Origin of the sequence: Marinomonas fungiae (genome assembly GCF_001418205.1) — a bacterium.
GTDB classification, from domain to species: Bacteria; Pseudomonadota; Gammaproteobacteria; order Pseudomonadales; family Marinomonadaceae; genus Marinomonas; species Marinomonas fungiae.
Genome location: NZ_LIQF01000011.1, coordinates 57,672 through 114,374 on the forward strand (window position 1 = coordinate 57,672; position 56,703 = coordinate 114,374).

At 47.9% G+C, this 56,703-nt stretch carries 58 protein-coding genes (2 of these 58 running past the window's edge); 36 read left to right on the forward strand and 22 right to left on the reverse strand.

What is annotated here, in order from left to right:
• Positions 1-1,273, forward strand: partial view of an ethanolamine permease gene (gene eat / locus ASC49_RS14875; protein ID WP_055464042.1) — the 3' portion only. It extends 134 nt beyond the left edge of the window; only the last 1,273 of its 1,407 coding nucleotides appear in the window; the start codon falls outside the window, past its left edge; it ends in the stop codon at positions 1,271-1,273.
• Between the two features lie 73 nt (positions 1,274-1,346).
• On the opposite strand, the gene ASC49_RS14880 is transcribed toward eat, so the two are convergent.
• The gene (locus ASC49_RS14880; protein WP_055464043.1) at positions 1,347-2,357 is read right to left on the reverse strand and encodes a sterol desaturase family protein; all 1,011 of its coding nucleotides are present in this window, start codon (positions 2,355-2,357) and stop codon (positions 1,347-1,349) included.
• A 17-nt stretch (positions 2,358-2,374) separates the two neighbouring features.
• Entirely contained in the window at positions 2,375-3,745 is a 1,371-nt protein-coding gene (locus tag ASC49_RS14885; RefSeq protein ID WP_055464044.1) for a DUF4856 domain-containing protein, read from the reverse strand.
• 234 nt (positions 3,746-3,979) lie between these two features.
• On the opposite strand from ASC49_RS14885, the gene ASC49_RS14890 reads away from it, so the two are divergent.
• The 5 genes from ASC49_RS14890 to ASC49_RS14910 all read left to right on the forward strand — a co-directional run bounded on the left by ASC49_RS14890 (position 3,980) and on the right by ASC49_RS14910 (position 9,519).
• Positions 3,980-4,969, forward strand: a complete 990-nt coding sequence (locus tag ASC49_RS14890) for a tripartite tricarboxylate transporter substrate binding protein (protein WP_055464045.1) — start codon at positions 3,980-3,982, stop codon at positions 4,967-4,969.
• 70 nt (positions 4,970-5,039) lie between these two features.
• Complete coding sequence (locus tag ASC49_RS14895) at positions 5,040-5,549, forward strand: tripartite tricarboxylate transporter TctB family protein (RefSeq protein ID WP_055464046.1); 510 nt, start codon at positions 5,040-5,042, stop codon at positions 5,547-5,549.
• Positions 5,549-7,048: a tripartite tricarboxylate transporter permease gene (locus tag ASC49_RS14900; RefSeq protein WP_055464047.1), complete on the forward strand. Its 1,500-nt coding sequence runs from the start codon at positions 5,549-5,551 to the stop codon at positions 7,046-7,048. The genes ASC49_RS14895 and ASC49_RS14900 overlap by 1 nt, the downstream gene beginning before the upstream one ends.
• A gap of 154 nt (positions 7,049-7,202) precedes the next feature.
• Positions 7,203-8,255 (forward strand): hypothetical protein, encoded by a 1,053-nt coding sequence (locus ASC49_RS14905; protein ID WP_055464048.1) that lies wholly within the window; start codon positions 7,203-7,205, stop codon positions 8,253-8,255.
• 274 nt (positions 8,256-8,529) lie between these two features.
• On the forward strand, positions 8,530-9,519 hold the full coding sequence (locus ASC49_RS14910) for an OmpA family protein (RefSeq protein ID WP_055464049.1): 990 nt from the start codon (positions 8,530-8,532) through the stop codon (positions 9,517-9,519).
• A 73-nt stretch (positions 9,520-9,592) separates the two neighbouring features.
• Here ASC49_RS14910 and ASC49_RS14915 read toward each other — a convergent pair whose 3' ends face one another.
• The 4 genes from ASC49_RS14915 to rpmE all read right to left on the reverse strand — a co-directional run bounded on the left by ASC49_RS14915 (position 9,593) and on the right by rpmE (position 12,389).
• Entirely contained in the window at positions 9,593-9,793 is a 201-nt protein-coding gene (locus tag ASC49_RS14915; RefSeq protein WP_055464050.1) for a membrane lipoprotein lipid attachment site-containing protein, read from the reverse strand.
• A 196-nt stretch (positions 9,794-9,989) separates the two neighbouring features.
• Positions 9,990-11,258, reverse strand: a complete 1,269-nt coding sequence (locus ASC49_RS14920; protein WP_055464051.1) for a malic enzyme-like NAD(P)-binding protein — start codon at positions 11,256-11,258, stop codon at positions 9,990-9,992.
• 131 nt (positions 11,259-11,389) lie between these two features.
• A complete protein-coding gene (locus ASC49_RS14925) occupies positions 11,390-12,157 on the reverse strand; it encodes a thermonuclease family protein (protein WP_055464100.1) in 768 nt (255 codons plus the stop codon).
• A gap of 16 nt (positions 12,158-12,173) precedes the next feature.
• Complete coding sequence (gene rpmE, locus ASC49_RS14930) at positions 12,174-12,389, reverse strand: 50S ribosomal protein L31 (protein ID WP_055464052.1); 216 nt, start codon at positions 12,387-12,389, stop codon at positions 12,174-12,176.
• 269 nt (positions 12,390-12,658) lie between these two features.
• Here rpmE and ASC49_RS14935 point away from each other — a divergent pair, with 269 nt between their 5' ends.
• The 6 genes from ASC49_RS14935 to ASC49_RS14960 all read left to right on the forward strand — a co-directional run bounded on the left by ASC49_RS14935 (position 12,659) and on the right by ASC49_RS14960 (position 18,619).
• Positions 12,659-14,899: a primosomal protein N' gene (locus ASC49_RS14935; RefSeq protein WP_055464053.1), complete on the forward strand. Its 2,241-nt coding sequence runs from the start codon at positions 12,659-12,661 to the stop codon at positions 14,897-14,899.
• Between the two features lie 15 nt (positions 14,900-14,914).
• On the forward strand, positions 14,915-15,565 hold the full coding sequence (locus tag ASC49_RS14940; RefSeq protein ID WP_245624737.1) for an SPOR domain-containing protein: 651 nt from the start codon (positions 14,915-14,917) through the stop codon (positions 15,563-15,565).
• 91 nt (positions 15,566-15,656) lie between these two features.
• Positions 15,657-16,208 (forward strand): ATP-dependent protease subunit HslV, encoded by a 552-nt coding sequence (gene hslV, locus ASC49_RS14945; protein ID WP_055464055.1) that lies wholly within the window; start codon positions 15,657-15,659, stop codon positions 16,206-16,208.
• Positions 16,209-16,227: 19 nt separating this feature from the next.
• A complete protein-coding gene (gene hslU, locus ASC49_RS14950) occupies positions 16,228-17,550 on the forward strand; it encodes an HslU--HslV peptidase ATPase subunit (RefSeq protein ID WP_055464056.1) in 1,323 nt (440 codons plus the stop codon).
• A gap of 34 nt (positions 17,551-17,584) precedes the next feature.
• On the forward strand, positions 17,585-17,971 hold the full coding sequence (locus tag ASC49_RS14955; protein WP_055464057.1) for a gamma-butyrobetaine hydroxylase-like domain-containing protein: 387 nt from the start codon (positions 17,585-17,587) through the stop codon (positions 17,969-17,971).
• A 27-nt stretch (positions 17,972-17,998) separates the two neighbouring features.
• Positions 17,999-18,619 (forward strand): ubiquinone biosynthesis accessory factor UbiJ, encoded by a 621-nt coding sequence (locus tag ASC49_RS14960; RefSeq protein WP_055464058.1) that lies wholly within the window; start codon positions 17,999-18,001, stop codon positions 18,617-18,619.
• A 102-nt stretch (positions 18,620-18,721) separates the two neighbouring features.
• Here the strand turns inward: ASC49_RS14960 and ASC49_RS14965 are convergent, their stop codons facing one another.
• Entirely contained in the window at positions 18,722-19,192 is a 471-nt protein-coding gene (locus tag ASC49_RS14965) for a hypothetical protein (protein ID WP_055464059.1), read from the reverse strand.
• Between the two features lie 157 nt (positions 19,193-19,349).
• A complete protein-coding gene (locus ASC49_RS14970; protein ID WP_055464060.1) occupies positions 19,350-21,923 on the reverse strand; it encodes a putative bifunctional diguanylate cyclase/phosphodiesterase in 2,574 nt (857 codons plus the stop codon).
• Positions 21,924-22,010: 87 nt separating this feature from the next.
• Here ASC49_RS14970 and ASC49_RS14975 point away from each other — a divergent pair, with 87 nt between their 5' ends.
• On the forward strand, positions 22,011-22,814 hold the full coding sequence (locus tag ASC49_RS14975) for a substrate-binding periplasmic protein (RefSeq protein ID WP_072242131.1): 804 nt from the start codon (positions 22,011-22,013) through the stop codon (positions 22,812-22,814).
• An 86-nt stretch (positions 22,815-22,900) separates the two neighbouring features.
• Here the strand turns inward: ASC49_RS14975 and argS are convergent, their stop codons facing one another.
• Complete coding sequence (gene argS, locus ASC49_RS14980; protein WP_055464102.1) at positions 22,901-24,634, reverse strand: arginine--tRNA ligase; 1,734 nt, start codon at positions 24,632-24,634, stop codon at positions 22,901-22,903.
• Between the two features lie 151 nt (positions 24,635-24,785).
• Complete coding sequence (ilvA, locus tag ASC49_RS14985) at positions 24,786-26,291, reverse strand: threonine ammonia-lyase, biosynthetic (RefSeq protein ID WP_055464103.1); 1,506 nt, start codon at positions 26,289-26,291, stop codon at positions 24,786-24,788.
• Between the two features lie 261 nt (positions 26,292-26,552).
• Here ilvA and rpiA point away from each other — a divergent pair, with 261 nt between their 5' ends.
• Complete coding sequence (gene rpiA / locus ASC49_RS14990; RefSeq protein WP_055464061.1) at positions 26,553-27,224, forward strand: ribose-5-phosphate isomerase RpiA; 672 nt, start codon at positions 26,553-26,555, stop codon at positions 27,222-27,224.
• Between the two features lie 231 nt (positions 27,225-27,455).
• Here rpiA and ASC49_RS14995 read toward each other — a convergent pair whose 3' ends face one another.
• From ASC49_RS14995 to ASC49_RS15005, 3 genes are all read right to left on the reverse strand, one after another.
• Positions 27,456-28,199, reverse strand: coding sequence for a hypothetical protein (locus tag ASC49_RS14995; protein WP_055464062.1), 744 nt, complete (start codon positions 28,197-28,199; stop codon positions 27,456-27,458).
• Positions 28,200-28,277: 78 nt separating this feature from the next.
• Complete coding sequence (locus ASC49_RS15000) at positions 28,278-29,021, reverse strand: hypothetical protein (protein ID WP_055464063.1); 744 nt, start codon at positions 29,019-29,021, stop codon at positions 28,278-28,280.
• Between the two features lie 285 nt (positions 29,022-29,306).
• On the reverse strand, positions 29,307-30,266 hold the full coding sequence (locus ASC49_RS15005; RefSeq protein ID WP_055464064.1) for a zinc transporter ZntB: 960 nt from the start codon (positions 30,264-30,266) through the stop codon (positions 29,307-29,309).
• Between the two features lie 125 nt (positions 30,267-30,391).
• On the opposite strand from ASC49_RS15005, the gene ASC49_RS15010 reads away from it, so the two are divergent.
• Positions 30,392-31,351, forward strand: a complete 960-nt coding sequence (locus ASC49_RS15010) for a class 1 fructose-bisphosphatase (protein WP_055464065.1) — start codon at positions 30,392-30,394, stop codon at positions 31,349-31,351.
• A gap of 77 nt (positions 31,352-31,428) precedes the next feature.
• Here ASC49_RS15010 and ASC49_RS15015 read toward each other — a convergent pair whose 3' ends face one another.
• Complete coding sequence (locus tag ASC49_RS15015) at positions 31,429-31,746, reverse strand: hypothetical protein (RefSeq protein ID WP_055464066.1); 318 nt, start codon at positions 31,744-31,746, stop codon at positions 31,429-31,431.
• Between the two features lie 500 nt (positions 31,747-32,246).
• Between ASC49_RS15015 and fucP the strand changes: the two genes are divergently transcribed.
• The 3 genes from fucP (at position 32,247) to ASC49_RS15030 (ending at position 34,645) form a co-directional block, all read left to right on the forward strand.
• On the forward strand, positions 32,247-33,533 hold the full coding sequence (gene fucP, locus ASC49_RS15020; RefSeq protein ID WP_055464067.1) for an L-fucose:H+ symporter permease: 1,287 nt from the start codon (positions 32,247-32,249) through the stop codon (positions 33,531-33,533).
• A gap of 244 nt (positions 33,534-33,777) precedes the next feature.
• Positions 33,778-34,161, forward strand: a complete 384-nt coding sequence (locus tag ASC49_RS15025) for a SpoIIAA family protein (RefSeq protein WP_055464068.1) — start codon at positions 33,778-33,780, stop codon at positions 34,159-34,161.
• A gap of 64 nt (positions 34,162-34,225) precedes the next feature.
• A complete protein-coding gene (locus ASC49_RS15030; RefSeq protein ID WP_055464069.1) occupies positions 34,226-34,645 on the forward strand; it encodes a hypothetical protein in 420 nt (139 codons plus the stop codon).
• Between the two features lie 5 nt (positions 34,646-34,650).
• On the opposite strand, the gene ASC49_RS15035 is transcribed toward ASC49_RS15030, so the two are convergent.
• Together ASC49_RS15035 and ASC49_RS15040 are read right to left on the reverse strand one after the other, a co-directional pair.
• On the reverse strand, positions 34,651-34,902 hold the full coding sequence (locus ASC49_RS15035; protein ID WP_055464070.1) for a hypothetical protein: 252 nt from the start codon (positions 34,900-34,902) through the stop codon (positions 34,651-34,653).
• A gap of 88 nt (positions 34,903-34,990) precedes the next feature.
• Entirely contained in the window at positions 34,991-36,241 is a 1,251-nt protein-coding gene (locus ASC49_RS15040; RefSeq protein ID WP_055464071.1) for a DEAD/DEAH box helicase, read from the reverse strand.
• A gap of 223 nt (positions 36,242-36,464) precedes the next feature.
• Here ASC49_RS15040 and ASC49_RS15045 point away from each other — a divergent pair, with 223 nt between their 5' ends.
• Positions 36,465-37,196 carry a substrate-binding periplasmic protein gene (locus tag ASC49_RS15045; protein ID WP_055464072.1) on the forward strand — a complete coding sequence of 244 codons (732 nt, stop codon included), beginning with the start codon at positions 36,465-36,467 and terminating at the stop codon, positions 37,194-37,196.
• A 52-nt stretch (positions 37,197-37,248) separates the two neighbouring features.
• Here the strand turns inward: ASC49_RS15045 and ASC49_RS15050 are convergent, their stop codons facing one another.
• A complete protein-coding gene (locus tag ASC49_RS15050) occupies positions 37,249-39,171 on the reverse strand; it encodes a RecQ family ATP-dependent DNA helicase (RefSeq protein WP_055464073.1) in 1,923 nt (640 codons plus the stop codon).
• Between the two features lie 172 nt (positions 39,172-39,343).
• On the opposite strand from ASC49_RS15050, the gene ASC49_RS15055 reads away from it, so the two are divergent.
• From ASC49_RS15055 to ASC49_RS15070, 4 genes are all read left to right on the forward strand, one after another.
• Positions 39,344-39,733 carry a SpoIIAA family protein gene (locus tag ASC49_RS15055; protein WP_055464074.1) on the forward strand — a complete coding sequence of 130 codons (390 nt, stop codon included), beginning with the start codon at positions 39,344-39,346 and terminating at the stop codon, positions 39,731-39,733.
• A gap of 29 nt (positions 39,734-39,762) precedes the next feature.
• Positions 39,763-40,434, forward strand: coding sequence for a TIGR02466 family protein (locus ASC49_RS15060; protein WP_055464075.1), 672 nt, complete (start codon positions 39,763-39,765; stop codon positions 40,432-40,434).
• Between the two features lie 26 nt (positions 40,435-40,460).
• Positions 40,461-40,811 carry a DUF4870 family protein gene (locus ASC49_RS15065; protein WP_055464076.1) on the forward strand — a complete coding sequence of 117 codons (351 nt, stop codon included), beginning with the start codon at positions 40,461-40,463 and terminating at the stop codon, positions 40,809-40,811.
• Between the two features lie 168 nt (positions 40,812-40,979).
• Positions 40,980-42,005, forward strand: coding sequence for a GGDEF domain-containing protein (locus ASC49_RS15070; RefSeq protein WP_055464077.1), 1,026 nt, complete (start codon positions 40,980-40,982; stop codon positions 42,003-42,005).
• Position 42,006: 1 nt separating this feature from the next.
• Here ASC49_RS15070 and ASC49_RS15075 read toward each other — a convergent pair whose 3' ends face one another.
• Entirely contained in the window at positions 42,007-42,570 is a 564-nt protein-coding gene (locus ASC49_RS15075; RefSeq protein WP_055464078.1) for a TetR/AcrR family transcriptional regulator, read from the reverse strand.
• A gap of 113 nt (positions 42,571-42,683) precedes the next feature.
• Here ASC49_RS15075 and ASC49_RS15080 point away from each other — a divergent pair, with 113 nt between their 5' ends.
• The 6 genes from ASC49_RS15080 (at position 42,684) to ASC49_RS15105 (ending at position 47,178) form a co-directional block, all read left to right on the forward strand.
• Complete coding sequence (locus ASC49_RS15080; protein WP_141656862.1) at positions 42,684-43,169, forward strand: HPP family protein; 486 nt, start codon at positions 42,684-42,686, stop codon at positions 43,167-43,169.
• Positions 43,170-43,242: 73 nt separating this feature from the next.
• On the forward strand, positions 43,243-44,244 hold the full coding sequence (locus ASC49_RS15085) for an LLM class flavin-dependent oxidoreductase (RefSeq protein WP_055464079.1): 1,002 nt from the start codon (positions 43,243-43,245) through the stop codon (positions 44,242-44,244).
• A 200-nt stretch (positions 44,245-44,444) separates the two neighbouring features.
• Complete coding sequence (locus tag ASC49_RS15090; RefSeq protein ID WP_055464080.1) at positions 44,445-44,852, forward strand: ketosteroid isomerase-related protein; 408 nt, start codon at positions 44,445-44,447, stop codon at positions 44,850-44,852.
• 38 nt (positions 44,853-44,890) lie between these two features.
• The gene (locus ASC49_RS15095; RefSeq protein WP_055464081.1) at positions 44,891-45,487 is read left to right on the forward strand and encodes a GNAT family N-acetyltransferase; all 597 of its coding nucleotides are present in this window, start codon (positions 44,891-44,893) and stop codon (positions 45,485-45,487) included.
• Positions 45,488-45,499: 12 nt separating this feature from the next.
• The gene (locus ASC49_RS15100) at positions 45,500-46,378 is read left to right on the forward strand and encodes a carbon-nitrogen hydrolase family protein (RefSeq protein ID WP_055464082.1); all 879 of its coding nucleotides are present in this window, start codon (positions 45,500-45,502) and stop codon (positions 46,376-46,378) included.
• Positions 46,379-46,632: 254 nt separating this feature from the next.
• Positions 46,633-47,178: a YaeQ family protein gene (locus tag ASC49_RS15105; RefSeq protein ID WP_055464105.1), complete on the forward strand. Its 546-nt coding sequence runs from the start codon at positions 46,633-46,635 to the stop codon at positions 47,176-47,178.
• Here ASC49_RS15105 and ASC49_RS15110 read toward each other — a convergent pair.
• The 4 genes from ASC49_RS15110 to ASC49_RS15125 all read right to left on the reverse strand — a co-directional run bounded on the left by ASC49_RS15110 (position 47,175) and on the right by ASC49_RS15125 (position 49,618).
• Positions 47,175-47,477, reverse strand: a complete 303-nt coding sequence (locus ASC49_RS15110) for a hypothetical protein (RefSeq protein WP_055464083.1) — start codon at positions 47,475-47,477, stop codon at positions 47,175-47,177. The two genes, ASC49_RS15105 and ASC49_RS15110, sit on opposite strands and share 4 nt — an antisense overlap.
• Positions 47,477-47,878: a hypothetical protein gene (locus ASC49_RS15115; protein WP_055464084.1), complete on the reverse strand. Its 402-nt coding sequence runs from the start codon at positions 47,876-47,878 to the stop codon at positions 47,477-47,479. Before ASC49_RS15115 ends, ASC49_RS15110 begins: the two co-directional genes overlap by 1 nt.
• A gap of 27 nt (positions 47,879-47,905) precedes the next feature.
• Entirely contained in the window at positions 47,906-48,244 is a 339-nt protein-coding gene (locus tag ASC49_RS15120) for a hypothetical protein (RefSeq protein ID WP_055464085.1), read from the reverse strand.
• 141 nt (positions 48,245-48,385) lie between these two features.
• Positions 48,386-49,618, reverse strand: coding sequence for an NAD(P)/FAD-dependent oxidoreductase (locus ASC49_RS15125; RefSeq protein ID WP_055464086.1), 1,233 nt, complete (start codon positions 49,616-49,618; stop codon positions 48,386-48,388).
• 238 nt (positions 49,619-49,856) lie between these two features.
• Between ASC49_RS15125 and ASC49_RS15130 the strand changes: the two genes are divergently transcribed.
• From ASC49_RS15130 to ASC49_RS15160, 7 genes are all read left to right on the forward strand, one after another.
• On the forward strand, positions 49,857-50,834 hold the full coding sequence (locus ASC49_RS15130; RefSeq protein ID WP_055464087.1) for a TRAP transporter substrate-binding protein: 978 nt from the start codon (positions 49,857-49,859) through the stop codon (positions 50,832-50,834).
• Entirely contained in the window at positions 50,835-51,365 is a 531-nt protein-coding gene (locus ASC49_RS15135) for a TRAP transporter small permease subunit (RefSeq protein ID WP_055464088.1), read from the forward strand. It abuts the gene before it with no gap.
• A 12-nt stretch (positions 51,366-51,377) separates the two neighbouring features.
• Positions 51,378-52,679 (forward strand): TRAP transporter large permease, encoded by a 1,302-nt coding sequence (locus ASC49_RS15140; protein ID WP_055464089.1) that lies wholly within the window; start codon positions 51,378-51,380, stop codon positions 52,677-52,679.
• Positions 52,680-52,815: 136 nt separating this feature from the next.
• A complete protein-coding gene (locus ASC49_RS15145) occupies positions 52,816-54,570 on the forward strand; it encodes a putative bifunctional diguanylate cyclase/phosphodiesterase (protein ID WP_055464090.1) in 1,755 nt (584 codons plus the stop codon).
• 102 nt (positions 54,571-54,672) lie between these two features.
• Positions 54,673-55,092 (forward strand): DUF7282 domain-containing protein, encoded by a 420-nt coding sequence (locus ASC49_RS15150; protein WP_055464091.1) that lies wholly within the window; start codon positions 54,673-54,675, stop codon positions 55,090-55,092.
• 144 nt (positions 55,093-55,236) lie between these two features.
• A complete protein-coding gene (locus ASC49_RS15155; protein WP_055464092.1) occupies positions 55,237-55,887 on the forward strand; it encodes a 2OG-Fe dioxygenase family protein in 651 nt (216 codons plus the stop codon).
• A gap of 184 nt (positions 55,888-56,071) precedes the next feature.
• Positions 56,072-56,703: the 5' portion of an amino acid ABC transporter substrate-binding protein gene (locus tag ASC49_RS15160; RefSeq protein ID WP_055464093.1), read on the forward strand. The gene runs 385 nt beyond the window's last position; the window shows 632 of its 1,017 coding nt (coding positions 1-632); the start codon lies at positions 56,072-56,074; its stop codon lies beyond the right edge, outside the window.

Consider the following 56,703-nt stretch of genomic DNA (forward strand, 5'->3'; position numbering starts at 1 on the left):
TGGCGAAGCGGGCTGGGGCGGCTTTGCCATTGCGGCAGTTCTCATGGGTATTATGTACCTGACACTGGTGCTGTCCCTGGCAGAAATGTCAGCTTCCATTCCTACGGCAGGAGGAGGCTACAGCTTTGCTCGTCAAGCCATGGGCCCTGTAGGTGGTTATATGACAGGGCTTGCGGTCTTAATCGAATACGCCCTTGCGCCAGCGGCCATCGTAATTTTCATTGGCTCTGCGGTAGAAGAGTTGCTCGGTTTTAATGGCCCGGTGGTCTATGCCCTATTCTACTTGGTGTTTATCGGCATTCACTTAGCGGGAGTAGGTGAAGCTCTTAAAGTGATGATGGTGATTTCTGGTCTAGCGGTCGTCGCCATCCTAGGTACAGCTGTTGCTCTGATCGGCGACTTCGATGCTGCTCGCCTATTTGATATTGCCCCAACCGATGCAGCAGGCGCCTCTGAATTCATGCCATTTGGTTGGTACGGCGTGTGGGCAGCGCTGCCATTTGCGATGTGGTTATTCCTTGCAGTAGAAGGTGTACCGTTAGCCGCAGAAGAAGCGAAGAATCCAGCCAAAGATGTACCAAAAGGTATTATTGGTGCGATGATTTTCCTTCTGTTCACCGCAACGTTAGTGGTATTCCTCTTGGCGGGTGTAACCGGTGCTGAAGCGATTGGCGGCAGTGCCGTGCCATTGGTTGATGCGCTAAATGTAGCAGGCAAACCGACCCTTGCGACGCTCGTCAACGTGCTCGCTTTAGCCGGCTTAATCGCATCATTTTTCTCCATTATTTACGGTTACAGTCGCTTGGTGTTTGCCTTATCTCGTGCGGGCTATTTACCCAAGGGTCTGTCACTTACCAATGAACGCAAAGTACCAGCGCGCGCGCTGATCGTGCCAGGTGTGTTTGGTTTCTTGGCGTCGCTAACGGGTGAAGGGGATCTGATGCTAGGTATGGCCGTGGTCGGTGCGACGGTTTCCTACGCACTGATGGCTCTAAGTCATATTTTGCTACGCGTGAAGCAGCCAGAACTGGAACGCCCCTACAAAACACCGGGCGGTGTGGTCACATCTGGGATCGCTTTGGTGCTGTCGATCGTAGCGCTAACGGGGGTCTACGCCTACGACCCACGCGCTTTTATGTACACACTAGCCTTGTTTGTCATTGGTGCCGCGTACTTCTTCTTGTACAGCAAAAACCGTCTGGTGGCGAAAACGCCGGAAGAAGAATTCAATATGCTGGCGCAAGCTGAGGCCGACTTAACCACCCAACCTTAAGGTAGCCGTTTGTCTGAACTTTAACTTCGTCTCGATCTGAGACGCTTTCCCACCTAGGGCGCCCCTCACAGTTTTACTGGGTTGGGCGCTTTTTTTGCCTTAATGTTTTATACAATAATCGTCCGACGCATGATGCCTTCAACTTAAGCAAGGTTAAACAGTCTTTAAAGGGTTGCAACCACTGGCCCAGAAAATTCATCTCATCAATCGCTTGGTGTGTACCGTATTCAATCCGCTGATCATCGTGACCTACATGCCAGCTGCCAAATAGGCGATCCCAAACGGCTAAGGTCACGCCAAAGTTACGATCATAATGCTGCCGTGCAACAGAATGATGCACCTGATGTTGTGCAGGAGAAATCAGCCACTTTTCTAGACGAGGACCGTAACTCAGCGCCACCCCAGAGTGACGCAAGTTAGCACCGAGCACATTGAACACAAAGGTCGTCACCAGTACACCAAATATTTGCCATAGGCTAACTTGATTGGGAAACGCTACTAAGAACAAGCTAATGACCAAACTCTGCGCCGCCATAGAGCGCAAGAAGAACAGTAATCCTTCCACCGGATGTGTGCGAAATACCGTAAACGGTGTCAGTACCTTAGCGCTGTGATGCACTTGATGAAAGGCCCATAGCCAAGGCGACTTGTGCATCGCCCAATGCACGATAAAACGAGAGAAATCATCGACCAAGAAATAACACAGGGTAAACAGCCCCATGACTAAAGCTGTGGGCCAGCCGAGCTGCAGGTCACTAAAACCTTGCTCTTGCCAAAAGAAATAAAGCCAGCTAATCCAAATCGCTTGGGTTAGTCCTTTCGGGATAAGTATGGCTAACAGCAAACGGTTCGCCAGCCATAATTGATAATCGGTACGAGCGGAGCGGTGCCACCAGATACGCCATGACAAATAAGGCTTTAAGCGCGTCCAGCCCTGCACACCGTACCTCAGAGTCAGCACTAGCCAAGCAAAGACTAACCCTGCGAACAAATAAAAGACGGAAACGCGTTTTGACGCATCCAATAAAGACGAGCCAGCTTGCGCCAGCTCGTCCCCTAACCAAATGACAAAGTTTTCAATCATTGTCTAATCGGAGCGTATTAATCGTTTTCAGCGCTCTTACCTGCGGCATCGATCTGCTTTAGCACATCGCTCATACCGCCGGTTTTATCTTCTAATTTGGCTTTCAATTCAAACTGCTGCGCCAATAAGTTCTGCACTTTTAGCATGTTTAGCTTGTATTCTTGCATGCTGCCTGCAGACGCTTGGACAAACTCACCTTTACCATTTTGTGCCACAACCTGAGCATCGCCGAACAATACTGGACTAAAGCCGATTAGACGATCAAGGTTTGCTTGCGCTTTGCCTAGGTCTCGACCGGCCGCTTCCAACGCCAAAGCGAAGCCTTTTAGCTCACCCCAGTGTTTCACGTAGTTACGGAATGACTTGCTCACGTCGCCGTGAGCTTCCTCAACTGCAGCAATTTTCTCTAGGTCAGAGTAAACACTGCCAGCGTATTTGAATGCTGCCTCAGCGATCACTTGCTGCCAAGCCGTCGCAATCGTTGCTGCGTAGCCTTTTAGCTCAGTGCGTTGCTCATCAGTAAGACGCTCGCCCTTGGCATCCGCAATTAACTGACGGCCATCGACAAACGCTTGCATGATGGTGTGGAAGTAATTGGTGCCCGCACTGGCATCAATGCTTGCCGCATAGTAAGCGTGCGCAAAGGCCATTTCAGACTTCAGGTCGACCACGCCATCGCCATTGGCATCGGCCTTAGCGAAGTATTCTGGGTTTTGCTTAGTAATTTGTACCACTTCTTCTGCGGTCAATTCCAAACCGTGAGCAGGCGCACCGAAGTAGCCAAAGGCTTCATCCCACACGTGCTCTTTGCCTGTGTACGGTACACCCTCTTTGTAGGCTTCATTGTTTGGGTGCTGATCCGCTTCTAGTTTCTCTTCTAGATAGTGGTTGACCGCTTTGTTGTAGAACACTGCCCCCATGGCAAACTTAGACACTAGTTGAACGTAGTCATAACCGTTTACAGGGTCATAGCCTTGCTTGCTGTCTGCGGCCAATTCCACCAATTGCTTTAGCAGTTCTTGACCTGTTGGGTTGCCTGGCCAGCCAGTGATGACACCGTCGTAGGCGCTTGAGAGCAGATCTTTGCCTTTGGACAATTCATCGATACTAGACTGCTTGATGGCAAAACCATCCTTGCTTACTGGGTCTAACAGCTTACGCCCCTCTTCCGTGCCAGACAGATATTGCAGCATGGCCGCTTCATCACCTTGGCTCACCATTTTCTTCAAGGAGTTATGTAGCGCATGGCGAGCGATTTGCCCCGAATAAGAAACGGATGACGTTGCCTCACCTTGGTAGCCTTTTAAGGTCACATCAAATTCGTAAGATGTGGCCCCTGCCTGCATCGCACCAGCAGCGACGATCATCGCAAGTAGGCTTTTTTTCATTGTTATACCCCTTCAAGTTAAGATAGTTGACATTATCAATCGCATTAGAAAACCCTAATTTAAGGAGAAAATAACAATTATAAGAACCATTATCAATATCATATCTAAGCAAAAGTAACTTCATCCTACCTAACACTGGATATATGAATAAATGAACTTATAATTGTGTCACTTTTTTATAGATAGACCGTGTTCAGCGGCCCCCATATCAACACACAGCGGTTCGGAGCAATCATGAAAAAACTCATCCTAAGTGCCTTTGCAGGCTTAGCCCTTTCTTCCATGGCGATGGCTGATTACCCTAATAAAGATATCCAAGGCATCATCCAGTGGGGGGCTGGCGGCTCTACCGATACCGTCATGCGTTCTGTCGCGCCTCATGCAGAAAAAGTACTCGGTGCTGATATCATCCTGACTAACCGTCCTGGAGGTGTCGGCGCGATTGCAACCAAGTTTGTGAATGCTAAAAAAGCCGATGGCTACACGCTATTGATGGGGGCCGAAAACCCGCAAATGTACAAGGTGCTGGGCCTAGCTGATATTGACTACAGCGACATGATCCCGATTAACGTGATGGCACGTGGTATTCCTATGTTGGTGGCGCAAAATGACGCTCCGTTTAATACCATGCAGGAAATGATTGACTACATTAAGGCCAATCCTGGCACGGTAAAAGTGGGATCAACTGGCCAAGGCGGTCTAGCCTCTATTGTGATGGCGATGATCGAGTCTGAAGTGGATTTAGACGTTACCACGGTTCCTTACAACGGTGACGGCCCAGCTCTGACCGCTCTTCAGGGGGGCGCAATTGATGTGATGCCTGCGGTACTGGGTGCAGCTGTCCAACACATTAAAGCTGGCCGCATGAAAGCGATTACCTTAGTCGACAACCAGCAAAACGCCGTATTACCTGAAGTAGCTCCGATTACAGAGACCTTACCTAGCCTTGAAAAATACTTACCTTACGGCCCGTTCTTTGGTGTGTTCGTAAAACAAGGCACGCCAGACGATGCGGTAGCTAAACTAACCGAAGCCTTTGCTACGGGTGCTGAAGCAGAAGATTTCAAAGCCCTAATGGAAACTCGTGGTTACGGCATTATGAACCTTTCTGGTCAACCTGCGGTGGACTTTTTGGATAACTACCGCTCAGTTTCCTCTTGGTTAGTGCACGATGCAGGCTTTGCAAAACACTCTCCTGAAGAGTTCAACATTCCGCGCCCATAATCAAATCGATTACCTTGCCACAGGCGCGCTAGGCTCAAGACTAGCGCGCCTTATTTAACGGAGAAACCCCATGTCTAGCCAGACCACTCGCTACCCCGGCGAAAGGCTGTTTAGTTTTCTACTGGTCGTTTTCAGCATCTTCTTGTTATGGCGCGCTTACCTTATCTCTGGTTTTAGTGACCTTAGTTCTCCTGGCGCGGTTCCCATGGGCGCCAGCGCGATGATGGTAATCAGCGCCTGCATTGCCTTTACTCAAACACTCAAGCAGCCTCCTGTCGAGGGAGGGCGTTTTTTTTATCACTGCTTACCAATGGTGGTAGGCTTTATGATGGCTATGGTCATCATTTATGCGGTGTTGCTAGAGCAATTAGGCTTCATTATTGCCTCACTGCTGTTTTTATTTATCACGTTGCGAACCTTATCCCAGCGCTCAGCATTGTGGTCATTAGGACTTGCCGTGATCAGCTTGGCGATCATTTACATCATCTTTCGTTTGATTTTCCAAATTGTACTGCCAGAAGGCGTAGTGCCTGAACGTGAAATTTTGGCCGTGGTTAGTCGTTTGTGGGAGGATGCTTGATGGAAGCCTTGAATTACTTTGCTCTCTCTTGGTTATCTCCTGAGCTGTTAGCGTTAACTGCATTAGGGACATTCTTGGGTATTTATGTCGGCGCTATTCCGGGACTTTCGGTGACCATGGCGGTGTCGATTTTGATCTCGTTCACCTTTTCATGGGATGTGAATAATGCTCTGTGTTTAATGGTCGGTATTTTTATGGGCGGCGTTTACGGGGGCTCCCGCACTGCGATCCTACTTAACATTCCCGGCGCGCCCTCCGCCATTGCCACGGCCCTGGACGGCTACCCACTAGCGAAAAAAGGACTCGCTGGCGAAGCCATCGGTTTATCGACAGTGATGTCAGTAATTGGTGGCTTTGTTGGCATTATTGTCTTAGCGCTAGCGGCACCCACTATTAGTGAGTTCGCCATTACCTTCCAACCGCGTGATTACTTGCTGTTAGCAATCCTCGGCTTAACCTTAGTGGGCTCTTTATCTTCCGGCAGCTTAGCTAAAGGTTTGTTTGCTGGCGCACTGGGGGTGTTAGTCGGCACAGTGGGACTTGACCCGTTAACAGCAGAAGAGCGCTTTACTTTTGGTGTGATCGAACTTTGGGATGGTATCAATGTCATTGCGGCCATGATCGGCTTGTTTGGGGTGTCTGAGGCATTGCATCAGTTGCATCATCTAGACAAGGCCATCATCAAGCAGAAGATCACTCGCATCATTCCGCCTTGGGCGGACATCCGAAAATACTTTCCCTTGAGTCTGCAATCTTCATTCATTGGGGTGATCATCGGTGCTCTGCCAGGCACAGGGGGCGATATCGCTGCTCTGATGGCTTACGATCAAGCTAAACGCTCGACTAAGAAACCAGACGTCCCCTTTGGCCATGGAGCAAAAGAAGGCTTGATTGCGCCGGAAGCGGCCAATAACGCTGCGGTCGGTGGAGCCTTCATTCCCATGCTAACACTCGGTATCCCTGGAGATGCTGTGACCGCCGTGTTTATTGGCGCGCTGTTTATTCATGGTTTAAACCCTGGGCCGTTACTGCTAGTCGAGCAGCCGCATATGTTCTGGTTTACCGTCGGCAACCTGACGCTGGCAAATATCTTCGTGTTAATTTTTGGCTTAACCGGTATTCGCATTTTCTCAAAACTAGTGGAATGCCCAAAAGGGGTGATGATTCCATTGATCATGCTGCTGTCGGTGGTTGGAGCCTACGCTATCAATAACTCGGTGATCGATATCTGGTGGATGCTCGCGTTTGGCATTCTAGGATACTTTATGCGTCTGTATAACTACCCTGTCGGACCAGTTATTTTGGGCGTGATCTTAAGTAAGCTAATGGATGAAAACTGGCGTCGAGCAATCCTCTCCGAGCGAGGAGATATGGGACAGTTTTTCGCGAATCTGTTTAGCAGCCCACTTTCCTGTGTGCTATTTGCTGCGATCGTATTAGCACTGTTCACACAAACCCCGCTGTGGACTAAAACGCTTAAACCGCGATTATTCCGTTAATCGTACTAACCTCCCCTTCCTTATATCAATAGCACGGCTTTTTGCCGTGTTATTGCATTTAATTATTCTCAATATGTCCAACAAATCGCTTTTATTATTGAGAAAACCTCCTATGATCGAGTTTTCTTATGTAGTTATTTGAGGATGTCGCTGCGTGCTAAACGAAGAGTTTATTGATCTACTAAAACGCCTGATTCGTGCCCCTTCTGTGGTGGGTGCTGAGCATTCTTTTTTTCGTGTATTACAACGTGAGTTGGAAGAGCGCGGCGCTAATGTGACCTGGTATGAAGGTGTCTTAGTGGCTCAGGGCAGCGACCCTTTTAGCACCATGTTTTCGGCACACATCGATCGCCATGGCTTGGTCTGCACTGGCCCAAATGAGTTTCAATACGCCGCCTTTGTGTCAGCCAACCGGACCGATTTATTAAACAACTCCGTCTCAGAGCAGCTGATGACTAAGGTGACAGAACGTTTTAACCAAGAACGCGTCTACGCCTATGAGCCTTGGTCTGGTATTTACCGTGGTAAAGGCATGATCCGCAACGGCTACATTTGTGAGTTTCGTAATAACTTGATCTTTGAAGTAGAAGGTCTAGAAGGCGTGGTAGCTGGAACACCGGTCGCCTTTGAAGATACCTTAGCGAAAAATGGCGATCGTCTCGAAGGCCAATTAGATAACGTACTCTCGGCCGCGTCTTTAGTACATTTGTTTAGCCTCGGTTTTAAAGGGACGGCGTTTTTTACCGCCCAAGAAGAAGCGGGTAAAAGTTGGCGTTACTTATTGGAATGGTTCCGTCGTTTCGGTGGCACGACCAACCGCTTGTTCGTAGTAGATACCAGTCCATTCCCTGATATTGAAAGCGCTAATCAGCAACTTTTGGTATTGCGTGAGAAAGATGCGAACGCCTCTTTTAATGAAGAGAGTACGGCTTTGCTACAACAGCTTTGTGAAGAGATCGGCTTTAGCTACCTTTACAAAAACCGCTATGTAGAAGCGGAGAACGCAAAATTGGTTGCCACAGGCCAAGCACCCAACTCGTTAGGTAGCACGGAATTGGGTCGTATTATCGCTGCGTCTAATGGTCTAGTAGATGGTACAACACTACAAATTCCAACCACGGGTTACCATACCATGCACGAATCAGCGTCGATTGCTTCAATTAATGCCTTTCTCATGATGCTTCAGTCCATCGCAAACCTACGATAAAGCCTACACATTTTGTCCATTAACTCTCTTTTGACCTATGCTCGAAAGAGAGTTGTGCAAAAGTCATGTAATTGCGCTCTTGTTTTTTCAAGCATTTTAACAAGCTACTGACTTCAGATTGTGTAAAGAGGGTTATTAGTGTCAGTTTTGTGTCAATAGGCGCTAAATACCGCACAAAGTAGACACTACTTGCACTTTTATATCGCAGTCTAATTTTAAAAAATTAATGTACACTTAAGTTATCACCAAGTGACATTCCCCTAAGGAGAGAGACATGTCTAACATTTTTAAGAAAACAGCGGTTCTTAGTAGTATCCTTGCAGCATCTGCCGTAGCGACAGTCGCTCAAGCGGATCAGCCAGTAGCAGGTTTCACTCTGACACCAATGATTGGTTACTCTGCGCCGGATAACAACCGTGATCTAGATGACGATCGCGCATTGGGTTTAGGTCTTGGCTACCAATTCAACAGCCCATGGGCAATTGAGTTCACTTACCTAAATCTAGACAGCGAACTTAGCAACGGCCAAGACATCGACGCTGACCAGTACCGTCTTGATGGTCTATACAGCTTCTTCAGTGAATCTAGCGTAACACCTTACCTAGCCGCTGGTTTGGGTACAACGGAATACAGCAACAACCTACACGGTGATGGCAACACTCAACTTAACGTAGGTGGTGGTTTGAAATTCGCTCTAAGCGATAACACAGCTCTACGTGCTGACTACCGTCTGATCGATGACCTAGAAGCAGATCACCTAGATCAAGTTGCAACACTAGGCCTACAGTACACTTTTGGTAAGAAGAAAGCTGAGCCAGCACCTGTTGTTGTCGCAGCAGCGCCTGCACCTGTAGTTGAACCAGAGCCAGTGGTTGAGCCAGAGCCAGTTAAAACGGTACTGCCGTACGACATCCACTTCGGCTTCGATTCTGCACACGTTGCTCAATCAGAATTCTCTGATCTACAAAGCATCGCTGACCACTTAGCAGCTCACCCAGATCAAGTGGCTCAGATCCGCGGTTTTGCAGATTCAACTGGCGCGCAAGAGTACAACAAAGAGCTATCTGAGAAACGTGCTAAAGCAGTAGCAAAACTACTGGTTGAAGACTTCGGTGTAGATGCTAGCCGTCTAGACACTGTGGGTTACGGTGAAATGTACCCAGTAGTAAGCAACGACACTAAAGCGAACCGTCAGCTAAACCGTCGTGCGACAACAGTTTCCTTCTCTTCTCGTGAAGCAATGGAAAACGATATGCCTAACTAAGTCATAGACTTGGTAAAATGAAAAAACCAGACTTCGGTCTGGTTTTTTTTGGTCTGGACAACAGATAGATAGGCTAGCGGCAATTACCTTTTTTTGCTTGCCCTGGAGGGCAGAAGCCTCGCTCGTCACCATCGTAATCATGCTTGCGCTGATAATCATGGTCGCCACTGCGGCTCGCCTCTACATCAACGCCACCGATTTCACCTGCTACACGGTGCACTGAACACCCAGATAGCACCAAAGTGGCCAATATCACAAACAGTGTGTTTTGCATCGTCTCTCTCCTATTATTTGGTTAATCTCGCCAGATTACCGAATGTTAAAATAGACGGTCTAATAGCTTTACAGCCTGATCACAGTACTTTGCTATATACAGACATTCACTACTCCTACGTAAAGTAGTGCACAAAAAAAGGCGATGTGCCAAACGCACATCGCCTTTTGCTAGAAACTGTCTCGTTGTTTGCGTATTAAGCTTCGAAACGAGAAAAGTCAGTCAGTGGGTAGAAGTCTGGGTATGGTAGAGACGCAACGCCAGAATCAACCGCCGCTTTCGCTACTGCTGCCGATACATTGGTCAGTAGTCGCGCATCCATTGGTTTTGGCAAAATATACTCTTTACCAAACTCCAACGCTGCACCGCCGTACGCATTGATCACGTCTTGTGGAACTGGCTCTTTTGCCAAGTCTTTCAGAGCATGTACTGCTGCGACTTTCATTTCTTCATTGATTTTGGTGGCACGAACGTCCAATGCACCACGGAAAATGAATGGGAAGCCAAGTACGTTGTTCACCTGATTCGGGTAATCAGAACGGCCTGTTGCCATGATTAGATCCGAACGTGCTGCCAGTGCCGCTTCAGGGTTAATTTCTGGATCAGGGTTAGAACAAGCGAAGACAATCGGGTTAGCCGCCATTTTGTTCAATTGATCTACCGTTAGTAGATCTGGACCAGAAACGCCGATAAATACGTCAGCGCCATCGATAGCATCATCAAGGTTGCGAGCATCGGTATCAATCGCAAACGTTGCTTTGTATTCGTTTAGATCATTACGGCCAGAGTGGATCACGCCATTACGGTCTAGCACGAAGATGTTCTCACGCTTTGCACCACACGCAATGATTAGGTTCATACAAGCTGTTGCTGCAGCACCCGCACCTAGACAAACGATTTTCGCGTCTTCGATCGCTTTGCCTTGAAGCTCTAGTGCGTTTAACAGGCCTGCTGCGGTTACGATCGCAGTACCGTGTTGATCATCGTGGAAAACAGGGATTGAACAACGTTCAATCAACTGACGTTCGATTTCAAAACACTCAGGTGCTTTGATGTCTTCTAGGTTGATACCGCCGTAAGTGTTAGCAATACGCGCTACAGTATCAATGAAGGCTTCTGGGCTTTCTGCTTCAACTTCAACGTCTACAGAGTTCACACCAGCGAAGCGCTTGAATAATACCCCTTTACCTTCCATAACAGGCTTAGATGCCAATGGACCGATGTTGCCTAGGCCAAGTACCGCTGTACCATCAGAAATAACGGCGACTAGGTTACCTTTGCCAGTGTAACGGTAAGCTGCTTCTGGATCTTTGGCGATTTCACGGCAAGGCTCTGCTACGCCAGGGCTGTAGGCCAAAGATAGGTCGCGTGATGTTGCGGTTGGCTTGCTGATAGTGATGCTAAGTTTGCCTGGTACTGGTTTCTCATGGTACTCAAGCGCCGCTTGTTTTAGATCTTCTGCCATTTTTGTTATTCCGTCTAAATTAGTAGTGTTGTTCGTTTGCTTTGCAGCAGTGGGCTTCTTTCTAGCCTAGTGATGCAGATGACATCGGTCTAGAAGAAGCTCCTTATATAATTATGTTAGTTTGTCGGTGTTTAATCCGACGACTCAATTCTACGTAAGTCTTGAGGATGTTTCACCGTTAAAACGACAGATTTAAATCGATCTTTACGATGATTCTTGCGTTGATACTGCCAACCACGAGCTTCGACTGATTTACCTTGCAGAAAATAGATATCTTTTTCGGACCAGTAATGTTCAGCGTATCGGGGAATGTTGATCACTAGATCCTGTGAAGTTTCCAGCCACCAACCACCACGATTGTGTGTGATTGACGTAAGTTTGGATCGTGCAACCGCAAAGCCAGCTTGTGGCTGCCATTGGGTTGGATGTTGCCATAGCCCACGTTTCGCCTCCCGGGCAATTTGCTCGGATTTTGCAAAACAATCCTGATAACGAATATTGGGCGGCACAGCAATACGATAGCCTAATCCATCAGATAGTAACTGACTTGCTATCGACTCTCGATCTTTCGTAAATAAATAATACAGCTTACGGCCATAGCGGTCTTCGCTTTCCTGCGCGCTTTGCCAGTAAACTTGATCTCCCGCAAGAGAAGAGAGACGTTGCTTTGCTTCTAAAGCAAAGGCTTCGTGACGACCATTTTCGTGGTCTAATTCTGGTGTATTGACACCAACTAAACGCACTTTACGGCCATCACTTAAGTGCAACGTATCGCCGTCAACAATACGCTGCACCTGTGCGACTTGCAAATCTCCCTGTGCAAGACACTGCCCGTAGCTTGAAGACGACAGGCATAAAAAAAGCGCCAAGAGAGCTTGGCGCTTTTTTTGAATCAGCATACGTGCCATCCACCAATTACTTAGTAGAACGACGAGCTCCGAAACGCTTGTTGAAGCGATCAACACGACCACCTGTATCAACCATTTTCTGTTGACCAGTGTAGAATGGGTGGCAGTTGCTGCATACGTCGATGTGCAGGTCGTTACCTAGTGTTGAGTTTAGAGACAGAGTGTTGCCACAAGTACAAGTTGCAGAAACAGCTGAGTAATTTGGGTGGATATCTTTTTTCATCGTTTTTTACCTTAAGGTTTGGTGTGCCGCCACTTAGTCATTAATTAACGTCGCTAAGCACCGCACGATTCGTTGTACATCAATTGTACAGTGGTACCAAGAGCCGCGTATTTTAGGCGTCAAAGCGCCATTCGGCAAGCCCTTTTACGATAATTTCCCTGCTTGAAAAGCCGCGAAAAGTTCACATTTTCCATCCAGACTCACGTACACTTACTAGATAATCCGTTGTGTAAAATCTTTTTGCTGGTAAATCAAGGTATTAGTCTTTTATGGTCGACACGCTTCTTACCCAAGACCCGTATGTCAAAGTTGCACTAAATGTGCCGCTCCGAGCCACATTTGACTATAAAATCCCTAAAGCTTTGGCCTATCGGCATCACATTCGCCCCGGCATGCGCGTCAAAGTGCCCTTTGGTAAGGGCGATCGTCACAGCATTGGTCTCGTGATTGAAACCAGTGTTAGCAGCGACTACCCAGATACCCAGATTAAACCCATTACCGCCCTGCTTGATGACAGCCCAATTATCTCTCAAGAGCTGTTTGACCTGTGCGCTTGGGCGGCACGCTACTACCATCACCCGATTGGCGAAGTATTTTTCCACGCATTGCCAACCAGTTTGCGTAAAGGCGAAACAGCCGATTTTCGCACAGAAACTTGGTGGTTTCTAACCGAGCAAGGTAAGACGACAGATATTGAATCGTTGAAAAACGCCAAGCAACAAAAAGCCTTTCTAGACGCCCTAAAGCAACATGCAGAACATGGCCTAAGCCCCCACTTGCTGACAGTTTTTGAACTCACTAGCGCGGCAGCCAAGGGATTAGAAAAGAAAGGCTTAGTACGTAGCGAACAGCGCAGTTTCATCAAATCGGTGGAAACTCACGCCCATCAAAAGCAAGTACCGCCGACGCTTAACCCTGAGCAAGCCGCCGCCACCCACGCCATTTTGGCCATGCGTAATGAATTTGGTGTAGCCTTACTTGATGGCATTACTGGCAGCGGTAAAACCGAGGTGTTCCTGCGTGCTATCGAAGCCTTACTGAAAGATGACAAGCAAATTCTAGTGATGGTGCCGGAAATCGGCCTAACACCGCAAACCCTGCGTCGCTTCGAAAGTCGCTTCAATACTGACATTGTCTTGATGCATTCCAATATGACCGACCGTGAGCGCTTGGATGCTTGGTTGATGATTGAACATGGGCAAGCCAATATCATCATCGGCACTCGGTCCTCCGTATTTGTACCGGCAACACGCTTGGGGTTAATCATCATCGATGAAGAGCATGACGCCTCCTACAAGCAGCATGAAGGCTTCCGTTATCATGCCCGCGACTTAGCCATTAAACGCGCCCAAGGTTTACACATACCGGTGCTATTAGCCTCAGCGACGCCTTCCTATGAAAGCATGGCCAATGCGCTGCAAAAGCGCTATCACTGGCTCAAACTGCGACAACGAGCGGGCGACGCTCAACTGCCACAAATGGAGCGGGTCGACTTGCGCGGCCAAAGCCTGAAACAAGGTTTTAGCGAACACACCCTAGAGCGCATGCGTCAAACCCTTGAGCGCAAAGAACAAGTGCTCGTCTTTCTAAACCGTCGCGGTTACGCCCCTACTTTAATGTGTCACCAATGCGGTTGGATCGCCGCCTGTGATCATTGCGATGTGAATCTGACCGTACATAAACGAGCCAACAAACTGCACTGTCACCATTGCGACAGTCACAAAGCTCTGTTGCATACCTGTCCTGAGTGCCACAGTACCGAGTTGTTCACTGTCGGCGAAGGCACAGAGCAGATCGAAGGCGTTTTAAATCAATACTTCAAGCACACGCCCGTATTGCGTATCGACCGAGACAGCACGCAACGCAAAACTGCGCTAACACAGATTACCCAGAAGATTCACGAGCACGATCAAGCCATTTTGGTGGGCACACAAATGCTCGCTAAAGGCCATCATTTCCCTAACGTCACCCTAGTGGTGATTATGGATGCAGACGTAGGTCTGTTCTCATCCGATTTTCGTGGCATGGAGCGCACCGCGCAATTAATTACTCAAGTCGCCGGGCGGGCGGGACGTAGCTCTAAACGAGGTCATGTGTTGCTGCAAACTTATCATCCTGATCACAGTGCCATCGAGTGCTTGTGTGTGCAAGGCTATGAAGCGCTCGCCATGAGCGGCCTGCGTGAACGCCAACAATTAGCACTGCCACCGTTTTATCATCAAGTCGTGATCCGTGCGGAGTCGCAACAAGAGCAACAAGCCATGAGCTTATTGATGCAGCTGCGCAACCAAATGTCCGTTCATTTGTCAGAGGAAATGCAGATCGTTGGCCCCTATGCTGCGATTATCGTGCGTAAAGCCGGCCAACATCGCGCGCTACTCAGCCTAAAAAGTCCACAACGGGGAAATCTTCACCGAATTGTTGCCTTAGCAAGCCAATGGCTTGAGCAAAATACGAAAAATCATAAAATTCGCTTCGCGATCGACGTCGATCCGCTGGAAACTTTTTAACGCACTGCGCATAATGTGCGCACTTTATTCGAAACCCTAACTCACATGTTTGATTTGATGCTCTTAGCAACCAAAACTAGCCGTCCACGAAAAGGCGCGACCCGCAAAGCGCCAACACCGCCACCGAAGCGCTCTGTACCTTGGTGGCTTTGGTTAGTCGTTCCTCTACTAGTCATTGGTTTTGTGTTTGTCTTGGTAAAATTGGCCGCGGTTGAAACCAACCAAGCCAACACCGCCCCGATCAAAACTGCTACACCAGTGAAAGTCGAACCAGCGGCGCCGAAGACCCCGGCTAAAATAGACAACAAGGCGCCAGAAGCACCAGCCAAACGAGAAACCTTCGAGTTTTACCAACTGCTGCAAGACAGCGAAGTGGACACCAGCCATGTGGACGCTTACGAGTACCAGCCTCGTGAAGAAGAAAACTTCAGCTACATGATTCAAGCAGCGTCTTTCCGTTCTAGTGCGGACGCAGATCGTTTGCGTGCCAAACTGATCCTGTCAGGCCTTGAAGCACATATTAAAGCCAGTGAAAGTAAAGATGGCGGAACTTGGTATCGTGTAACGGTCGGTCCGTTTACAACGCGCTCCGCAGAAAGCCGTGCGCAGGACAAACTGGCACGCATGGGGCTCAACTCCTACACCTATAAAGTGCCAAACGAGTAATAAATATTAAAGCACTCAACCTTTCTGGTTGGGTGCTTGAAATCCTCACGCTTACCCCCATTTTGATAAGTAATCGAATGTGGAGTAAATCATGACTACGATTCTAACCGTACGCAAAGACAATCAAGTCGTCGTTGGTGGCGATGGACAAGTTTCCCTAGGCAACACCGTAATGAAGGGCAATGCCCGTAAGGTGCGTCGTCTATACCGTGGCGAAGTGATCGCAGGGTTTGCTGGGGGCACGGCTGACGCATTCACTTTATTTGAGCGCTTTGAAGGCCAACTTGAGAAACACCAAGGTCACCTCGTCCGAGCAGCTGTTGATCTCGCTAAAGATTGGCGTTCTGACAAAGCACTACGCCGACTCGAAGCCATGTTGATCGTGGCCAACAAAGACAGCACCCTAATCATCACAGGTAACGGCGATGTGGTCGAACCTCAGCACGGCGCCCTAGCGATTGGCTCTGGCGGCAACTTCGCCGAAGCAGCCGCTCGCGCACTGCTAGACAATACTGAGCTCAGCGCGCAAGACATCGTTGAGAAAAGTCTAAACATCGCGGCCGACATTTGTGTCTTCACCAATCACAATTTAACGATCGAAACCATTAATATCGATCCAAAGCTTGAAGACCAATCTAAGTAACGAATTGAGAGATTAAAGCATGAGCAACATGACCCCACGTGAAACGGTCAATGCCTTAGACCAACACATTATCGGCCAACAAAGCGCTAAGCGCGCGGTGGCGATTGCCCTACGTAACCGCTGGCGCCGCATGCAACTTCCTGATGACATGCGCGCAGAAGTAACGCCTAAAAACATCCTGATGATCGGTCCAACCGGTGTCGGTAAAACTGAGATTGCGCGCCGTTTAGCCAAGCTTGCTAACGCACCTTTCATCAAAATTGAAGCGACAAAATTCACTGAAGTCGGTTACGTGGGTCGCGATGTCGATTCCATCATCCGTGATCTAATGGAAACGTCGATCAAAATGCTGCGCGAACAAGAAACCGAGCGTATGAAGCATAAAGCAGAAGACGCGGCAGAAGATCGCATCCTAGATGCTTTACTGCCACCAGCTCGTGGGTTTGAAGAAGAGTCCGCATCCAGCTCCACTCGCCAAGCGTTCCGCAAAAAACTACGCGAAGGCCAACTGGATGACAAAGAAATCGACATTGAGGTTTCGGACGCACCAATGGGCGTGGAAATCATGACCCCACCGGGCATGGAAGAAATGACCAGCCAGTTGCAGAGCCTATTCTCAAACATGGGCGGCGACCGTAAGAAAAAACGTAAGCTCAAAGTCAAAGATGCACTGCGTCAGATCCGCGATGAAGAAGCGGCGAAGTTAGTCAACGAAGACGAGCTGAAAGCCCGCGCGGTGGAAGCCGTTGAGCAACACGGTATCGTATTTTTAGACGAGATCGATAAGGTCGCGAAAAGCTCCGAACGCTCCAGCGGTGAAGTGTCTCGTGAAGGTGTTCAGCGTGACCTATTGCCATTGATTGAAGGTTGTACCGTCAGCACCAAATACGGCATGATCAAAACCGATCACATTCTATTTATCGCATCGGGCGCTTTCCATCTATCTAAACCATCGGATTTGATTCCTGAGCTACAGGGTCGCTTGCCAATTCGTGTTGAGCTAAATGCGCTAACCGTGGACGATTTCAAACGTATTTTGACTGAACCCAGCGCTTCTTTGACTAAACAGTACGTGGCACTGGCGAAGACGGAGAACATTAACATAAACTTCACTGACGAAGGCATTACTCGCATCGCCGAGATCGCTTGCCAAGTAAACGAACGTACCGAAAACATCGGCGCCCGTCGTCTACACACCGTACTAGAGCGTTTGCTGGAAGAAGTGTCTTACTCAGCGAGTGATATGCCAGATGGTCAACAGGTGGATATCACGGCCGAGTACGTTAACCAGCAACTTGGCGAAGTGGCGGACAACGAAGACCTTAGCCAGTACATTTTGTAATTTGATAACCCTTTGAAATAGATCGAGACGCACCATGGCAACGCTAGTTCCAACAAAAATTCACTACCATAAACAATCCCGTGAACTGGAGCTGGCGTTTTCCGATGGCTCGAACTATCGCCTGAGCGCTGAATATTTACGCGTGCATTCACCGTCAGCGGAAGTCCGCGGTCATGGAGCACAGATTCCGATTCTGCAACATGGCAAACGCAATGTAATGATCATGAACATCGAAGCGGCGGGCAACTACGCGTTGAAGATCACCTTCGACGATGGCCATGACTCTGGTCTGTACTCTTGGGATTACCTGTACAACCTTGGTAAAAACCATGATGAGCTATGGCAGATGTACTTAGATCGCTTAGAAAAAGAAGGCCGCACACGCGACTCTTCTGCGATCCAAATCCATCAGGTTCACTAACTGACTGTCTAACGAACGAGCGTACCCATGACAATTAGCCTTGCGGCCCTTGGCTCTATTGAGCACGCGGTGAATTATGCCCTCAAGCAAGATCCACCGTCACAGCGTCATCTCGCCAAATTGGCTGGCCAACAGATCTTCTTAGAAGTAGAGGACTTTAACCTCATTCTGCAGATTCATGTGCTCGAACAAGGCGTCATGCTCGATCGCCCTGAAAGCATGGAAGAGGTGGAGTTGGATGCCAAGCTTGATACCCATGTAAAAGGCCCGAGCAGCGCGTACCGTAAACTGCTTGAAGGCGATGGTTTCTTTGATGGCGACCTACGCATTCGCGGTAACGCGCAAGCACTGATGACACTTCACAAAGTCATGCAAGGCTTTGAATTTGATTGGGAGGGCATCCTCGCCGACAAAGTCGGTGACCTCGCAGCGGCCACCTTTGCACGCTTGATTCGCACGCAATGGTCAATCACCAAAGAGCTGACCACCAATGCCCGCGTGCAACTGGTGAACTATCTACAATCCAACAGCCAACTACTGCCGAGCAAAATCGAGTTTGATCACTTCGTTGATGAAACAGAACGTTTAGGCATGCAGATCGAACGCTTTGAGGCTAAGTTAAAACTGGCGGAGCGCAAGCGAAGCTAAACTATCAAGCATTTCGCCTTTGAGCTCTATCCCTACTACCTAAAGACTAAAGAGCTTCATTAAAAAGCCAGCATATGCTGGCTTATACCGTTTCCATTAATATTACTTACGACTACTTTGCACTTCGTATAAACGGTAAAATTCGTGTTGATCATAAGAACCATGAGAGAAGCACAGTTCGTAGTTTAGATCTTTAGGTAATTTACCTTCTGGCGTGTACAGGCCAGCATAGCCCGGAATGTATAGCTTAGAATGGCGATCTGTACCATCAAAGTACAGCATACTTTGGGTAGCACCATCGGCTTTATTAATCATACGGTACTTAAGCGCACCACTATCAATATCCTCAGCTTTGTACATAATCGCTTGATCATTAATATCAGTGTCTACACCCGAAATACGTACAAGGAAATCTTTTGCAGATTTTTCGCCAACACGCATCACAGATACTGTGATCGGGGTACCACACCCTTCGTAGTTGTAAACAACCCTGCCAAGATCCGGGCGCTCTTGCGCAGCAAATGTCATAGCGGAGAAGGTGGCACCAAGGCCAATAAGAAGCTTGCGATACATAATATCAGTCCATTGTGTTTTATGAAGGGCTGAACATTAACAAGCCCCGAGAACTGGTAAAAGTATAAATTTTATCAAGCCGTCAACATTTTCAAAAAACTGACGCTAGACTTACAGTTTTCTTGTTCGACTAAAACATCTCTTCAAATAGATCGGCTCACACTGTTTTTACTGCATGACCACCTAATAACGTTTGAGTGTGCCTATCCTGAGCTAACCAGCTTTCCAGATTCGCGGCAGACATAGGCCGAGCAAAACCAAACCCCTGTAAGTACTCACAGTCTAGATTGGTGAGATAAGATATTTGGTTTTCTGTTTCCACCCCTTCCGCGATCACTTTCATACGCAGCCCTTTTGCCATCGCAATGGTCGCCGAAATAATGTGTTCATCGGACTCATTGACACCAATGCCACGAATAAAGGATTGATCAATTTTGAGATAATTCGCCTCCAGCTCTCGCAGGTAGCTTAACGAGCAATAACCGGTACCAAAGTCATCAATAGCAATTGAGATATTGTGCTGACGCAACGTCTGTAGATTTCGCTCCAGTTGTGCCGAACGCACCATCAAAGTGGTTTCAGTAAACTCCACCGCAACCGCATTATAAGGAATGCCATAACGCTTCATGGTCGTGATCAATTCCAGCGCCACATCTGAATTGGAAAGCTGTACCGCCGATAAGTTAATCGAAAGCTTCCCCACCTGCACGTGACGAGAGCGCCAGTCCGCTAACTGACGCAGTGCCGTATCAATAATCCAGCGCCCCAACTCGACTATTTGACCGCTGTCTTCTGCGATCGGAATAAATAGCGCTGGCGATATCCATTCACCTTGACGATACCAACGGAGTAGCACTTCAGCACCGTAAGCCGCACCGGTCTGACTATCAATCTGCGGCTGATAATACAGCATCAGCTGCTCAGGATCGGTTAACGCCTGCTCAAGATTGCGCTGAATGGAAACCCGACGTTGCATGCTTTCATCCATTGAGTCGTCAAAAAAGCGATACGTGTTCTTACCTGAATGCTTGGCGCGGTACATGGCCAAGTCCGCTTGCCGTAACAAGGAAGAGGCATCAATCTCTGCAATGTCATGCAAGGCGACGCCAATACTACAGCTCACGGAGAATGTGGTTTCCTTATATTCAAACGGCTGAGCAATGGCATTTACAATGCTTTGCGCCAAATAATGTATCTGGCTTTCTTGCATGGCTGGGTGAATAAATAAAGCGAACTCGTCGCCACCAAGACGCGATAACAACGCATCCTCTGGCATCAAAGCACGCAGTTTTTTCGCCACTCGTTTAAGCAACACATCGCCAGCATCGTGGCCTAGAGTGTCATTGATTTCTTTAAAGCGATCCAAATCAATAAACATCAACGCGATTGCGCCATAGTGACGATTAGATACGCACTCTTCCAAGCATTGTTCAAAGTAGCGACGGTTTGCTAGTCCAGTTAAGTCATCATGTTGTGCCATATAAAGCACTTGTTGCTCGGCTTTTTTGCGCACAGTAATGTCTTCGTGAACCGCAATAAAATATTCCACTTGACCTTTACTGTCTAAAATTGGCGTGATGGTTTGTTCCACCGTAATCAAATGTCCATCCTTGTGTCGATTCACTAACTCACTGCGCCAACTTTGCCCTTGGCAAATGGTCTGCCACAGACTTTGAAAAAAAGGCCGCTCATGCACACCCGAGTTAAGAATTCTAGGCGTATGACCACGCACTTCTTTTAGGCTGTACCCCGTGAGTGAAGCAAACGCGTCATTGACCCATTCAATATGACCTTTAGGATCGGTAATAAAGATGGCGTTGGCCGCACTGCGAATCGCCATACTCAATAGAAAATTATCACCCTGAATCTTGTCTCGTTTATGCTGAAACATCAGATACATCACCAGCATCAAGACCAGTACGAACGCCAATATAGAAAAAATAGTACGCACCACTTGTGCGTCATTCTGCCAATTCGCCAGCGCATCCTCATTATAGGAGCGCAGCGAAATCACTAATGGATAAAATGACGTGGCACGGTAGCTGTCTAAATAATGTCCTTTTTCATTCTGTTCTCTAACCTCCCCCCAAGAGCGCGCCATAATTTGCTCTCGACGCTGATCATTGAGCGCATCGGCATCCCCCAATACGACTTCACCAGTAAATAGGTACATAGAGGCTTCGCGATGACTGCTGACAACCGACTGGAATAGACTTTTATAGTAGTTCAGGTTCACTGAGCCAATGACGTAGCCCACGATTTCGCCCTGTAATCGATAGGGAACACAAATCGGCCAGTAGCTTAATTCGACCATATTAATCGTATCGCCCCAAAAGCGTCCTGGATGTGGCGGTAGAAATAAAGTCTCCATATTGGACACACGCTGGGTACATACTTTGGCCTTTGCCAGAGGCACGAAATCCACACTACGCAATTGAGGCAAGCTACGTAATAAACGGTCCTTTAAAATAGCGAGCGTGTTTGGTGGGCGCTCTAAGACATTCGCTGCCAGCGTCTCCAGTGCGCCAACCGCCGCCTGAGTCGCACGGACCACCGAATCTTCTATCGCGTACACTAAGGTTGCGCTGGTTAATGACTGTTCCGTTAACGCCCGCTCATGACCGCGGCCGAGCAGACTTTGTAAGCTGATCGTCATCACCGTCAAAACGATGAGGGTGCAGACCACCACCACGGTTTGACGTTGGACAAAATTAGATAGTCGTTTTAGCAATGTTATTAACCTAGATCAGCTTAAAAAATTCATAACTCAGCATAATAAGCGTAGCTTATCGTTTAAATTGTTTTGAGGTGTTGACGTATGTCGTTAAGAACAAAAGCAAGTGCTGTCTTTTTCAGCTTTCTTGTACTATTCACTGGTTCAGTGATGGCGCAGCAAAGTCCAACTCTCTTGGCGATACAAGAGCAAGGAGAGCTCAATGTTTGTATCTGGCCAGACTATTTTTCCATCACTTATTTGAGTCCGCGCTCCCAGCAGCTAGAAGGTATTGATATCGATCTCAGCCAAGCTCTTGCCTACGACTTAGGCGTACAAGTGAACTATGTAAAAACTCACTTTGGCCGTTTTATGGATGACTTAGAGGCAGGGAACTGCGATGTGGCCATGTTCGGTGTGGGCGACACGCCAGCTCGCCGTGAACGCATTAACTTTACTCAGCCTTATCTTGCCAGCAATATGTACGCGGTCACCACCAAGCAACATCCTTTGATTAGCAGTTGGTCGGATATGGACCAAACAGGAGTGATTGTCTGCGTGCAAAAAGGTACCTACATGGAAAATGCCATGCGCAAGAGCCTCAAGCATGCCACATTGACCACGGTGTTGCGACCAAATGAGCGGGAAGGTGAAGTGTTATCAGGACGTGCCGATGTGTTTATCACCGACTACCCTTACGGTCAAAAGATGATCAATATCTACGATTGGGCCAAATTGATCGCACCGCCGGGTAAAACAGAGCAGTTCCAGTATGCCTATGCGGTTGCCAAAGGCGACCAAGCTTGGCTACAACGTGTCGATCAATTCGTCAGCGACATCAAACAAGACGGGCGTCTCGCCAAAGCTGCCGCACATTACAACCTAACACCGATTATGATTACCGAATAAGCCCGCAAGTTGGCTATCTGACAAGAAAAAGCCTGAGCATGTTGTCATGCTCAGGCTTTTTTGTTTATTGCGAAACGCTTGGCTTACTACATACGCTCTAAGGTTTCGATACCGAGCAGTTCTAGACCTTGCTTCAAGGTAGACGCGGTATTCAACGCCAATTGTAGGCGGCTGAATTTCACATCGTCTTCGGCGTTTAGAATTGGACAGGCTTCGTAGAAGCTCATAAAGATGCCCGCAAGTTCGTACAAGTAAGCACACAAGAAATGCGGCATACCGTCGTTGATCACCTGCTGGATCGCTTCTTCGAATTGGCAAAGCTTCACGGCCAAAGCACGTTCTTGCTCTTCGACAACACTGATCGGCGCTTTGAAGTTCGCCACGTCCATTTCCGAACGACGAACAATACTTGCCACACGAGAGTATGCGTACAGCAAGTAAGGCGCTGTGTTGCCTTCGAAGCTCAACATGTTGTCCCAATTAAACACGTAATCAGAAGTACGGTTCTTAGACAAGTCAGCATACTTAACCGATGCGACACCGACTACGCGACCGATGTTACGTTGCTCGTCTTCAGGCATGTCTGGGTTCTTAGACGCGACCAATTGGAAGGCGCGCTCTTGCGCTTCTTCAAGCAGCGCAGACAGTTTCGCCACACCACCAGAACGGGTCTTAAACGGCTTACCATCACTGCCCATTACCGTACCGAACGGCATGTGCTCTAGGCTGGTTTCAGGCTTCACAAAGTTCGCTTTACGCGACAAAGTAAAGATTTGCTGGAAGTGCAACGATTGACGCGCATCGACAAAGTACAACACACGGTCCGCATTCAACGTACCTTGACGGTAACGCAGCGCCGCTAAGTCAGTGGTCGCGTAAAGGAAACCACCGCCCGTCTTTTGTACAATGATCGGTGTGATATCGCCGTCTTTATTGGCGAATTCTTCTAGGAACACACATTTCGCGCCTTGGTCTTCTTTGATCAGGCCTTGTGCATCGAGGTCAGCGATGACTTTTGGTAAATCGTCGTTGTAAGCACTTTCTGGCTTCACGTCCGCACGAGAAAGAGACACTCCCAACATTTGGTAGGTTTCTTCACAGTGCTGCAGAGACACTTCGATAAACTCATTCCAAAGTTTTAGGCACTCCGCATCGCCAGACTGTAGCGATACCACCAGCTCACGAGCACGAACAGAGAAGGCTTCATCTTCGTCAAAGCAGATTTTCGCTTCACGGTAGAAGGTTTCAAGGTCAGACAGCGCCATGCTCACTTCAGAATTTTGTTCGCGCAAACGTTCCATGTACGCCAACAACATACCAAACTGAGTGCCCCAGTCGCCCACGTGGTTCTGGCGCACAACGTTGTGGCCCAAGAACTCAAGGGTACGTACAACCGCATCACCGATGACCGTTGAACGAAGATGGCCTACGTGCATTTCTTTGGCTAGGTTAGGACCAGAGTAATCCACTACCACGGTTTGCGGATCCGTTACTGTGGCAACATCCAAACGATCGCTGTCTCGCAAGCTTTCCAGCGTGCTACCCAGCCATACGTTTTTCAAGAAAATATTGATAAAACCAGGGCCTGCAATTTCGACTTTATCCGCTACATCAGACAGATCCAATTGCTCCAACACCTTGGCAGCGAAGTCACGAGGATTGGTACCAATTTTCTTGGCCGCGCCCATGATGCCATTGGCTTGGTAATCACCAAATTGAACTTTAGCTGACTGACGAACCAATGCTGGCGCATCGTCCGCCGCACCCGATGCGACCATAGCCGCTTGAATACGTTGATTTAAAAGCGTTTGAATATTCACAAGAAACCCATTTGAAAATACAGAACCCCCTGCTGAAGAAAAGACATCTAGCCAAGTCACTTATCAACAAATGTCTTAGCTAAATGCCAGCTTCACCAGAGGGTTAAAGTGTCATTAGAAGTTGGCGCTATGATAACCGATTTTCGTCTATTTAGCGAAAGAACAGCTTACACGCTGGGTTATCGTTTTCGTCTTGATAAGGGTAGCCCAACTCGTCTAGATAACGCGTCACATCGGTCTCTTCACCGACCGCTTGTAGTCCAACCAAAACACGACCGTAGGCATCACCGTGGTTACGGTAGTGGAACATGGAAATATTCCACTGGCCGCCCAGTGTATTAAGGAACTTCAACAAAGCACCAGGACGTTCTGGGAATTCAAAGCTGTACAGCAACTCACCTTTGTCGCTACGCAAGTGACCGCCGATCATATGGCGCACGTGAACCTTAGCGGTTTCGTCGTCGGTTAGATCGACGATTTCGTAGTCTTTTAGATCGTGTAGCAGCTCTTCACGGCTGTGCGGGCTACCACCGAGCGCGACACCGACGAAGATCACAGCTTCTTTTTCATCACTGTAACGGTAGTTAAATTCGGTGATTGAACGGCCCACTAGCGCCTGACAGAAATCTTTAAAGCTGCCAGGTGCTTCAGGAATGCGCACGGCAATGATGGCTTCGCGCTTTTCACCCAGCTCTGCACGCTCAGATACGTGACGTAAGCGGTCGAAGTTAACGTTGGCGCCCGAATTGATTGCCACCAAACGTTGGCCTTTCGCACCTTCACGTTCGATGTATTTTTTCAGACCCGCTAGCGCACAAGCGCCCGCTGGCTCTGTGATCGAGCGCGTATCATCGTAGATATCTTTGATCGCGGCACACATTTCATCAGTGCTCACCGTGATAACTTCGTCAACGCAATCTTTGGCAATTTCAAAGGTGTTCTTACCAATTTCCGCTACAGCAACGCCTTCAGCGAAAATGCCGACTGTGGATAGACGAGTTGGCTTGCCAGTGTCTAAAGCAATCTTCAAACACGCAGCATCGATTGGTTCCACACCAATGACTTTGATCTCTGGACGCAGGTATTTGATGTAAGCAGACACACCAGCGATCAAACCGCCACCGCCCACAGGGATAAACACCGCATCGATGTCACCTTCGATCTGACGTAAAAGCTCCATACCGATGGTGCCTTGACCCGCAATGGTGTCGATGTCATCAAATGGGTGCACATACACTTGGCCCGTTTCGGCCATAATTTCTTGTGACTTCGCAAACGCCGCGTCGAAGGCATCACCCGATAACACCACTTCCGCACCACGTGCGCGCACCGCGTTAACTTTTACATCGGGCGTCGTCGCAGGCATGACGATGGTCGCTTTGATGCCTAGCTTTTTCGCCGCGAGCGCTACACCTTGAGCATGGTTACCGGCTGAGGCCGCAATCACACCCTTGGCACGTTCTTCTTCAGAAAGCTGAATAATCTTGTTGTATGCGCCACGAATCTTGAACGAGAACACTGGCTGTAGGTCTTCTCGCTTCAAAATAATATCGTTGCCAGTGCGCTCAGACAGCTGTGTAGCACGGGAAACGGGTGTTTCTACTGCGACGTCGTATACCGGCGCCTGTAGAATTTTTTTGATGATCGTGTGAGGCATATACATTCCTGCTTTTTCTCCAAAGCACGCCTAGAATCGGCGTTTGCGGGGGTAACTCAACTAGTAACTCGGTTAAAAACGAACACGCAATATACCCCTTCCACCCTTGATGAGCAAAGCCTTGGGCTGGATTTGACCGCTTTTTAGCAGAACTCGGCAACTTCGTCCTAGAGGGGTAACAAAACACGGGGGAACTGACTATAATGAGCTCACCCTTTAGGGCAACTTTCAAACACAATCACAGTCACAGGTTTATCCAGCATGACGCAAGACGAATTAAAACAAGCAGTCGCTGAAGCCGCGGTGGAATACATCCTCCCGCTACTTGAAGAAGACACCATTGTCGGCGTAGGTACCGGTTCAACAGCGAACATGTTCATTGATGAATTGGCCAAACACAAACATCTATTTGACGGTACCGTAGCAAGTTCGGAAGCTTCTGCTGATCGCCTAAAAGGTCACGGCATCCCTGTGTATGACCTGAACTCTGTGTCTTCTATTCGCGTTTATGTAGACGGTGCAGATGAGTCTAACGATCATCTTCACCTAATTAAAGGCGGCGGCGCGGCGCTAACGCGCGAGAAAATCGTGGCAGCGGTATCAGAAGAGTTTGTTTGTATCGCAGACGAATCTAAGCTGGTAAAAGTACTTGGTGATTTCCCACTACCAGTGGAAGTGATCCCAATGGCGCGCAGCTATGTGGCTCGTGAACTAGTAAAACTTGGCGGTGACCCAGTGTACCGTGAAGGTGTTGTCACAGATAATGGCAACCACATTCTAGACGTGTACAACATGCAGATCGTTGACCCAATTAAACTGGAAAGCCAAATCAACGAAATCGTTGGCGTGGTGACAAACGGCTTATTCGCTGCACGCCCTGCAAACGTCTTGTTGCTAGGCACTCAGTCTGGCGTGAAAACACTTAAGGCTTAGTTCTTCAGATAGCCTGAGACCAATTCTCGTTTCTCGCTCTACGCGCAAGCGCTAGAGGTCGCTTCAAAACGAAATTGGTCTCTGTCTTAATACAATTGTTCTAAGCCTCAGCAGACTTATTAGGATAGGACTCAACGTTATTTTCCAGTGACTTCTAGCGCTTGCGCGTAGAACAGAAAATAATTGTTGAGACCTAGTCGCTTCAATACGAAATTAGCTGTATTCACAGACCTATTCTTCCTCACTGTCTGAATTCTGTTTAAAAAGCATCTCAAAGAATGATGGGATTTGGGGTTCAGGCTGAGTCTGATTGCCTTGGGCTTTTGCGTGAGCAATATTGTTTTCTATGTCCTGCCTCCAATTACCAGCAATTTGAGCTTCTTCAATGGGAGGAAGGTTGTTGTAATGCTCCTTAATGCCTTCTAAAGCTTCGCTGAAGTCACCATTATTTTGCCTCCATTGCCTCTCCATTTCTGCAACAACCGCAGCTTTCCAAGCATATTCTTGATCGCCCTGTTCTGATAAAGCAGCTCGTCTTTCATTGGTCGTAAAGGTGCCGCTATCATCATAAATAATCAATGTCAGCTGGTCTGGGGCAAGCCTCGCAAAAGGATTAGTCCCGTTCCCATTGATAAATGCTGTGGCTTGCTTAGCCCGCTCTAAAAGAGCCGGGTCGTTTGTCTGGGGCACTTCAGCATCATGTCGAGCTTTATTTTGTTGGTACCTAGATCCAGAAAGCTGACTTCTAAGTGAATCAGCCTTATCAGCCAAAGCATCTCGATCAAGACTCGCATCTCGCTCATCGGCACGGGTTTGCGCGTCATTGAGCTGCTGGGCAAGCGTAGAAATTTTTGGGCCAGACGTGCTCTGCGACTCAGATGGAGCGACTTTTTCTACAGTATCGCCAGCATTGTTTTGAGCCACTCCGGTACTTTGAAGTGAATTTCGTGAAATGAAGTTATTTATATTAATCATGACTTTCTTCCGTGAATATAGAACTTGTTATCAACCAAACACTATTCCCAATGACTTCTTACCTTTACAGGTTGAAACTTATTCATCCTCACTGTCTGAATTCTGTTTAAACAGCATTTCAAATAAAGATGGAATTAGGAGCTGAGGCTGAGATTGGTTACCTTGGGCTTTTGCGTGAGCAATATTACTTTCCAGGTATTGTCTCCAATTACTATGCAGCTGCGCTTCCTCAATGGGAGGAACATTATTGTAATGCTCCATAATACCTTCTAGTGCTTCGCTAATATCACCGTTCTTTTGCTCCCATTGCCTCATGATTTCATTAGAAATAGCGACTTCCCGAGCATAACGTTGTTCGTTCTGTTCTAAACGGGCTGCTCGTCTCTCATTGGTCGTAAACGTGCCGCTTTCATCATAAATAATCAATGTCAGCTGGTCTGGGGCAAGCCTCGAAAAAGGATTAGCCCCTGTGCCATTGGTAAAAGCAGTAGCTTGCTTAGCCCGCTCTAAATGAGCCGGATCATTCGTATCGGGCACTTCCGCATCATGTTTGGCTTTATTTTGGTAATAAGTTGACCCAGTAATCTGTTTCCTAAGTGACTTTGCTTTATCCGCTAAAGCCTCTCGATCAAGACTCTCATCTCGCGCATCGACACGGGTTTGGGCTTCATTGAGTTGCTGGGCAAGCGTAGAAATTTTAGGACCGGATGTGCTCTGCGACTCAGATGAAGCGACTTTTTCTACAGTATCGCCAGCATTGTTTTGAGCCACTCCGGTACTTTGAAGTGAATTTCGTGAAATGAAGTTATTTATATTAATCATGACTTTCCTCCATGAAAGTGAAACCTGTAGCCAAGATAGAAGTGTAAAGCATTAAGCAGACTTATTAGGATAGGACTCAACGTTATTTTCCAGTGACTTCTAGCGCTTGCGCGTGGAACGGAAAATAATTGTTGAGGCCTAGCCTACTGTATAACTCGCCTTTGCAGCTCCCCCAACTTATCAAGATAGAGCCCTGCGTTATTTTTCAGCGACTTCTAGCGCTGCGCGTAGAGCGAAAAATAATGGCTGGGGCTAGCTCTCAAAATAACCAGCAGAACTAATAAACTAGAACCAGCGGCTCTTACGCATCACCACATATTGGCCGATGCCCATCAGGATCAAGACACCGACAAAGATCCAAAACGCACTATTGTTCTCAACACCAGGCAGACCGCCAACGTTAATACCAAATAAGCCTGTTAAGAAGCCTAACGGCATAAAGATACCGGATAGGATCGACAGCACGTACATGCGGGCGTTCATCTTCTCCGCTTGGTGGTTGGCAAACTCCTCTTGCATCAACAAACAGCGCTCACGAAGTGACTCTAAAGCCTCTACATAACGAGTGATATCGTTGGCAGCCTCTTGAACATGAGCCAACTGTTCCTTGGTCATCCAAGATTGCATCTCACTTGCCAAGCGCGAAATGGCTTCTTTCTGCGGTACAAGGAAACGACGTAGGCGTACCGTCTGCAATCGGCGGTCTACCAAGATAGTGCGCTGCTCAGGGGAGACTTGTTCGCTCATCTCCTCTTCAAGCTCACCTAAGGTATCTTCCAAACCATCAATAACACCCGCCATGCGAGCCGTTAGAGTATGAGTCAAGGTCGCGACTAAATCAGCGATGTTTTCAGCCCCCTCCCCCTGCTCTAAGTTGGTTACCTGCTCCATCACGGATAACAAACGACGACGGCGGGTCGAGACAATAAAGTGCGGCGTTGCCCACAAGCGCAACGACACCATATCGGAGGGATCAGAATCAGGGTTCAAGTTCACCCCACGTAACGTCACCAACACGCCATTGCCCATTTTCACAGTACGGGGGCGAGTCTCATCGGCAAACAGCGCATCCACCACCGCATCAGGGATATCAACCATATTATCAAGCCAGTCTCGACCATCGTCCTTGGAGCAGTCGATATGTACCCAATGGGCACCACTTTCAGGGATCTCTGTGGGCAATTGCGCCACGCGCTCAGCGCCACCTTGGCCATCAAATTTTAAGTAGTGCAGTAAGTAATCCATAGTGTTCTCATCTCTTTATCAATGAGCCGAGCCTTCGACTCATATTTATTGGCTTTTTGGCTGACGCGAAACCAAGGGGGTGGCATAATTTCAAATAGACGAATAAATAAAAAGGACCCTATGCCATGCAAAGCCTATCTCAGTTCCTTGCGTCGGATGTCTCATCCGCATCATTGCAGGAAGTATTGTTAGTCACAACCCAAACTTGTATTGAAATCTCTAGCGCTCTTAAGAAGGGTTCCCTAGCCGGCATCCTTGGTATGGCAGGCAATGAGAACGTACAGGGAGAAGAGCAAAAGAAACTGGATGTGATCTCTAACAACATGCTTAAAGGTGCTTTGCTAGCGTCTCCAGCAATACGCGCGATTGCTTCTGAAGAAGAAGACGATATTGTCCCAGCGAATACAGATGGCGAATATTTGATTGCTTTTGACCCACTGGATGGCTCATCAAACATCGACATCAACTCTATGGTGGGAACCATTTTCTCCATCTATCGACAGGTAGGTAGTGAACCAGCAACGGAAGCCGACTTCCTGCAACCAGGTAAAAACCAAGTAGCGGCAGGTTATGTGCTATACGGCCCATCGACTATGTTGGTGTTTACAACGGGCCACGGCGTCAACATGTTTACCCTAGACGTTGAGCAAGGCGAGTTCATTCTGACCCGTGAAAATGTGAAAGTCGATCCAGAGACGCAAGAGTTTGCCATCAATATGTCGAACCAGCGCTTCTGGTCTGATGCCATGCAAAACTACGTAAATGATTTGGTAGCGGGTAAAGACGGTTCACGTGGCAAGAACTTTAATATGCGTTGGGTCGCAGCAATGGTGGGTGATGTACATCGTATTCTATGTCGTGGCGGTATCTTTATTTACCCTTGGGATAAGAAAGATCCAAACAAACCAGGTAAGCTGCGTTTGATGTACGAAGCCAACCCAATGGGTATGCTGCTTGAGCAAGCGGGCGGTAAAGCCTTCACCCACACTGAGCGTATTCTAGATATCCAGCCAGAAGGCATTCACCAGCGTGTAGCGGTGGTATTAGGCGCAGCAAACGAAGTGGATAAGTGCCTAAGTTATTAACACTTATAATGAAACACAAAAAGACCGACTAATTTAGTCGGTCTTTTTCGTTGTAATAACGGTCACACTAGCAGCGATTAATCTGGCGCTACACCAGATAAGAAAATTTGTACTTGCTGATGCTGATCGCCCCAAATATGGGATTTCACATCTTGTAGGAATTTTTGCGCTTCATGAAGAGTGACTATGCCTCCCATCAATTCAGCACCAATCCCCTCTTGGGTAAAGAAGAAACGCCACACATGACCGTCGACTTTGACTTCCCCTTCTCCATTGACATAGGACACTTGCTCAAAGTGGTAATCTGATGGCACAAAACACGCAAGCTCTTTGCCTGCGTCACCGTAATTCATGTCCGGAACATACCCTTGGCGATCGACTAATCCGAATTTCATACTGCGCTCCTGTTGTTGTTTCCTTCAGCATAGACCTTTCAATATTTATTTGCTGAGTTTTTGCTGTGGGGATTGCGCAGGGTCATCAGGGGTAAAGAAACCAACAATTATTTTTTGCTCTACGCGCAAGCGCTAGAAGTCGCTAAAAAATAACGTTGGTTTCTCTCAATCAAGTCTGCGAAATTAAGACAAAGCAATGATTCTTCACTCTACACGCAAGCGCTAGAGGCCGCTAAAAAATAACGTCGGTTTCTTTTAAGTAAATCCGCAGAGTTCAAGACAAAGCAATTATTCTTCGTTCTACGCGCAAGCGCTAGAGGTCGCTTCAGAATAGCGCTTTGTCTTTCACTTAAGATGCTATTACACATTATTTGCAAATTACGACACGGCTGTTAATCGTTCATCAGTAATCACGCTCTAAGGTGCTGCCTTCATGCATTCGTCTGGCTCAAGTGTGCCGGACACTTTCAGCAATAAGAACAAGATAAAGGCAGTTTCCTATGCAAGCTAATGAGCGCGAGCCATTCGTATACGCCAATATGCGTTTGGCGTTTATTCTTCTCATCACCTGCTTTGCAGCGTGGGGTGTGGCGGCGAATATGACCGACCCACTGGTGAAGGTGTTTAGTAAGATTTTCACCATGAACAACTTCCAATCGGCGTTGGTACAGTTTGCCTACTATGGCGCCTACTTCTGTTTGGCGTTGCCTGCGGCCTTTATTAACGTACGTTTCTCTTACAAGACAGGTGTTTTGACGGGGCTTGGATTGGCTTGCTTGGGGGCATTAGCCTTCTATCCAGCCAGTCTGTCGATGACTTACGGCTTTTTCCTTGCGGCGCTGTTTATTATGGCGGCGGGCTTGTCGATTTTGGAAACCTCGGCCAATCCCTTTGTCATGGCCATGGGGCCACGACACAACGCCACACGTCGTTTGAACTTGGCACAAGCCTTCAACCCAGTAGGAACTAATATTGGTGTCTTCCTAGCGGCAGTATTGATCCTACCGAACTTGAATACCGCCACGGCAGAAGAGCGCGCAGCCATGACGATAGATGCCTTGAATGCCGTCCGCGCCGCAGAGTTGCAAGCCGTAATGACCCCGTATGTGGGCATGGCGCTGGTATTGTTGATTATTTGGTTACTGATTGCCTTTGTGAAAGTCCCTCGCGTGGAGAACGCGGGCGTGAGCCATGAACAAGAGCAACACGATGGCTTTATCCCGACGTTAAAACGCCTACTCAAACTACCGCAATATCGTTGGGGCGTGGTGGCACAGTTCTTTAACGTAGCAGCGCAGACCTGCGTTTGGACCTTTACCATACAATATGTACAAGAGACGCTAGGCGGCAGTGAAGCCAGCGCTGCGGACTATCTGCAATACAGTTTGATTCTGTTTCTGGTTTCACGTTTTGTCATGACTTGGCTGATCGGTATCTTCCGTCCAACGATCTTGCTGGCAATATTGGGCTTTGCTGGCACCTTGCTATGTGCTTACGCGGCACAAGCGTCAGATATTAGCGGTGTTTGGGCGATTGTCGGCATCTCGGCGTGTTTGTCTCTAATGTTCCCAACCATTTACGGCATTGCCTTAAATGGTCTGGGGAAAGACACCAAGTTCGGCTCAGCAGGCTTGGTGATGGCGATCCTCGGTGGTGCCATTATGCCAATGGTCCAAGGCGCGGTGATCGATACCTTCAGTGCCAGCGTGTCATACCTTGTACCGGCAGCATGTTTCCTAGTGGTCGCGGGCTACGGTGTGTTTGCCGTTCGCCATATTCAAGACTAATTTTCACTTCGTAAAAGCGTTGCTGACACAGTAACGCTTTTCCTCCCGATATCGAGCAAAGCGTTCATTTCTTGATGCTTTGCCGACTTGAGAATCCCTTTCGTTCGTATTTCCTACCAAATCACACAAAACACTTCCAGATTGCCCTGTGAGCTGACAATTGATGCTGAGCTAATCAACTTTCCCCATCGAGGTTTTGATTTACATTACTCCTATCGTAATGCACATACCGGAGAGGAACTCCATGATCAATCAATGCAACACTATTTCATTAGATATTCAGCGCCACCGAGACACCTTGGTAGTAAACATGAAGCCGTCAGGCCGTCCTAGTAGCAAGGACTTTAAAAAGCTTTCTGGCATGTTGGAAACCGCTGTTTATGCTATTCAGTCGCCTAAAATTTCCCTATTCGTGGATTTAAGTGAATTGAAAGGGCTCAGTGCCAGAAGCGCTTGGAACGAGCTACTGCATGGTTTGAAAATTGGTTCGGAGTTTGACCGTATTGCCATCTATGGGCAAAACCGTTGGCACAAGTTGATGATCAATACTTTCAGTTGGCTGATTTCACCAAATCTCAAAGTATTTAAGCGCAAAGAAGATGCAACCAGCTGGGTGATGGCATCTTAAATGGACTTTCACTTACCAAATCCGCTACTCTCTTTCTTAGCAAATCGTCGAGAAGAAAGAGAGTATGACCCCACCTGTAGTACAAGAAGAAACCACTGGTTGTGGCATCGCCGCAGTCGCTAATATCCTAGGTAAAACTTACTCAGAGATGAAAGCCATCGCCAATGGTTTAGGCATCTACGCCGATGACACCGCGCTTTGGTCAGATACTCAATATGTGCGTACCCTGTTAAACAATGCAGGCGTAACGACCTCAGACGATGAAATCCCCTTCACTTTGTGGGACAGCCTACCCGACACCGCTCTACTAGCAATCAAACACCATCAAGAAAACGGCAAAAACTTCTGGCACTGGGTCGTCTTTAAACGCATCGACGGCAAAGCCATGGTACTCGACTCCGCCGCCTATCTAGACTCCAATATCCGCACGGACTTTTTTGAAATGGAACCGAAGTGGTTTATTGAAGTCACTTCGATACTTTAGATACCTCACCCCAGCTTAACAGTAGCAGCGATGCCCGGCTCTGGGCTCCATTCGCGCATTTCGGCAAACATTTCTGGGTAGTCGTCGAGGTACTTTTGGGCTTCGGCGATGTCCACGAATGTAATCTTGGCTTTTTCGGTCATAATGCGATCGCTTAGATCCAGCAGTTGTGCGTGGTTAAAGTAGCCGATGCCTTCCACCACGGTGACTTGAAGCTCTACGCCGGCGAAGGTTTTAGTCTGGATATCAAGTTCCATGGTGTGTCTCTTCTTTTAAAATTCGGTTGGTTAAGGCCACATACTAGGTGGCCTTGTAGCTGAGGACAATCAGAAAGTCGCGAATGTCTTAACGACGGCGCGGTTTGCCGCTTTTCGGTTTGCTCGCGCCGCCTTGGCCTAGGGCTTTGGCACGCAGAGCTTTTTTCGACGGTTTGCGTTTCGGGCTGGCTTGTTCTTCTTGCGCCATCATATTCGGCTCGAAGCCTTCCATCCATTGCAGCACAAAGTGCTCGCCAGTGAGCTTTTCGATGTCTTCTAGTAGGTATTTCTCTTTTGCAGACACTAGGGAGACCGCCAAGCCTTCCTGTCCTGCGCGGCCTGTTCGACCAATACGGTGAATATAATCTTCGGCGTTGTACGGTAGCTCGAAGTTAATCACGTATTGCAGTTGCTGAATGTCCAAGCCTCGGGCCGCTACATCGGTGGCCACCAAGGCGCGCACTTGACCCATTTTGAATTCTTCTAAGCCACGGTCGCGGGCACCTTGGGATTTATCCCCATGTACTCCAGCGGCGCTGATGCCGTCTTTCTCAAGTTCTTTGACTAAGTCATCCACTGCTTGTTTGGTACGGGTAAAGATCAATACTTGCTGCCAGTTTTTTGAACCAATCAAGTAGGCAATCAAACCCGCTTTGCGTTTGTTATCCACTTCGTAGAAACGTTGCTCAACTTTGGCTGCGGTGGCATTGCGTTCCGCCACTTCGATCAGCTTTGGCTGATTCAGAATGGTTTTGCTAAGGGCAAACACTTCATCGTTAAAGGTCGCAGAAAAGAATAGCGTTTGGCGCGTTTCAGGAAGGCGTTTTAGGATGCGCTCGATATCGATAATAAAGCCCATATCGAGCATACGGTCGGCTTCATCCAGCACCAGTGTTTCGACTGTGCTAAGGTCGATCAGCTGCTTCATCGCCAATTCCAACAAACGCCCAGGGGTTGCCACCAACACATCGCAACCTGCGTTTAATGCATCGATTTGTGGATTAATGCTGGCGCCACCGTAAGCCACTACCGCATTGAGACCTAAGCCTTGGCTGTATTTAACAAAGCTTTGATGTACTTGCTGAGCAAGCTCTCGTGTCGGAGTAAGCACTAACACACGAATGGCTTTTTCAGACGTTTCTCGCATTAAATGACGCTGGATTAAAGGCAACGCAAACGCCGCCGTTTTACCCGTTCCCGTTTGCGCCCCTGCCATCACATCATGCCCCGCTAGCACTTCTGGGATCGCTGTGAGTTGAATCGGCGTTGGCATTTGATAGCCAAGCGTGTCGAGGACTGACAGTAAATCCGCATGAAGACCTAGGGTGGAGAAACTCATAAACAAGCACCGTGTTAGTAATGGAGAAAGACGGCGCAAGTGTATCACTGGAATGCTCTGTTAGCGCCTATCTCGATGACATACACAGCGTTCTTCACCAAGGAGAAATCACGCCTCCCTGATTAAAAAGTACAAAAAACAAACAAAAAATATGACTTAATAAGTAGTTCTTGAGTTTTTTTTGAAATATATTCAAGCAATTGGGAAGAAACTAGGAGAGATTGTGAAAAAAATTAAAAGTTTACTACTTCTTTCAGGCTTAGTGTTGTCCGCTCCTCTGTTAGCACAAGAAGTGCACTATACCACTCTAAACTGGCCACCCTTTATCGGTGAAAACGAGGATAGGCATGGTGTGCTTGCTGAGATTGTTAAACAAACAACGGAGTCATCCGGCACAGATTACACTCTTGAGTTCACGGCTTGGACTAAAGCTCTAGACGACGTACTGGCTGGCAATAAAGATGCGATTGTTGGTGCTTACTACTCGGAGGAACGTACCAAGAATTATCATTACTCATTACCGATTTACAGTGTCTTCACAGGACTAGTGAAACGTGATGGTATTGATATTCAATTTATTCAGTCATTTGATGAATTAAATTCGTACCGTATCAGCAAACTTGCAAATTCCGTTGTTGGCGAAGCATTCGATAAGCATCCGTTCCCGAATATGAAAACCTTTGAAACAGAGCAAGAAGCAGTACAAGCTCTGTTTGATGGAGAGGTGGATTTCTACGCAGGTAACTTCGATGTAGCTAAGGCTCTGGCTAAGAAAATCGGTAAAGACAGCGCAGAACTGTCTATTGTGCAACCACCGATTAACGAACAGGAAATCTTTGTCATGTTCTCTAAAGCCACTGAAAATGGTTTAGAGCAACGAGATGCCTTTAATCAATCATTAGTGAAGTTACAAGCCAGCGGTCAATACGACAGCATTGTTTCAAGCTTTAAATAACGTTTACTACAAGGTGTAAAATGGCGTAGTTCGCCATTTTACACCTATCTTTTCAGTGCACTTGCGCCATTTCTAGAATCTCTTCATAAGACGTGTTTTCATACTTGCCAAATTCTGGTCGCTGACGCGCTTTGAGTTTAGTAAACACTGGCTGCGTCAGCCCTGCCATAAAGCGCGCCAGTAACACGGGCGTGACTTGGTTCTGCGGTAGCTTTTGTAGCAACCAAAGTTTGGCCGCTTGCATGTCATTAGCGAGACTATCTACCATTTGATAGTCTTTGTTTTCCTTCAATGACAGCACCTTGCCACGGCATACAGAACAATGGCCACAACGCTCAGGCGCTTGTTGATCACCAAAGTAACGGGCTAAGTTATGGTTCAAACAACGATCCAATTCAAAAAAACGAATCATGGTCGCAATACGCTCAATCTCTGAGGTTTGCTTTTGCTCCACGTAACGCTGCAGCTCTTCAGCCAACGCAGGGGTGAGCAGCTCGGAGCGCACACCGTAGACGTCAGTAAGCCCTTTGGTTTCCAACGTAAGCAAATCTCGATCAGCCAATTGTTCTAGCAGACTTAGTACAGCCCCCCGCTCTAAACCTTGCTGATGCAAGCGCTCAAAATCAGGCACACCCCAGATTTTCTTAAACGCTGTCCGCTGGGCAATGTGGCTAAAGATCGCTTGTTGTTCAGGCTTCAGAGCTTGACCAATCTGATCAAGGCTTTGATTCCATTTCAGTTTTACATCGCTGTAGTAACTGTAACGGGGCACAATCGCGCCCGCTAACTCAAGCTGAACCAATAGGGTTTTCAGTGGCAAAGCCCGAATATTGGTAGCCATCGACAGGCCGTAGGCTTGGGTTTCCCACTCGCCATTGATGGTGTTATTGAAGATTTCTTGCAGCAGGGCTTGAATAGCATGGGGCTCAGGGGTATCTCCGTAGACAAAGTTTTCCAATACATGTAGACCATCTAAACTTGCCAACATCACACAACGGCTCGGTTGGCCATCGCGCCCCGCGCGGCCAATCTCCTGACTGTAGTTTTCGATGGATTTGGGCAAATCGTAATGCACGACAAAGCGAATATCGGATTTATCGATGCCCATACCAAAAGCAATGGTGGCAACGATAATGCGCGTTTTACTAGCCATAAAGTCGTTCTGAATCGCAGCGCGCACTTCATTACCAAGCCCAGCATGATAAGACACCGCCGAGTAGCCCGATTGCTGCAAACTGGCCGCCAGATCATCAGCGGTTTTCTGCTGCGTGACATAGACGATACCCGCCCCTTGGGTGTCGTTGAGCACTTGGTGCAGTAAGACTTGTTTATCTTGCCCTTGAGCTGAGATCAAATCGATATCAAGATTCTGACGATAGAAGCCCGTCTGTACGATATGTTCAGGGGCGATATGAAATTTCAACGCCATATCTTTTTGAACTCGACGAGTAGCAGTCGCCGTCAATAATAGAACCAAGGGAATGTTCAGCTCCTGCTGGTATTGCGGTAGCTTCAGATAATCTGGGCGAAAGTTATGGCCCCATTCGGAAATACAGTGTGCTTCATCCACCACCAACATGGAAATCGGTACGCCTTGAATAAAACGGCGAAATCGCTCGTTTTTAAAACGCTCGACCGAGATCATCAGAATTTTGATCTGCCCATTACGAACCTGTTGCATCACCGCTTGGCTGTCTTCTTTGCTTTGCGTCGAATCAAGGCTCGCACTGGGTATGCCCTTACTTTGCAAAAATGCCAACTGGTCGTGCATTAATGCAATCAAGGGGGAGATCACTAGGGTCAAATGCGGTAGCTGAGTGGCGGTAAATTGGTAGCACAGGGATTTACCTGAACCAGTGGGAAACACCGACAAAGACGACTGTCCTGCCAAAAGTTGCTCGATCGTTTGTTGCTGTCCTTCGCGAAACTGATCGAAGCCGAAATACTGTGTTAGCAATCCTGCTAATGGCTGCATGATAATAACCTTTTAACGCAAACAGTGAATGAAGATCATGCCGATGCTAGCAGGACATGGACGCGCGCCATCATGACATTTGCTGGTTAATTGACCGGACTCTTGTCCAACACCCGGCGAATGAGGGTAAACTGGTCTACAGTGACAGAAACAGCTCTGCTTGGAGAATCATATGTCTCATACTATCCATGGTGTTTCAGTCGGTATTGAGCGCCATCATCAGCAAATGATGGTGGTCATGAAAGCGTCCGGAACCTTAACACACGAAGACTATCAGAGCATCACGCCGATGCTGATCGGTGCCTTGCGAGCCATTGTACAGCCAAAGGTTAAAATTCTAGTCGACATTACTGACTTTGAAGGCTGGGAGCTACGCGCCGCTTGGGATGATTTTCGTCTGGGTATGAAGATGGGCAGCAACATCGATAAAATCGCTATCTACGGCCATAAATCTTGGCAGGATATGGCCGCTCAAATCGGCGCTTGGTTTATCAAAGGTGAGAGGCGCGCATTTGAGAAATACGAGGACGCTATCGAGTGGCTAGCCGCGTCTGAATCTTAGGCAATCTCTGCTACAATGGCGCTTTCTTTATGCATGAGCACACATTGATGGAATCCCCTACCATTGAAGCCATTGAGGCTTGGACCACACCGCTGTTTGTTATCGAGTTACCAGACCACGAGTTTTTAAAAGACGCCCTGCTGGCACATATTTACCAGCGACAGCAAGCCCAAGAAAACGCCGTAGACAGTGAAGTGGCGGTCTTGGCGAAACACAATCTATCAGAGAGTCGCTTAGACTTTTTAGAAGACGAAGTACCAGAAGTCATGGAACTACGCCGCGTTGTGGAAGAGCTGATCGCGGATGTGGCGTTTGAGGTGAATCATCAGCACTGGCCTGAAGACGCTGAGGCCTATGCTCATGTGATTGAGTCTTGGTATCACATTACTCAGAATGGCGGTTACCACGATGCCCATTCCCATCCAAACTGCTCTTGGTGCGGCATTTATTACCTTGATCCAGGTGAAGCTAATCTAGAACAGCGTAATGGTATCAACCGCTTTTATGACCCTCGCGTTAACGCTGAACACTATGCCGATCCTGGCACGGCGTATTTAGGTGGTCAGGGATTCTGGGACTTTGCCCCGACAGAAGGCCAAGTAGTGATTTTTCCATCTTATTTGAAGCACTCTGCATTGCCTTACTTCGGTCAGAAAGACCGCGTTGTGATCGCTTTTAACTGCGTGATAGAGTTGGGATAACTCCATCTTCGAAGAGGCCAAAGCATATGGATTTGAATGAGATTCCGATGACGCCCCATGATGATCAAGCGAAACGAGATGCATTGATTGCTTATGGCTTTATGTTGCTTGGCCTTTTCACCGGTATTTTCTGGCTGGTAGGTGCGGTTTGGACCATGACCAAATCCAGTAACGCCAAAGGCTCTGTTTTTTACGATCATTTCCAAAATATTACTGGCGTGTTCTGGTGGGGGCTGATCATGAGCGTGATCGGATTTGTGCTCGCCATTTTCTTTGTTGGCTACCTGATTTTATTAGGCGTTTGGGTTTGGTCAGTGTTTAAACTGATTAAAGGGGCAATACGTCTTACAAACGATCAGCCCTACCACTCTTCCTAACCCTATCCGGTTACATAAAATTACCTAATTACTGGCTGTATCGACGCTTAGTTGTGAAAACATTGATATAGATTAAGAGGCTGCATGAGCTAATTAGTGGCTTCGTGTTAAAATTCATGCGCATTTTTTGCTCTTTTCTGATTCATCGATATAGGAATCGTTACTGTTATGAGTCTTTCTGCCTCTAAGGTAAATCAGTACTTTCGCCTAACCGTCCCAATGATGGTGAAGAACAACGTCCCGATCACGCCACCGTATTACACTCTTTGGTACAACTATACGACTGGTGATATTCCTAAGCTGAATCAACGTATGGATGACATCATCAAACGCCTTGGTCAGTGTGATAGCCTTATGTGCGATAAACTGCTGGATGAGTTCATCACCAACGCAGCAGAAGATAAACTGCTGGAGATGCAAAGCAATATCAATCAAGTAGTGAAGTCGATGGGACACTCCACACAAAATGCCATGAGTGACGCTGAAGACTTCAATCAAACGCTTTCCAAAGACATTAAAATAATGGCGCAAGAGGCGTCTCAATCAGATGCGCCTGCGGCGCATAAGATAGTGTCAATTGCTCGTGACTTTATGGATAAGACGGAGCATTACCGCTCTCAGTTGGAGAAGCAGAATGCAGAGATTCAAGCGCTGAAAGAGAAGATTGCAGAAACCGAAAAACAGATGTTCAAAGACGGACTCACGGAAATTAACAATCGCCGTAAGTTCAATGAAGACTTAGCCATTTATACAGCCTCAGCAACAGATACTTGCTTGGTGATACTGGACATCGATCACTTCAAACCGTTTAACGATGAATACGGTCACCTGCTCGGTGATAAAGTTATTCAATCGGTAGCCCGCACTCTTGAACTAAGTTGTGCCCAGGCCCAAGGCGCCCAAGCTTACCGTTTTGGTGGGGAAGAGTTTGCGCTATTACTGCCCAATGCTGATATCCAAACAGCGGCTAAGTTTGCCAATGAAGTACGTGTGCGCATCAGTCGACTCAACCTAACCAACAAGAAAACCGGACAAAGCTTACGCCCGATTACCACCTCTCTAGGTGTCGCCCAATTCAAGCCAGGCGAGACATTAGATGCCTTGCTTGAACGTGCAGATCAGCACTTATATGCGGCTAAAAATGCGGGACGTAACTGTGTTCGCCCTGTTATTCCCACCGCACTTGCCAGCTGATCTAGTCAGCTGGCTTCATCAGAGGTTTGGCCATATTCCAAGCAAGTTTGGCCGCTTGGCGATCTTTCCCTAAATACGCCTGCGCAATCGCCCCCTCTTTAAGTAATGCCAATTGATTGGCCAGCTGATTCGCTTGCGGCTCGGGATAGTGCTCAGACAGCCGTGCCGCCAAGTAATCCACAATGGCTTGTTTATGCTCAAAACATAATTCATTGACCCGATGATTCAGAAACTCTGCGTTTACTTTGACAAAAAAGCAGCCTTGAAATGGCATAAGTGTCGCAACACGATCATTGAACCAATCATCTAAGCCATCAAACATGGCTTTAACCATCGCCTCAGCTTGGCTTTGTTGACTCATTAGGCCAAATATCCAAGAACGAAAGCGTTCATCACGATACGCAATGACCGCTTCTAATAAGACTTCTTTGCTAGCAAAGTGCGTGTACAAGGTTTTTTTAGCAATCCCTGTTTCCGCTAGAATTTGGTTAATTCCCACACTGTGGACGCCGTTTAAATAAAACAACTCAAACGCCGTTTTGATTAATTCATCTCGTTTCGTCATAGCGCTCCTCTTTAAGAAAAGTTTGACAGAGGTAGACCGACTTGTCTACCATTTACAAACAAAGTAGACAAATCGGTCTACCTATAACTGTTAACGACTCTCTTGAGGTTAGTATGCTGCTGCGCTCACTTAATAATCACCCGGTTTCCAAAGCACTTATCGCTGGCTTAGGCGCCTGTTTTTGCATTTCCTTGCTGGCCATGGGAGGTCAGCTGTCACCGGAGTACTTGGGAATCATGGCCCCCTTCGGTGCTACCATGGTGATTCTATTTGCCCTGCCACAAAGCCCGTTAGCCCAGCCTCGTAATATTATCGGCGGTCACTTACTGACGGCCTGCATTGGTGTGGCGATGGCGCAGTATGTGGATAACACTCCGCTCATGCTGGGTCTAGCCGTTGGTCTTGGTGTGATGCTAATGATGCTGACCAATACCCTACACCCACCTGCAGGCGCCAATCCATTATTGATTATGCTGACACAAGCACCTTGGAGTTTCGCCATTAACCCTGTACTGACAGGGAGCGTGTTAATTGTCTTGGTTGGCTGGTTTTATCATCGCTTCATCAGTGGAACGCAATACCCTAAAAAACAAGGATGATGCCTCTTGTTACCTTGCCAAGTTTGAGTAAAGTCCTCATGGTGTTAGCCATATAGAATAACCGGAGGGCTGTATGTCGATTCCCTTTTCCATTTTAGATTTGGCACCGATTGGCGATGGCCAAACGGTGGCCGATGCCATTACTAACAGCAAAGCACTGGCGCAATCTGCCGAAGCCAACGGCTATCAGCGTATCTGGCTCGCTGAGCATCACGGTATGCGTGGCATTGCCAGTGCCGCGACCGCCGTTATGTTGGCAGCCATTGGCGGGGCGACCCATAAAATCCGTATCGGTTCTGGTGGTGTCATGTTGCCGAATCACGCACCACTGGTGATTGCCGAGCAGTTTGGCACCCTCGCTGAAATGTTCCCAGGCCGCGTTGACCTAGGCTTAGGTCGAGCACCGGGTACCGATATGGCCACCGCGCGCGCTTTGCGCCGTAATCTTGGAGGCCCAGTAGACAGCTATCCTGAAGACGTGGAAGAACTGCAAGGCTATCTTGCCGATGAGAATAAGATCAAACCGATTATTGCCATGCCGGGGCAAGGCACTAAGGTGCCGATTTGGTTATTAGGCTCTAGCTTGTATTCCGCACAGCTGGCAGCACACATGGGGCTACCCTTTTCCTTCGCATCGCACTTTGCCCCCGAGATGTTGCTTGAAGCCTTGAATATCTACCGTGCTAATTTCCGTCCATCGGAGCAATTAGATAAGCCGTATGTGTCCGCGGGGGTCATGGCTTCTGTCGCAGAGACTGACGAGGTGGCTAAATATCACTTTACGTCTGCACAAATTAAATTTGCGCACCTGCGCCGCAATGCGAATCGGCCCTTTCCTGCTCCCGTCAAAGATTTACAGAGCGCAGTCGCCGCAGCAGAGATGCCAATGATCAATCAAGCCCTGCGTTATGCCATGGTTGGCGCGCCAGACACCGTGGCGAAACGCTTGGAGCAGTTTATCGAGTTAACTGGCGTCGATGAAGTCATCTTCTCGTTCCCTCTACACGATCCTAAGGCGAGATTAAAAGCCGTGGAACTCACCGCAGGGCTTGACCTGATGCTCAAGCAGGTTTAGCACTAGCCTACGCTAAAGCTGATCAGTTAAGGCTCACGCTGACAGCATCTTAAGCTTGAAGCGGAAGCAACACCCCTGTGGTCTTTCTTTTTGCGACACCAACGTGCATGATTTTGCCTCTTCACAAACGCGAGTCTTTCACATCCCAAGCGGCACGATTAAGATGCCGCTTTTCTCTTTTTTAAACTTGGGAGTTCACCATGAGCCAAGCAACTGTTCAGCTACTGCAAAAATACTACGAAGCCTTTAACGCTCAAGATATGGATACGTTCTTGTCTCTACTGACTGACGATGTGATTCACGACATCAACCAAGGTGACCGTGAAGTGGGTAAAGATACCTTCTCTGCGTTCATGGACCGCATGAACAAGAACTACAAAGAAACCATTGTCGATATCGTTGTCATGTCGAACGAAGCAGGTGATCGTGCAGCCGTAGAATTTACCGTTCTGGGCGAATACCTGGCAACAGACGAAGGTCTACCAGAAGCCAACGGCCAAACTTACAAACTGCCAGCGGGCGCGTTTTTTGACATCCGTGATGGCAAAGTCGCTCGAGTCACCAACTACTACAACCTAGAAGACTGGATCGCTCAAGTTTCAGCGTGAGCCCGACATCTTAAGATCTTAGCTATACAGGAACGCCCATGCTGACCTTTCAACGACTTTCTGGCCCAGCGTTGAATCAATACATTGATGAGCTGGCACAGCTACGTATGCAGGTGTTTCGTGACTTCCCTTATCTTTACGATGGGGATTTGGCCTACGAAGCACGTTATTTACAAACCTACATCGAAGCCCCAGACAGTGTCATCGTATTGGCGTTTGACGGCGACAGAGTCGTCGGTGCGTCCACTGGCGTGCCACTGCGTCACGAAATGGCTGAAGTGAAACAGCCTTTTCTAGACGCTGGTTTGAATATTGATGAGATCTTCTACTGCGGTGAATCGGTTTTGCTGTCCGAATACCGTGGCCAAGGCGCTGGCGTCGCTTTCTTTGATCATCGCGAAGAGCACGCCCAAAGCCTAGAAGGCATTAAATACTCTTGCTTCTGTGGCGTGCAACGTCCAGACGATCATCCAGCACGCCCCGTTGATTACCAACCACTCGATCAATTTTGGCGTAACCGTGGTTATGAAAAGTGCCCAGAGCTGGCGACTCACTTCAGTTGGAAAGAAATCGGAGAAAGTGAAGAGTCATTGAAACCCATGACTTTCTGGATGAAACCTTTAACAGCACAGTAGAACAGAACGATTATGAGCGCATTTAAACTGGCTGCGGCCCAATACGACATTGGCTTCTTTAACCGTTGGGAAGAGTTTGCCGACAAACTGGACAGCTGGGTCGGCCAAGCAGCGCAACAAGGCGCTAAACTGCTAGTTTTTCCAGAGTACGGCAGCATGGAGCTGGCCTCTTTGTTTGGCGAGGAAGTCTACCGCGACCTCAACCGCCAACTGCATGAAATGCAGAGTGTGTTACCAAGGTTCCATGACTTACACATCGAATTGGCCAAGCGCCATAATGTGATGATTCTAGCGAGCTCATTCCCAACCATTCAAGACAATGGCACTTTCCTAAACCGTGCCAACTTGTTTGATCCAAGTGGTCTGATTGGTTTTCAAGACAAACTAACCATGACCCGTTTTGAAAACGAACAATGGCATATTACTGGTGGGGATCAGATCAAAGTGATCGACACCGACCTTGGCCGTGTCGGGGTACACATCTGCTACGACTCAGAATTTCCAATGATTGCCAACCAGCAGGTGGCGGCGGGCGCTGACTTGCTATTGGTACCAAGCTGTACCGACACCGAAGCTGGTTTCCACCGTGTGCGCATCGGCTGTCAGGCGAGAGCGTTGGAAAACCAATGTTACGTGGTGCAATCCCCAACGGTCGGTCATGCTCCTTGGTCAGAGGCGGTCGACATCAACACTGGCCGCGCCAGTGTCTACACACCCGTGGATTACGGCTTCCCTGATAACGGTATCTTGGCGCAAGGTGAAAGTGGCGAAACAGGCTGGGTTTACGCCAGCGTTGATTTGAGCGAAATCGCCCGCATCCGTGACGAAGGCCAGGTCTTTAACTACCGTGATTGGCCAAAGCAGTTTGCTTTAAAAGGCCCTAACGTCTAATCCTCTGCTAGCGTTAGTTCTAGGCAATTCAATTGGCTTGCGCGATTCTCATCCCTCGACCTTTACTGAGATTAGAGAGTACGCCAATTAAACGCCTAGAACTTCGCTTAATTACGCGATCTTCTTTTTTAACTCTGCTAGGGACGCTTGAATAATCAAATACCCAGCCTATTTCCCCGTAAAACGAGCACCATTGGCTGCCATTTAGGAGTACAATGCGCGCCATCTTTTATGATTTAGTAGAACTCCGAAAAATGGCTATCAAAGCAACGATTTACAAAGCCTCTGTGCAAGTGTCGGATATGGATCGACACCATTACCAAAGTTACGATTTAACCCTTGCGCTACACCCTTCTGAAACAGAAGAGCGCATGATGACCCGCCTTGCGACATTTGCATTGCTAGCCGATGAAAAAGAAGGTGATGAGCAGCTGTCTTTCACCAAAGGCATCAGTACCGAAGACGAACCAGATCTTTGGCAAAAGAACTTTTCTGATGAAATTTTGCTGTGGGTAGAGTTAGGCCAACCAGAGGAAAAACGCCTACGCAAAGCCTGTGGCCGTGCACAGGACGTCGTGATCGTAAACTACAATGATAAGTCGGATATATGGTGGGAGCAGAACAAGAGTAAGTTAAGCCGCTTCGATAATCTGCGCGTACTGCAATTTGCAGAATCTGAAATTCAAGCGCTGGAAGGGTTATGCACTCGTACGATGCAACTTAACGTTACCATTCAAGATGGTGAGATGTGGATCTCTAGTCAACAAGGTGAGTGTGTTTTACACCCGACTTGGCGTTAATCTTTACTACTATTTGATTGCGGCGGTTCGGGATTAAACCGAGCTGCGACATACTGACTGATCACGCCCAATACTTCTGTTTGAATACCCTTCAGTATGGTGCGACGGGATTGTTGGGCAATTTCACATTGGGTCGTTAAACCTAAGGCAAAGCTGACCAATAACCCTTTAGTACTCGAAATAGCTTCTAGGGTTTGCTTTTTTGCTAACTTACGATCAGCTCCAGCTTTGGCTTGTTGCCTCTGGCAACGCAGATACAGTTGCTCACGCTCCTGATACATCTTATTTAAACCAAACATCAGTCATCCTCCCGATCTGTCGCAATGATCGCATCCAATGTTCGTGTGAGATCCATCCGCTGTAACGTTCGACGAATCAGATACACCAAACCAAATGAACTTAGTAATGTGGTGATAAAAGCCGTAGCGATAATCCCCAGTAATGACCAACCAGCGTACCACGCGACGGTCGCCAGTAATGCGATTAAAAGAAGCCAGCTGGTCACCAATAGAAACACCACGCCACACATGAGAGCGACGAGCTGAGCACTGGAAGCAATCCAGATCTTGGCTTCTAAAGCGCCAAGACCAAGGATGCTTTTAAGCCATTTTTTGTGGCTATTGGTCAGCTGATCGGCGGTCACAGCCTCTTCCGTAGAGGGTGTATCAGTCGTGTGATTGCGCTCTTCTAATGGCGTCATGCACTGGCTTCCCTAATCGAATGCCTTTTACTTACGCTTGCACAGTAGGCTCGCGGCAAGAGCACCCGCTAGAAATGCGAAACCAACTGTTTTCAGCGGATTCTCTTTTGCGTAAGTACCTACTGCATTGCTAACTTTTTCCGATTGTTCACGCGCAGTCTCAGCAATCTGATGTGCTTGGGCACTGATTTGCTGTGCCATGGCTTCAACACGTTCATGTCCTTGCTCAGCTGCTGCCGCCGCACCATCGACGCCTTTATGTGCCGTTTCTGCTGCTTTATCGACAGCATTATGCGCTTTAGACTGCGCATTGTTTTTGGCTTGAGTTCCATTTTTCTCTTGAGTAGCGCTGTTTGCTGTAGCCATGTGTTGTATCTCCTTTGCGTTGATTCAGTATTCAAGTTAGCGCTAAGAGAGTCACTTTTAAAGGTTTGACCTCTAATCTTCTCTTTGTTTACAAGTTAGCAAAAAGCTCTCAAGAAAACAGACCTTCCTTACGAAATATGCTTAAAAACGTCCTTGTGGACGTAAAGGCTGCCAAACGTCTGAATGTTCTCCTGCGATTTCAGAGAGCAGGATTTGGGCTGTCGTCGGACCTTGAGTGAAGCCCTGATGACCATGCCCAAAGTGAAACCACATACGGGCATGCTTGGGGGCTTGCCCTACTACTGGCAACATATCAGGCATACAAGGGCGAGTTCCGAACCACTGTGATTCTCGCACGCGATCTCCCATGGTCAGCAACGTACGCAGCGCCTTGACGCCTCGCTCTAACTGTTGCGGATTGGAAACATCGTCTAGATCCACCAAAGCTGCGCCGGTAGTGACACGAATACCGCGAGACATAGGGGCAGCCAATACGCCGTTGGCGACATCCAAGAACGGACGATTCAGACGAGTCGTTTCCTTATAGTGACCGTGATAGCCTCGTTTGTAGACCATAGGGATATGATATCCAAACCCTTTAAGTAGCTCTGGGCTCCATGGCCCCAAAGCAATCACGACTTGCTCGGCGCTGGCGATGCCAGAATCAGTCGTCACCTGCCAGCCGGTCTGAGTTTCGGCCAAACTGTGTGCATCGCCAAAGACTAAGCTACCACCGCGTTTTACAAACAACTCTGCATACGCTTGGGTCAAGCCACCGGGGTCGCGACAGCTCCAACTTTGCAGCCAATGGATAGCGCCCACAGGCGCCTGTTTGAGAGCCGGTTCTTCTGCTTGATAAGTAACACCATCCACAATGCGAGAGGTCACGCCATACTCGCGTTCAAGGCGTTCGGCCCGCAGGCTTTCTTGGTTAAAGCGTTGCTCATCTCGATACAGCATGCTCAAGCCCTGACGCGCGATCAATAGTTCTGAGTCAGAGGCTTCTATCAAGGGGGCATGATCGGCTGTCGCACGAGCAGCCAGCTTGGCATACGTGTTAGAAATGGCGTGATGTTTTGCCGTGGACGAATTACGAAAATAACGCCATAACGCTGGCGCCATTTTTAAGGCAGGCAAGGTTTTCCACACCACATCGTTACTGCGACCCACAGCATAGCACCACAAGGTGCTAAGATCTTGAGGCAAGGCATAAGGCTCGACCGCTTCGGTTTGAATAATACCGGCATTACCAAAACTGGTTTCTAGACCAGGTGTTGTGCGATCCACTAATACCACAGAATGCCCTTGCTCCTGCAACGCTAACGCGCTAGAGACGCCAACCATCCCTGCCCCTAATACCATAAAATCAGCCATATACTCTCCTAGTTTGCGGTGCTCGACTGCATGAGATAGCACATATCCTATTATACGAACGCTGGCTATCTAGCAGATTTTTCTAACGTCTTTTACTCAGTCTGGTCCGGATATTGCCTGTCTAAAAAAGCAAGTTTTCGCGAGTTCTGAATACGACATGCCTTGCCATTAGCACTAGCGATTCACTTTTAGACTCCTTATAGTAAATCTACATTCACGGAAAAGGGACAGAAGAATTATGCGCGTAATCGGTTTATTAGCCTCAGCATTGATCGCCTCTAACGCCTCATTTGCCTTGGCAGCACAGTTTGATTTCTCGAATGAGTACAATACCAACTCTATCCATGCCCAAGGCGATCAATTTTTTATCCAGAAGGTAAAAGAGTTAAGTAATGGCGAAGTGAATATCACCCTGCACTCCGGTGGTGCATTGGGTTACAAATCAGCGGATCACTTTTATGCGGTTGCCGATAACGCCGTACAAATCGCGGACACGCTAGCAGGTTCTATGGCAGGGATCGACCCCATCTTTCTACTGTCCTCTCTTCCATTTCTAGTTGAAGGCGAAGATCAAGCCGAGCTGCTTTACAAGATCGCCAAACCATACTATGCAGAGATCTTTGAAGACAATGATCAGGTGTTATTGTATGCCTCACCTTGGCCTGCCAGTGGCATTTGGTCAAAAGAAAAAGTGGATTCCGTTGCCGCCCTAAAAGGCCTGAAAATCCGCTCTTACGACAAAAATGGCACTTTGACGCTGCGCGAAGCAGGCGCTGCGCCCGTTAATCTATCCTGGGCAGATGTCGTACCTCAGCTTTCTACAGGTGGTATTGAAGCGGTTCTGACTTCTGCGGATGCTGGTGCCAGCGGTAGTTTCTGGGAACACCTTGATAACTACAGCGCCATCCAATATGCCATCCCGCTTAACATGGTACACATGAACCGCGACGAGTTTGAAAGTCTCACGGATGACGAACAAGCGGCCATTGTTGAAGCAGCAAAACTGACCGATGAGCACAACTGGCAAACAGTTCGAATGCGAGTACAGGACAATTACAAAGAGCTTGCTGAGCACTCTGTCGCTATTCACGATGACCTACCGGCTCCCTTTATGAAGCATTTACAGGAATCGGCTCGTCCAGCCCTTAAAGAGTGGTTAGAAGATGCCGGAGAACGCGGTCAAGCGATCCTTGCGGAATTCAACAAAGAGAAGTAAATGTTTTTAGACCTGCTATTAGGCTGCTCCCGATTCCTAAATAAGGTATCGGGCAGCATTGCCATGTTATTAATCGTCTATATCTTGGGGCATATTTTGTTGGAGATAGTGCTGCGACTATTTGGCACCTCCACCTATGTACTAGATGAATTTGTCGGCTACGCTGTGGCTACCTTAACCTTCCTTGGACTCGGCTACAGTCTTGAGCGCGGCAGCTTAATTCGCGTCGGTTTAGTCATTGAGCGAGTACCAGAAAGTAAGCGCTGGCTGTTTGATTTGTTTGCGACACTTGTGTCTCTCGCTATGTTTGCTTGGATTTACAGTTATTGGCAGACCAATGTGGTACGCAGCTTTAATCGTGGCACGACGAGTCAGTCGATTATGGAAACGCCACTATGGATTCCTCAAGGCTTGGTATTAGTGGGGCTTGGGCTGTTGTGCTTCACCCTCTTCACACACGCTCTGATTTTGCTGTTTCGTCAACAGTCTCCTGAAATCCAATCTGCCTCTGGGCATTCACAAGAACATTAAAGGACGCCTAATATGGAGATCGTATTATCAGCGGTTGGCGTGATTACCCTGATATTAGTAGTGCTTGGCATGGGGGTCTGGGTGTTTTCAGGCCTCGCGATTGTCGCGTTACTGTCATTAATCATGATTGGCGATGTCAGCATTGAACGTGCTGGGGCTATTCTTAGTCGTATTATCTTTCGAGCCGGTAACTCTTGGGAGTTGGCGGCTATCCCACTGTTTATTCTGATGGGCGAGCTGATTTTTCGTTCGAATATTTCAGATCGCCTGTTCCGAGGCCTCGAACCTTGGACACGTCATATTCCAGGCGGCATCCTACATACCAATGTGTTTGGTTGTGCCATGTTTGCTGCCGTCAGTGGCTCTAGTGCGGCCACCACAGCAACCGTCGGTAAAATCACCACCAACGAACTCAAGGTACGTGGCTACGATCGTCAATTATCGATTGGCTCATTAGCGGGGGCCGGCAGCTTAGGATTGTTGATCCCGCCGTCAATCGTCATGATTGTGTATGGTGTGCAGGCCGAAGTTTCGATCACCAAACTGTTTATGTCTGGCGTGCTGCCTGGTCTATTGGTGGCCGCCTTATATACTGGTTATTTAATGATGCGCGCCTTGATGGACCCAAGTATTGCACCGAAAGAGACTGGTAATACGGTCACTAAATTGCAAAGCTTGGGCTTACTATTTCCTGTAATTTTATTAATCACCATCGTTATGGGGGCAATTTATACGGGTATTGCGACCCCTTCCGAAGCGGCGGCTGTCGGCGTGTTAGCTACCCTGACTTTGCTATTGGTAGAACGTCAGTTAAGCATTGAGATTTTCCGCGAGGCATTAGTTGGGACGCTGCTCAGCTCAACTATGGTGTGCAGCATCTTGATTACCGCAGCGTTGCTGTCTACCGCCATGGGCTATCTTCATTTGCCCGCAGAGCTGGCAACTTACATTGCCAGTCTAGACCTGTCGCCAGCTTGGTTACTGTTAGCCTTAGCCTTGTTCTACATTCTACTCGGCTTGTTCCTAGACGGCATTTCGATCACGGTGATGAGCTTACCAATCACTCTGCCGATTGTCATTCAAGCGGGGTTCGATCCACTTTGGTTCGGTGTCTTTTTGGTGATCATGGTGGAGCTTGGTCAAATCACGCCGCCCGTGGGCTTTAACTTGTTTGTGCTGCAAGGACTTACGGGTGAAAAGATTGGCCGCGTGGCAAAAGCGTCGTTCCCATTCTTTGTTTTGATGTGTGTGGCGGCATTGCTGCTTTGTATTTTCCCAAACATCGCTCTATGGCTACCGAATGCCTTGAGCTGACAGCTGAGCAAGCGTGGAGCACTAGCTCTACGCTTGTTATTTTTTGTTCACATTCTAAACAATGTTGCGCTATGTCAATTTCCTAAGAAAAGGTTTCGATACTCTTGGGTATTTATCACCCTATGAGTAAGCATACATGGAATCCCTGTTAACCGAAGTCCCTTTCACCCCTGAGGTTATGGAGCTATTTCGTGATGCCGTATTGGTGACTGATGCCGCAGGTACTATTCTGCAAGTCAATCAGGCCTATCAGGACATCTCCGGGTACCGCGAAGATGAGCTCATCGGACAGCGTCCAGCAAAGATCAAATCCGGTCGTCATAGCCAAGTCTTCTATGAGTCAATGTGGCATGATCTGACCACGCTGGGGGCTTGGGAAGGAGAGATTTGGGATCGTCGTAAGAACTCCGAGGTATACCCCAAGTGGCTCAAAATCCAAGCCATCCGCAATACGGATGGCGAGATCACCCATTATGTCGGCGTGTTTCACGAAACCCATAGCCATCGTCCCAGCTTCCACGAACGAGAACGCCTCGCCAATATTGATCCTCTGACGGGACTGTTCAATCGTCACTGTTACCGCGAGTTCTTAACACGCATGATACGCACGATCACAAGTCGAGATCAGTTGGTGCAGCTTTATCTAGATATTGATCGCTTCAAAGAAATTAACGAACGCTATGGCTATGTCGTGGGCGACGATTTAATCGCTGAGTTTGCCGATCGTGTTCGTGCCCTCTGGCATGACATTAACAATGAGTTGCAATGCCCTATTCAGCGGGATCAAGAGCAGTTGATTGGACGCTTTAGTGGTGATGAGTTCTTAATGGCTTTTCGTTTTAATCAGAACGAAGAGATCGACCTTAATACTTTGTTAGAGCGGATCTGCCATACTTTAAACCAGCCATATAAAGTTCGTGGGCATATTATTTATATCAGCTGTAGCATCGGTACCGCCCAACTACACGTCGATTCGAACAGCGATGATGAGCTGATTTCCCATGCCGAGTCAGCCATGTACATCGCCAAACAAACTGGCGGTAATTGTTCGATGATTTTCACCCAATCTATTCAGGAGCAAATCGAGCGCCGCAAGCTGATACAACAAAGTCTGTTGCAGGCCGTGGAGGATGAGCAATTCGAGCTCTACTATCAACCTAAAGTTGGTGGTATTTCTCGCCGTGTTTGCGGCTATGAAGCCTTAGTGCGTTGGAATCATCCCTCTTTAGGAATGCTATCACCGGTCGAATTTATTCCGATTGCTGAGGACAATGGCGCTATCTTACCTTTGGGGGATTGGATCTTTGAGAATGCTTGTCTTTATGCCAAAAATCTCAATGATATTGGTCTCATTGATCTTCCTGTGGCCATCAACATATCTGCGATCCAACTGTCAGATCCGGGCTGGCTGGATCGTCTCTTGTTAATCCTAGATAAAACTCAGTTACCCACTCACTTAATTGAGCTTGAGTTAACCGAGAGCCAACTGCTTACGGATATCGAAAACTCTACCGACACCATCAATTACATTCGCTCGTTGGGTATTAAAGTAGCTTTAGATGACTTTGGTACAGGCTATTCCTCCTTAAGTTACTTGCGCAACCTGCCTCTCGATACCTTGAAAATTGACCGTTCGTTCGTCTCGCATTTACAAGAAGGTCATGAAAATTACGATCTAGCCATCATAAAGGCAGTCACAACCTTGGCCAAGCAACTCGGCATGGCGCTGGTCGCAGAGGGAGTCGAACAATCGACTCAAGAGAAAATTCTGACCGACATTGGTTGCGACCAGCTACAAGGCTACTTATACAGCAAACCCATTCCAGCCGAAGAGTTCCTTGAGCTGTGCCTTAAAAGTTTAGCCACATCAAAAAAAATGAATAATTTTTAACCAAAAAGTGATTCGTTTTTGAATAAGCGCCGTATAAACCTTTGCTAGCAGTTTGTTCGTTAGTGCTCGAAAACATTCTGACTCATTTACAGGAAGGTAATTATGAACGCAACAATGCTCAAGGCTCTCTCTCTTACAGCCGCTATCACCGGTGCTAGTTTTGCCTCTGCAGGCCACCATGAAGCCGCCGTTAAAAGCATGGATCAAGATGTCTCCAATGGTTATGTAACCGCCAGCATGATCAAATCTGAAGCGAATGGTTGGTTGGTAGTACACCGTACTGACAGTGACATGAAGCCTGGCTCAGTGGTTGGCTACGCGCCAGTCATCAAGGGCACCAACAATAATGTAAGCGCTATTTTGCAAGAGCCAGTTCAGTCCGGTGATAAGTTGATGCTCATGCTGCATGGAGAGGCAGGTGGTATGAAAACCGGTGTGTTTGAATACACTCTAGGCGCCAAAGAAGATGGTCCAGTCCGTGTCGATGGTAAATTGGTTATGACTGTCATCAGCGCCAAATAGTCTTTCGTCATCCGGGTTAGCGCTATCGACGCTAACCCGATCCTCGCATTCAGAAAATCCCGTCTACACTTAACAATGAGTTTACCCACTCAAGACCAATCAGTACGCTGCGCATGATCTGCCAGCGACGAGGAGGATACTAAAATGTTGACGACGAAATCCGCTCAAGAGGCGTTCCGTTTAGAGGTTGGACAATTGCCTCAAGAGAGTGTTAGCCACTTAGCACCATCATTCGATAATTTACCCGATAACCCTTACGCAGACGGTTCTTACCGGTTGCGCCGCTATTCACGCTTTATTTTTCGCGATGACAGCCTGCAACGCTTACCGACGAAAGCCTTTGTACAAGACGCTAGCATCAATCATTTCCAAGGTAACGTTGAACGTATTTACCCTGAAATTGAAGCACAGACCGTCAACGATCCCGCGTTTCTTGAGCTATTTGAACACTTCCAGAAAATGGCTGATATCGCCGATGGCAACACCATCGAAGTCCACCAAATGCGTATCTTTGCAGACCATCATGAGGTAGATGTAGCGCCCGAAGGCGTGCACCAAGATGGCTTCGACCGCATCGGTATTTACGTTATCAAGCGTCACAATATCATTGGTGGGGATGTCAGTGTGCATTTACATGAAAACGCCAAGGCCATGATGAAACATCCGTTGAATAATGGTGAGTTTGTCGTGTTGAATGACCGCCGCTTCTTCCATTACGCATCACCGATTAAACCAATCGATGGCGAGTTGGGCTATATGGATGCGTTTGTCTTGACGGCAAACCTCGTTCACTAATCAGAGCTTTTCCCATTCCTTATGATTTAGCCAACTATGGTTTGCCTGCCATAGTTGGCTACGATCAACATTTTCAGCCATTGCCAATTTTGGCGATGGTATCTGTCAGCGATTTTCTCTATATTGTTAGTCATAAGTAATAGATATACCATCGTATCAAGCACTTACTTAGCTAGGACTGCTTATGAAAACGTTGCCTTTACTGCGAACCTTGTCGCATGCCACCCTACTCAGTACTGTTATCGTCACGGCGCATGCCAACACCCTATCTGATATCCAGCAACGGGGCGACCTTAACTGCGGTGTGTATCCTGATGATCCGGGAAGAAGTGCGCTGGATAGCGAGGGGAAATGGCAAGGCTTTTATGTTGAATTCTGCCGTGGTGTCGCCGCTGCAGTATTAAATAATCCGGATTATGTGAACTATGTTGAAGTTGGTCCTAAGTCCCGTTTTACCTCGCTAGTGGATAAAAGTACCGACGTAGTGATGTACAGTTCTACGTGGACACTAGGTCGAGAAAACACCTATCAAGTTAGCTTTCCTGCTTTATATCTGTTCGATGGGCAGGGCTTCGTCGTACGTAGAAGCTCCAATATTCACACTATCAACGACTTAAACGATAAAACCGTTTGCGTAACAGGCAACACTACAACACAGCAAAACTTAGAAGAATTCATAGCAACCCAAGGCTTTAATACGAAAGTCGTGTATGCCAACGGCGATCAGTTTTTCCGTGGCAGTGTCTGCGATGCCTACAGTGCCGACCGAATGAATTTAGCGACCAACTTGGCGAACCGAGTAGATAATCGCAGCGA

Bases quoted from the DNA above. Each gene is read 5' to 3' on its own strand.
- ASC49_RS15025 (WP_055464068.1), top strand. From the start codon at position 33,778: ATGATCAATCAATGCAACACTATTTCATTAGATATTCAGCGCCACCGA.
- ASC49_RS14890 (WP_055464045.1), top strand. From the start codon at position 3,980: ATGAAAAAACTCATCCTAAGTGCCTTTGCAGGCTTAGCCCTTTCTTCC.
- ASC49_RS14900 (WP_055464047.1), top strand. From the start codon at position 5,549: ATGGAAGCCTTGAATTACTTTGCTCTCTCTTGGTTATCTCCTGAGCTG.
- ASC49_RS14895 (WP_055464046.1), top strand. From the start codon at position 5,040: ATGTCTAGCCAGACCACTCGCTACCCCGGCGAAAGGCTGTTTAGTTTT.
- rpmE (WP_055464052.1), bottom strand. From the start codon at position 12,389: ATGAAAAAAGATATCCACCCAAATTACTCAGCTGTTTCTGCAACTTGT.
- ASC49_RS15070 (WP_055464077.1), top strand. From the start codon at position 40,980: ATGAGTCTTTCTGCCTCTAAGGTAAATCAGTACTTTCGCCTAACCGTC.
- ASC49_RS14960 (WP_055464058.1), top strand. From the start codon at position 17,999: ATGACAATTAGCCTTGCGGCCCTTGGCTCTATTGAGCACGCGGTGAAT.
- ASC49_RS15050 (WP_055464073.1), bottom strand. From the start codon at position 39,171: ATGCAGCCATTAGCAGGATTGCTAACACAGTATTTCGGCTTCGATCAG.
- rpiA (WP_055464061.1), top strand. From the start codon at position 26,553: ATGACGCAAGACGAATTAAAACAAGCAGTCGCTGAAGCCGCGGTGGAA.
- ASC49_RS15060 (WP_055464075.1), top strand. From the start codon at position 39,763: ATGCATGAGCACACATTGATGGAATCCCCTACCATTGAAGCCATTGAG.
- ASC49_RS15010 (WP_055464065.1), top strand. From the start codon at position 30,392: ATGCAAAGCCTATCTCAGTTCCTTGCGTCGGATGTCTCATCCGCATCA.
- ASC49_RS15030 (WP_055464069.1), top strand. From the start codon at position 34,226: ATGACCCCACCTGTAGTACAAGAAGAAACCACTGGTTGTGGCATCGCC.
- ASC49_RS15055 (WP_055464074.1), top strand. From the start codon at position 39,344: ATGTCTCATACTATCCATGGTGTTTCAGTCGGTATTGAGCGCCATCAT.
- ilvA (WP_055464103.1), bottom strand. From the start codon at position 26,291: ATGCCTCACACGATCATCAAAAAAATTCTACAGGCGCCGGTATACGAC.
- ASC49_RS15085 (WP_055464079.1), top strand. From the start codon at position 43,243: ATGTCGATTCCCTTTTCCATTTTAGATTTGGCACCGATTGGCGATGGC.
- ASC49_RS14920 (WP_055464051.1), bottom strand. From the start codon at position 11,258: ATGGCAGAAGATCTAAAACAAGCGGCGCTTGAGTACCATGAGAAACCA.
- ASC49_RS14965 (WP_055464059.1), bottom strand. From the start codon at position 19,192: ATGTATCGCAAGCTTCTTATTGGCCTTGGTGCCACCTTCTCCGCTATG.
- ASC49_RS15135 (WP_055464088.1), top strand. From the start codon at position 50,835: ATGTTTTTAGACCTGCTATTAGGCTGCTCCCGATTCCTAAATAAGGTA.
- ASC49_RS15090 (WP_055464080.1), top strand. From the start codon at position 44,445: ATGAGCCAAGCAACTGTTCAGCTACTGCAAAAATACTACGAAGCCTTT.
- ASC49_RS15105 (WP_055464105.1), top strand. From the start codon at position 46,633: ATGGCTATCAAAGCAACGATTTACAAAGCCTCTGTGCAAGTGTCGGAT.
- ASC49_RS14995 (WP_055464062.1), bottom strand. From the start codon at position 28,199: ATGATTAATATAAATAACTTCATTTCACGAAATTCACTTCAAAGTACC.
- ASC49_RS14915 (WP_055464050.1), bottom strand. From the start codon at position 9,793: ATGCAAAACACACTGTTTGTGATATTGGCCACTTTGGTGCTATCTGGG.
- ASC49_RS15100 (WP_055464082.1), top strand. From the start codon at position 45,500: ATGAGCGCATTTAAACTGGCTGCGGCCCAATACGACATTGGCTTCTTT.
- ASC49_RS15015 (WP_055464066.1), bottom strand. From the start codon at position 31,746: ATGAAATTCGGATTAGTCGATCGCCAAGGGTATGTTCCGGACATGAAT.
- ASC49_RS15035 (WP_055464070.1), bottom strand. From the start codon at position 34,902: ATGGAACTTGATATCCAGACTAAAACCTTCGCCGGCGTAGAGCTTCAA.
- hslV (WP_055464055.1), top strand. From the start codon at position 15,657: ATGACTACGATTCTAACCGTACGCAAAGACAATCAAGTCGTCGTTGGT.
- ASC49_RS15040 (WP_055464071.1), bottom strand. From the start codon at position 36,241: ATGAGTTTCTCCACCCTAGGTCTTCATGCGGATTTACTGTCAGTCCTC.
- ASC49_RS14910 (WP_055464049.1), top strand. From the start codon at position 8,530: ATGTCTAACATTTTTAAGAAAACAGCGGTTCTTAGTAGTATCCTTGCA.
- ASC49_RS15065 (WP_055464076.1), top strand. From the start codon at position 40,461: ATGGATTTGAATGAGATTCCGATGACGCCCCATGATGATCAAGCGAAA.
- ASC49_RS15150 (WP_055464091.1), top strand. From the start codon at position 54,673: ATGAACGCAACAATGCTCAAGGCTCTCTCTCTTACAGCCGCTATCACC.
- ASC49_RS15095 (WP_055464081.1), top strand. From the start codon at position 44,891: ATGCTGACCTTTCAACGACTTTCTGGCCCAGCGTTGAATCAATACATT.
- ASC49_RS15140 (WP_055464089.1), top strand. From the start codon at position 51,378: ATGGAGATCGTATTATCAGCGGTTGGCGTGATTACCCTGATATTAGTA.
- ASC49_RS15155 (WP_055464092.1), top strand. From the start codon at position 55,237: ATGTTGACGACGAAATCCGCTCAAGAGGCGTTCCGTTTAGAGGTTGGA.
- ASC49_RS15120 (WP_055464085.1), bottom strand. From the start codon at position 48,244: ATGGCTACAGCAAACAGCGCTACTCAAGAGAAAAATGGAACTCAAGCC.
- ASC49_RS15145 (WP_055464090.1), top strand. From the start codon at position 52,816: ATGGAATCCCTGTTAACCGAAGTCCCTTTCACCCCTGAGGTTATGGAG.
- ASC49_RS14880 (WP_055464043.1), bottom strand. From the start codon at position 2,357: ATGATTGAAAACTTTGTCATTTGGTTAGGGGACGAGCTGGCGCAAGCT.
- ASC49_RS14885 (WP_055464044.1), bottom strand. From the start codon at position 3,745: ATGAAAAAAAGCCTACTTGCGATGATCGTCGCTGCTGGTGCGATGCAG.
- ASC49_RS14975 (WP_072242131.1), top strand. From the start codon at position 22,011: ATGTCGTTAAGAACAAAAGCAAGTGCTGTCTTTTTCAGCTTTCTTGTA.
- ASC49_RS14925 (WP_055464100.1), bottom strand. From the start codon at position 12,157: ATGCTGATTCAAAAAAAGCGCCAAGCTCTCTTGGCGCTTTTTTTATGC.
- ASC49_RS15125 (WP_055464086.1), bottom strand. From the start codon at position 49,618: ATGGCTGATTTTATGGTATTAGGGGCAGGGATGGTTGGCGTCTCTAGC.
- ASC49_RS14935 (WP_055464053.1), top strand. From the start codon at position 12,659: ATGGTCGACACGCTTCTTACCCAAGACCCGTATGTCAAAGTTGCACTA.
- fucP (WP_055464067.1), top strand. From the start codon at position 32,247: ATGCAAGCTAATGAGCGCGAGCCATTCGTATACGCCAATATGCGTTTG.
- ASC49_RS15110 (WP_055464083.1), bottom strand. From the start codon at position 47,477: ATGTTTGGTTTAAATAAGATGTATCAGGAGCGTGAGCAACTGTATCTG.
- ASC49_RS15000 (WP_055464063.1), bottom strand. From the start codon at position 29,021: ATGATTAATATAAATAACTTCATTTCACGAAATTCACTTCAAAGTACC.
- ASC49_RS15005 (WP_055464064.1), bottom strand. From the start codon at position 30,266: ATGGATTACTTACTGCACTACTTAAAATTTGATGGCCAAGGTGGCGCT.
- ASC49_RS14955 (WP_055464057.1), top strand. From the start codon at position 17,585: ATGGCAACGCTAGTTCCAACAAAAATTCACTACCATAAACAATCCCGT.
- ASC49_RS15115 (WP_055464084.1), bottom strand. From the start codon at position 47,878: ATGACGCCATTAGAAGAGCGCAATCACACGACTGATACACCCTCTACG.
- ASC49_RS15075 (WP_055464078.1), bottom strand. From the start codon at position 42,570: ATGACGAAACGAGATGAATTAATCAAAACGGCGTTTGAGTTGTTTTAT.
- ASC49_RS15080 (WP_141656862.1), top strand. From the start codon at position 42,684: ATGCTGCTGCGCTCACTTAATAATCACCCGGTTTCCAAAGCACTTATC.
- hslU (WP_055464056.1), top strand. From the start codon at position 16,228: ATGAGCAACATGACCCCACGTGAAACGGTCAATGCCTTAGACCAACAC.
- ASC49_RS15130 (WP_055464087.1), top strand. From the start codon at position 49,857: ATGCGCGTAATCGGTTTATTAGCCTCAGCATTGATCGCCTCTAACGCC.